Origin of the sequence: Shinella yambaruensis (assembly GCF_022899355.1) — a bacterium.
GTDB classification, from domain to species: domain Bacteria; phylum Pseudomonadota; class Alphaproteobacteria; order Rhizobiales; family Rhizobiaceae; genus Shinella; species Shinella yambaruensis.
This window is the reverse complement of the sequence record NZ_JALJCK010000006.1, coordinates 334,482-391,569: the sequence shown is the minus strand read 5'-3', so window position 1 is coordinate 391,569 and position 57,088 is coordinate 334,482. Positions and strand designations below refer to the sequence as shown.

Sequence of the window (57,088 nt, the reverse complement as noted above, 5' to 3'; positions counted from 1 at the left end):
TGAGGCCACCGAAGCGCATCGACAGATGCTCGACCTTGAGGATGGGATCGTTCGTCATCGTGTTCGTCGCTACCGTGTTCGCACCGAGGGCCATCAGCCGTGCCCTTCCTTGGTGAAGTTGCCGGAGACCGCCTTGCGCTCCCTGAGGAAGGCGGTCGGCTCACGGCTTCCGACGAAGCCGCGCGGCTTCCAGACCATGACGGTGACCATGGCAAGGCCGAAGATCAGCATGCGGTAGAGTTCCGGGGTGAAGTCGGGCCCGAAGATCTGCTTCAGGAAGGTCATCTCGCGCAAGAGCTCGGTGCCGCCGACCATCACGGCCGCCGCGACGGCGATGCCGACGAGCGAGCCCATGCCGCCGAGGACCACGATGGCGAGGATGATCGCCGATTCGAGGAAGACGAAGCTTTCCGGCGAGACGAAGCCCTGGCGCACGGCGAAGAAGGAGCCGGCGAAGCCGCCGAACATCGCGCCGATGGAGAAGGCCGTCAGCTTGGTCGTCACCGTGTTGATGCCGAGCGAACGGCAGGCGATCTCGTCCTCGCGCAGCGCTTCCCAGGCGCGGCCGATCGGCATGCGGCGCAAGCGGATCGTCACATAGGCGGTGAGCAGCGCCAGCGCCAGGATGAGATAGAAGAGGAAGATCTTGTAGTAGGCCGAGGACATCGGCAGGTCGAAGGCCTTGGCGAAGTTGTTCGGCGCGCTGACGTCGAACGACCAGATGCCGAAGACGGACGCCTTGGGAATGCCGGAGACGCCGAAGGTGCCGCGGGTGACTTCCGTCCAGTTGATCAGCACGAGACGGATGATCTCACCGAAGGCCAGCGTCACGATGGCGAGATAGTCGCCCTTCAGGCGCAGCACCGGGAAGCCGAGGATCATGCCCCAGAAGGCGGCAAGGATGCCGGCGAGCGGCAGCAGGATCCAGAAGGAGAAGCCGAACTGCTGCGAAAGGAGCGCATAGGAATAGGCGCCGACCGCATAGAAGGCGACGTAGCCGAGGTCGAGCAGGCCGGCAAGGCCGACGACGATGTTCAGGCCCCAGGCCAGCATCACGTAGATGAGGATCTGGATGCCGAAATTGTCGACCCACTTCAGCGAGCCCTGCACGCCGAAGAGCATGACCATGATCGGCGGGTAGAAGATCAGCGCGACGATGGCGATCTTGCTGAAATTGCGCTTGAAGAAGCTTTCCTCGCCTTCCGCCGGCTTGGCCGCGGCGGCCGCCTTGCGGGCGGCAAGCCAGGGCCGCAGATAGGCGACGGAGAGGAAGCGGCCGACCGCGGCGACGATCACGAAGATCGCGAGCAGTCCCCAGCGCTGGTTCAGCACGAGCTCGTTGCGGATGTTCTGCGTGGTCTCGAGACCGACGAAGAGGACGAAGAGGCCGAGCGAGACGAGGCCGGCGAAAAAGCCCTCGCGCAGAGCCTGCGCCGTCAGGTTCCCGCCGGCGCGCTCATGAGTGTTCGAAATGTTGGACATGGATCAAACCTTCTCGACTTCCGGTCGTCCGAGAATGCCGGACGGCTTGAAGATCAGGACGATGGCGAGGATGGAGAACGTCGCGACGTCCTTGTAGTCGATGGTGAAGTAGGCGGACCAAAGGCTCTCGATGAGGCCGATGAGCAAACCACCGAGCACGGCGCCCGGAAGCGAGCCGATACCGCCGAGAACCGCAGCCGTGAAGGCCTTGACGCCCGGAATGAAGCCGTCGGTGAAGACGGTCACGCCATAATACATCAGGTACATGGTGCCGGCGACGGCGGCGAGAGAGGCACCCATGATGAAGGTCACCGAGATCGTCCGGTCGACGTCGATGCCGAGCAGCGCCGCCATCTTGCGATCCTGTTCCGTCGCGCGCTGGGCGCGGCCGAGCGAGGTCTTGTTGACGATGTACCAGAAGGTCGTCAGCAGGATGACCGTCAGGAGCATGATGATCAGCTGTTTCAACGAGATCGAGATGCCGAAGACGTTGTAGACCGATGACACCAGCGGCGGGATCGGCTTGTTGCGCGGACCCTGCGTGACCTGGATGAAGTTCGACAGCGCGATCGACATGCCGATTGCGGTGATCAGCGGCGCCAGGCGGAACGAGCCGCGCAAGGGCCGGTAGGCCACCTTCTCGATCGTCCAGTTCCACAGCGATGCGGTGAGCATGGCCGCGGCGATCATGACCAGCAGCAGGAGGACGACCGGAAGGCCGACGAACACGCTGGTGAGGACGAGGAAGATGATGAGAGCGGCGAATCCACCCAGCATAAAGATATCGCCGTGGGCGAAATTGATCATGCCGATGATGCCGTAAACCATGGTGTAGCCGATGGCTATCAAACCATAAATAGATCCAAGCGTCAGCCCATTGACGAGCTGCTGGACGAAATATTCCATTTGCTATCCCCCGGATGCGGTTCCTGAGGGCCGCATCTCTTGTTCTTGCCGCTCTTTTTCGAGCTTGTTAGACAGTCGGGATTCCATACCGCTTTCGATACAAAAGGGAAGCCCAAAAAGCCGGGATCGACAATTTCTTTAGCAAGGACGGTTAAATGGCGCATTTGACGCCACGCAAATCAAAAAATCGGCAGGAAAATCGGCGCTTTTGCCCAGAAAGATGCACGAAAGTCACAAACGGCGATGCCCCGATCCGGAGCACCGCCCAACGGGCCGGGACAAATCAGCCGCGCATGCGCGCACCGGACGGATCGAACAGCGGCTCGGCCTGCAGGCGCGCCGGCAGCATCTCGCCGAGAAGCTCGATCGACCAGCCGGTTTCGACATCGGCGATCTCCTTCGGCACATAGCCGACCGCGACCGAAAGGCCGGCGGCATGGGCATAGCCCCCCGAGGTCACCCAGCCGCGCACCGCTCCGTCGAGATAGATCGGCTCGTCGCCGATGACGTCGGCGTCCTTTGCCGCGACGACGAAGGTGCGCAGCCGCAGCGCGCCGCCCGTTTCCCGTTCGGCCCTTGCCGCTTCCCTGCCGATGAAGTCGGCCGCCTTGCCGACCGCCACGAATCGCTCCAGCCCCGCCTCGACCGGACCATAGAGCGGGCGATATTCGCGCGACCAGCTGCCGTAGGACTTTTCGAGGCGCAGGGCATTGAGCGCCCTGAGGCCGAACAGGCGGATGCCGAATTCGGCCCCGGCTTCGAGGATGAGGTCGTAGAGATAGCGCTGGTACTGCGGCTTCATCCAGATCTCGTAGCCGAGATCGCCCGTATAGCTGACGCGCCCGACGATGGCCGGCGCCATGCCGAGATCCATCCGGCGTACCGCCATGAAGGGGAAGGCCTCGGTCGAAACATCCCGGTGCGTCAGCTTCGCCAGCACCTCGCGCGCCTTCGGCCCCGCGATGGCAAGGCCGACGAGGGAGAGGTTCAGCGCCTCCAGCGTGACGGAACCATCCCGCGGCAGGTGCGTCTCGAACCAGCGCATATGGTAGTCCTCGGCGATGCCCGAGCCGATCAGCAGGAAGTCCCCCTCGCCGAGCTTGGCGAGCGTGAAATCGCCGATGAGCTTTCCGTCGTCCTTCAGCATGGGCGCAAGCGTCATGCGCCCCGGTTCCGGCAGCCGGCAGGCGAGCAGCCGGTCGAGCCAGGCCGCCGCGCCCCTGCCCCTCACCGCATATTTCGCAAAGCCCGAGGTCTCCATCAGGCCGACGCCCTCGCGCACCGCGCGGGCTTCCGCGCCGACGGTCTCGAAATCCGTCGAGCGGCGCCAGGAGAACCGGTCCTCCACGCCATCAGGCGCGAACCACAGCGGCTGCTCAAGACCGTAGGACGCCCCGAAGACGGCACCGGCCGCCTTCAGCCTGTCGTAGATCGGCGTCGTCTGCAGCGGCCGGCCTGCCGGCAGCTCCTCGTTGGGATAGCGGATGGAGAAGCGGCGCGAGTAGTTTTCCCGCACCTTGGCATTGGTGTAGGCGAGCGTCGCGTAGTCGCCGTAGCGCGCGACATCCATGGCGAAGACGTCGAAGCCGGGATCGCCGTCGATCATCCAGTTGGCAAGCGCCAGGCCCACGCCGCCGCCCTGGCTGAAGCCGGCCATGACGGCGCAGGCGGACCAGAAGTTCGTCATGCCGCGCACGGGCCCGACGAGCGGGTTGCCGTCCGGCGAGAAGGTGAAGGGACCGTTGATGATCTTCCTGATACCGGCCCTGTTGAAGGCCGGGAAGTGCCGGAAGCCGACCTCCAGCTCCGGGGTGATTCGCGCAATGTCCTCTTCCAGCAGTTCATGGCCGAAATCCCACGGCGTGGTGAGCGGCGACCAGGGCCGGCAGGCCTTTTCATAGGTGCCCATCAGCATGCCGTTGCGCTCCTGGCGCAGATAGATCTCCCCGTCGAAGTCGACGCAGTGCATCAGCTCCTTGCCATGCGTCCGGTTGAATTCGATGACCTCGGGCATGTCCTCGGTGATGAGATACATGTGCTCCATGGCAAGGACAGGCAGTTCGAGGCCGACCATGCGGCCGATCTCGCGCGCCCAGAGGCCGCCGCAATTGACGACATGCTCGGCGACGATCTCGCCCTTGTCGGTGATGATGCGCCAGCTGCCGTCCTCGCGCTGCACGAGGTCTTCCACCTTGGTGTGGAGATAGATCTCCGCGCCGTTCCTCTTTGCCGACTTGGCATAGGCATGCGTCGTGCCATAGGGATCGAGATGGCCCTCGACGGGATCGAACACCGCGCCGACGAACTGGTCGGGATCGAGCAGCGGCATCAGGTCGTGCGCCTCCTTCGGCGTGAGGAGATGCGCATCGAGGCCCATATAGCGCCCCTTGGCGAGGATCGACTTCATCCAGTCGAAGCGATCCTTGGTGGATGCCAGCATCATGCCCGAGGTCATGTGCAGGCCGATATCCTGGCCGGAATAGTCCTGGATCTCTTTATAGAGCTCCACGGTGTATTTCTGCAGCTTGGCGACGTTCGGATCGCCGTTGATCGTGTGCATGCCGCCGGCCGCATGCCAGGTCGAGCCGGAGGTCAGCTCCGAGCGCTCGACGAGCACGACTTCGGTCCAGCCGAATTTCGTGAGGTGATAGAGGACGGAGCAGCCGACGACGCCGCCCCCGATAACGACGACCCTTGCATGGCTCTTCATGAAAACTCCGGCTTTTCCGGGTTGAAGGGAATTCTATGCGGCGCGGAATGCAGCCTATTGGGTTCCCCCGACGCCCGGCAAGCCCGAGGTGCGAAGCGCCATGTCGCTCCGGATGGTTTTTGTCAGCGGGTGGCGAAATCGACAGAGAGATCATGGCTGCGCGCCATGACCTTGAGATCGGCGACCAGCGCCTCGGCAAAGCTGCGCATCACCACGAGATCGAAGCGGTCGATGCCGGTGCGGGCGAGATTGACCGAAAGATGGTTGCACAGCATGGTCGCCGCACGCCCGACGGCAAAGGCCTCGGGATGAAGATCGACGGCGATGCCGTTCGCGAGGATGCGCGCCGCGTCGGGGCCGGACAGCGTCAGCGCGACGCGGCCATGGCTCTGGTCGACCACAAAGGCGAAGGCGCCGAGCCGGATGGCCAGTTCGGCGACGAGCGTTTCGGGCGCATGCACCTCCGACAGCACCAGCCATTCGCCCGGGCCGCAGAAGCGGGCCTCGAACGCGCCGTCCGCGACGAGAATGCCGGCTGCTTCGGCGCCATGGCCGGGCGCCGCCAGCACCACGGCAATGGCCGTCGCGCGGTGGACGGCGAGGTGGTTGGCCCGCTGGCCGGGGACCGCCCCGATCGTGCCGTCCAGCACATGCACTGCCTGATAGTCGTAAGCCATAGCCTCACCTCACGCCATCAGCCTGCGATTTTCCGGATCGACGAAGACCGGATCGCAGACTTCGGCAACTGTCTCCACGCCCCGCAACCGGTCCCACACGATAATCTTCTCGCCGTAGCGCTCGCGGCCCGACTTCAGGAAGGCAAGGGCGATATGGGTGCCGAGCGTCGGCGAGAAGCAGACGGAGCTGACCCAGCCCTGGTCGTTGACCGTCGAGGGCTTGGCACCGTCCTTGAGAAGATGCGCGCCGGCGCGCATGTCCTTGTCCGCCTCCAGTGCCTTCAGGCCGACGAGCTGGGCGCGGTCGGCGGCCGTCAGGCCGAAGCGGGTGGAGAGCCGCTTGCCGATGAAATCCGGCTTGCTGGTGCCCATCATGCGGCCGAGGCCGGCATCGTCCGGCGTCACGCGGCCATCGAGCTCGGCATGGGTGACATGGCCCTTCTCGATGCGCAGCACGTTCAGCGCCTCGACGCCATAGGCGCAGAGGCCCTGCGGTTCGCCCGCCCGCATCAGCGCGTCGGCCACCGCTTCGCCATAGCCCGCCGGCACCGCCAGCTCATAGGCCAGCTCGCCGGAAAAGGAGATGCGGAAGAGCCGCGCCTTGAGGCTGCCCTTCAGCCGCACCTCGCGGGCGGCAAGGAACGGGAAGGCCGCATTCGAGAGATCGTCCTCGACGACGGCCTGCAGGATCGTGCGCGCCTTCGGCCCGGCGATCGACATCTGCGCCCATTGGTCGGAGACCGACAGGAAGCGCACGCGAAGCTCCGGCCAGAGCGCCTGCGCGGCAAACTCCATATGGGAGAGCACGCCGGCGGCCATTGCCGTCGTGGTCGTGACGAGGAAATGCGTCTCGCCCAGCCGGCTCACCGTGCCGTCGTCATAGACCATGCCGTCCTCGCGCAGCATCAGCCCGTAGCGGGCCTTGCCGACGGGAAGCTTCAGCACGGGATTGCAATAGAGCCGGTTCAGGAACTCGGCGGCATCCGGCCCGAAGACCTCGATCTTGCCGAGGGTCGAGACATCGCAGAGACCGGCATGTTCGCGCACGGTCCGGACCTCGCGGTCGACGCTTTCCCGCCAGGTCTTTTCCCCCGCCTTCGGGAACCAGGAGGAGCGATACCAGAGCCCGGCATCGATGAAGACCGCGCCGTGCCGCGCCGCCCAGCCATGCAGCGGCGAGCGGCGGACGGGCATGGCATGTTCATCGCGCGAGGAGCCGGCGAGCGCGCCGAAGGAGACGGGCGTATAGAACGGCCGGAAGGTGGTGGTGCCGACCTCGGCGGGGCTGACGCCGCGCATCGCGGCGAGGATGCCGATGGCATTGACGTTGCCGAGCTTGCCCTGGTCTGTCGCCATGCCGCTCGTCGTGTAGCGCTTGGCATGCTCGACATGGCCGAAGCCCTCGCGAAGGGCAAGGCCGAGATCCTTGCCGTGCACGTCGTTCTGGAAGTCGACGAAGGCCTTGGACCTGGCGCCCGGCACATGCCAGAGCGCCGTGAAGGACGGATCGACCTCCTCGCCGACGACGGGGCGCTCGAAACCGGCGACGGGCCGGCCGAGCGCTTCCACGATGGCCGAAGCCTTGCGCGCGCCATCGTCGAGACATTCGGAAAGCCGGTAATGCCCCGCCGCGGCGCCGGCCATGACGAGGCCGTCGCCGACCTCCGGCGCGAGGAACGCCTGCAGGGCCTGCGACCAGACCGGCCTGCCGCCGCGCTGGCAGGCAAGGTGGATGACCGGGCTCCAGCCGCCGGACATGGCCACGGCATCGCAGGCGATCATCTCCTCGAAGCCGCCGCGATCGGCAATGACGGCGCGGACACGCTGGCGCCCCTTCGTATCGACGATGCCGCCGCCACGCACCACCCGCACGCCATCGGGCGCACGATCCGACGCATCAGTGCGACTGTCGATCAGCGCCGCGATCTCCACGCCCCGGGCGGAAAGGTCCGCAGCCGTGCGGTAGCCGGACGAGCCGTTGGTGAAGATCGCCACCGACCGGCCAGCGGCGACGCCGAAGCGGTTGGCATAGGTGCTGGCGGCGCTCGCCATCATTACGCCGGGACGATCATTGCCGCCGAAGACCAGCGGCCGTTCCTCCGCGCCGGTGGCGAGGATCGCATGCTTCGCCACGATGCGCCACAGGCGCTCGACCGGCCGTGCCGCATCGATCGTGGCACTGTGCTTCTGCACCCGCTCGACGGCACCGAAGACATTGTCGTCGTACCAGCCGAAGACCGTGGTGCGCGGCAGCAGCGTGACGCCGGGATGGCCGTGCAGTTCGTCGATCGCGTGCCGGGAGAAGATGTACGGCGCCTCGCCGTCGAGCTTTGTCGTCTCCGAGAGAAGAGCCCCGCCGAGGGCGAAATCCTGTTCGACGAGGATGACGCGCAGGCCCGAGCGGGCGGCGACCAGCGCCGCGGCGAGCCCCGCCGGGCCGGAGCCGACGACGAGAAGGTCGCAATGCGCCCAGCTCTTCTCGTAGCCGTCGGGATCACGCGGAAGGTCCGTACGGCCGAGGCCGGCGGCACGGCGGATCAGCGGTTCATAGACCTTTTCCCAGAAGGCGGCGGGCCACATGAAGGTCTTGTAGTAGAAGCCGGCGGACAGGAAGCGCGACAGGCGGTCGTTCACGGCGCCGATATCGAAGGCAAGGCTCGGCCAGCGGTTCTGGCTGGTGGCGGCAAGGCCGTCGTAGAGCTCGGCGACGGTCGCCTTCGTGTTCGGATCGCGCCGCGCGCCCGTGCCGATGGTGACCAGCGCGTTGGGCTCCGCCGACCCCGCCGTCACGATGCCGCGCGGGCGATGGTACTTGAAGCTGCGTCCGACGAGCAGCCGGTCGTTGGCCAGCAGCGCCGAGGCGAGCGTATCGCCGGCATGGCCGGAAAGGTTCGCCCCGTCGAAGGTGAAGCCGATGGTGTTGCTGCGGTCGATGAGGCCGCCGGAGGCGAGGCGATAGGCGGTCATCGCGCGCCTCCCCGCGCCGCGGCGGCATCCGTCACGGAAAACACCTCATGGGTAAAGTTGTCCCGCTCGACCACCAGCCAGCGCCGGCAGCCGGCGACATGCTGCCAGTGCTCGCGGATGCGCCCGCGCGGATTGGCACGGACATGGACATAGTCGTTCCACGCCTCGTCCGAGGCCATGGGCGCCGGACGGACCGGCGTCGCATCGCCGCGGATCGAAAACTCTTCCTTGGGCCGCACCCCGCAATGGGGACAGGAAATCAGGCTCGCCATGGCATCCTCAATGCAGGTTCGGCTGGGTGCCGGCACCCGCCTCGTCGATGGGGAAACCGCGCTCGAAACGATCGAGCCTGAGCGCGCGCGCCACATGGTGGCTCTCCCCCTTGGCGATGAGATGCGCGAAGCAGAAGCCGGAGGCGGGCGTCGCCTTGAAGCCGCCGTAGCACCAGCCGCAGTTGAGATAGAGGTTGTCGATCGGCGTGCGGTCGATGATCGGCGAGCCGTCCATCGACATATCCATGACGCCGCCCCAGGCGCGCAGCACCCTGACGCGGGAAAGACCGGGGATCATCGTCACCCCCTCCTCCATGACATGCTCGGCGGTCGCAAGGTTGCCGCGCTGGGCATAGGAGGAATAGCCGTCGATCTCCGCGCCGAAGACGAGGCCGCCCTTGTCGGACTGCGAGATGTAGAAGTGCCCCGCGCCATAGGTGATGACGTGGTCGATGCAGGGCTTCAGACCTTCGGTGACGAAGGCCTGCAGCACATGGCTCTCGATCGGCAGCTTCAGCCCCGCCATTTCGCCGACGCGGGAGGTGTTGCCGGCCGCCGCGAGCGCCAGCCTGTTGCAGCCGATGAAGCCCTTCGTCGTCTCGACGCCGGTGACGATGCCGTCTTCCCGGCGGATGCCGGTGACCTCGCAGTTCTGGATGAGATCGACGCCGAGCCGGTCCGCGCCGCGCGCAAAACCCCAGGCCACGGCATCGTGCCGCGCCGTGCCGGCGCGCCGCTGCAGGAGGCCGCCGATGATCGGGAAGCGCGCATGATCGAAATTGAGGAAGGGCAGCATCTTCTTCAGCGTCTCGCGGTCGAGCTGCTCGGCCGCCACGCCCTCCATCATCATGGCATTGCCGCGCCGGACATAGTGATCGCGCTGGCCGTCATTGTGATAAAGGCTGATGATGCCGCGCTGCGACAGCATGACGTTGTAGTTCAGCTCCCGCTCCAGCCCTTCCCAGAGTTTCAGCGAGAACTCGTAGAACGGCTCGTTGCCGGGCAGCATGTAGTTGGAGCGTACGATGGTCGTGTTGCGCCCGACATTGCCGGAGCCGAGATAGCCCTTCTCCACCACGGCGACGTTGCGGATGCCGAATTCCCGGGCAAGGTAATAGGCCGTCGCAAGGCCATGCCCGCCGCCGCCGACGATGATCACGTCATAATGCGGTTTCGGTTGCGGTTCCCGCCAGGCGGGCTTCCAGCCGAGGTTGCCGGCAAGGGCTTGCTTGAAGATCGAAAGGGCGGAGTAGCGCATGCGAAATCCCGGATCAGTCGCCCCACATTCGCATATGCAGCACAAACGGCAAGTCCGGCGTCATCTTGTCGCATCCGGGCCGGCGACTTTCCACATGCTGACGTCATGATGTGGCGGCAGGAGCAGGCAGGGCATTTGCTTTCAGGCCGTCCCGCGGCTAAGGCATGCGCAGAAACGGCAGGACGACGACAGCATGCAGGCGAACGGAATGGAACTCGGGCAAGTCTTGGAGAGCGCGGCACTGGCCGCCGGCGCCGCCATCATGGCCATCCACAAGGCAGGAGCCGATGTCCAGTACAAGGCGGACCGGTCGCCGGTCACCGCCGCGGACGAGGAGGCCGAACGGCTGATCCTCGCCGCGCTTGCACGCCATTTTCCGGAGGTTCCCGTCATCGCCGAGGAGGCTGTCGCGGCCGGCCGCGTGCCGGATATTTCCGGCGGCGTCTTCTTCCTCGTCGATCCGCTCGACGGCACGAAGGAGTTCATCGCCGGGCGCAGCGAATTCACCGTCAACATCGCCCTGATCCGCGAAAGGGCTCCGGTCGCGGGCATCGTCTACGCGCCCGCGCTCTCGACCGGCTTCATCGCGGACGGCGAGCGGGCGGAACGCTTCGAGGTGCGCGGCGAGGCCACCATCGCAAAGCGGCAGTCCATCGGCTGCCGCAGCTGCGGCAGCGCGTTGACGGCCGTCGCCAGCCGCTCGCATGCCACGCCCGAAACGACCCGCTTTCTCGACGACCACGGCATCGACGCCTGCACGGCGATCGGCTCCTCGCTGAAATTCTGCCTTGTGGCGGAAGGACTTGCCGACGTCTATCCGCGTTTCGGCCGCACCATGGAATGGGACACGGCCGCCGGCGACGCGGTGCTGCGCGCCGCCGGCGGACAGACACGCACGCTCGACGGCGCGCCCCTCCTCTACGGCAAGACCCGCCAGGCGCACGACGCGGATTTCGCCAACCCGAACTTCATCGCCTCGAGCACCGACTGGAGCAAGGGACCGGCGACGACCACAAAATGACCAGATTGCTCGACGAGGAATGCGCGTCGACCGGAAAGGGCGGGATGTTCCGCTCCCGTTCGCCCTGCGGGCGGCCTTCCCGGCCGCGGCATTTTTATTGTCTGTAAAGGCAATTTCGAATAAGTTGCGGCGACAAGCATTTAGGCGACGACCCCGTTTGCTGTTGGAAAGAGTGAGCCGACGTGAAAGATGAGAAAGCGCCCCTCCTGGCGGAGACCCCGACCCACGTCGCCGACAATACGAGCAGCCTGCTCGAAATCGCCAAGCGCCGCGCCCGCCAGCGCGCTGCAGAACAGAAAGTCGTGAAGATCAAGCAGGGTGCGGTCAAGCGCCCCGTCAATCCGGCTATCGATGACGACGAGAATCTCGGCTCGCGGGCCGAAATACGCGCGCGCAAGCCCGCCGACCTCGTCAGCACCGTCCTGACCCTGCCCGCGATGCCCAAGCAGAAGCGACAGCTTCCCTGGCCCATCATCTCCTTCGTGCTGGCGGCGATCCTGCCGACGATCCTGACGGGCCTCTACTATATCTTCATCGCCAGCCCGCAATATGTCGTCGAGACGCAATTCTCGGTGCGCGGCTCGAACTCCTCCTCGCTGAACGCCCTTGGCCTCACCGCGCTCGTCGGATCGAGCGCGCAGTCGGGCGATTCCTATGTGGTCGCCGACTACATCCAGTCTTCCCAGATCCTGCCGGACATCCAGGAGCAGACCGGCGTCGACATCCGCACCGTCTATTCCCGCCCGAACATCGATTTCCTCTATCGCGAGAACGAGAGCCGCCCGCTCGACGAGTTCCGCGACTATTGGCGGGACATGGTCAATGTCAGCTACAACTCCACGACCGGCAACGTGACGATGCGCGTCTTCGCCTTCTCGCCGTCGGATGCAAAACAGGTGGCCGACGCGGTCCTCACCGTCTCGGAAAACCTGGTCAACACGCTTTCGGAAAAGTCGCGCCGGCAGTTCATCGAGGTGGCCAACGTACAGGTCGCACGCTCGGAAGAGCGGCTGCGCAACATCCGCGGCCAGATCACCGACCTGCGCATCTCCGAACAGGCCGTCGATCCGACGGCGGTCGCGACCATGGAAGCGACGATCATCAGCTCGCTCGAGCAGGAGCTGGCCTCGCTTCGCACCCGTTACAAGGCGCTGGTCGATTCGGTCAGCAAGGACGCGCCCTCCGCCCGCGTCATCGAGCGGCAGATCGTTGCCTTGGAAAACCAGCTGGTCGAACAGAAGAAGCGTATCAGCGGCGACGGCGAGAACGATAACGACGCCAGCAACAAGACGACGCGCAGCGGCTTGGACGCCGGCCGGGCCCTGCCCGAAATGATCGACCGGTTCACCGAGCTCAGCGTCGAGCAGGAGTTCGCCGTCAAGGCCTACACGACCTCCCTCGCCGCATTGGAAACGGCCATGCAGGAGGCGCAGAAGCAGGAGCGTTACTTCGCCGTCTACGTGCAGCCGCGCGAGCCGGAAATCGCCCTCTATCCGCTGGGTGCGATCAACACGCTCATCATGCTCGCCGCGGCGTCGTGCCTTTGGCTCATCGGTTACTTCGCCTTCCGGTCCGTGAAGGATCACGCGATCTGATCGCGATGAGGAGAGAGTGGCGGAATGGCTCTGCTCGCTGAAAAACCCCTAAGCTATGCGCTGCGCGAAAACGCGCGGGTCATTTCCGCGCTCGTCGTGCGCAGCGCGGTGACGCGTTTCGGGGAAAGCCGGCTGGGCTTCATCTGGATCCTCATCGAGCCCGCCGCCTATGTCGGCATCTTTCTCCTGATCCACACGCAGTTGAAGGCCCATGTCCCCTTCGGCGACAATGCGCTGCTGTTCATCCTGGCCGGTGTCTTCGGCTTCCGCATGACGCGCGGCATCTCGCGCAAGACGGAGCGCGCCATCATCAGCAACCAGCCGATGCTGACCTATCCGCTGGTCAGGCCGCTCGATACGCTGGTGGCGACGTTCCTGCTGGAGACGACGATCTGGCTGATCATCTGCAGCCTGTTCATGGTCGGGCTTGCGATCTCGCTCGACCGTGACGTCATCGTCTATCCCGGCGAATTCGCCGAGGGCATGGCCGCGATCCTCTACTTCGCCTTCTCCTTCGCCGCGTTCAACGCGACGATGAGCGCGCTCGTGCCGCGCTACGACACTTTCCTCAGCATGCTGAGCATGCCGCTGATGCTGTTGTCCGGCGTCTTCTTCATGCCGGCAGAAATGCCGCCCGGCTTCCAGGCCGTGCTGTGGTGGAACCCGTTCCTGCACTGCGTCGAATGGTTCCGCACCTCGACCTATCTCGATTATCACGCGCTGCTGAGCAAGTCTTACCTGCTCGGGCTTTCCACCGCGCTGCTCACGGCCGCGCTCGTGCTGGAACGCCTCTTCCGCCGAAAGATCATAGACTGATGATCATCTTCGACAATGTCAGCAAGGCCTTCCCTCGCCCCGGCGGCGGCAAGAAGGTCATTCTGGACCGGTTCACGGCCGCCTTCCGGCCCGGCACCAATATCGGCATTCTCGGCCGCAACGGCGCCGGCAAGTCCACGCTGATGAGCCTGATCTCCGGCGCGGACATGCCCGATTCCGGACGCATCCTGCGCGAGGGCAAGATCTCCTGGCCGCTGGGCTTCAGGGGCGGCGTGCACAGCAAGCTGACGGGCGCGCAGAACACCCGCTTCATCGCCGACATCTACGGCAAGAACCGCAACAAGGTTCTGGATTTCGTCGCCGATTTCTCCGAGCTCGGCCCCTATCTCGACATGCCGGTGAAGACCTATTCGGCGGGCATGAAGGCGCGCCTCTCCTTCGGCATCTGCATGGCGATCGGCTTCGAATATTACCTGATCGACGAGGTGATCGCCGTCGGGGATTCCACCTTCAAGCAGAAGTGCAAGGACGTCTTCGACGAGCGGCGCGAGAACGCCACCCTGCTGCTCGTCTCCCACTCTTCCGGCCTGTTGCGCTCGTTCTGCGACATCGGCGGCGTCATGAACAACGGCCAGCTCACCTTCTACAACGACATCGAGGAAGCGATCGAGGTGCACGAGGAAATCCTTCGCACCTCCGCCAGCCAGCGCCGGTCCGCCTGATCCCCTAAAGGTACGGGCAGTGGCCCCCGCGCGCCCTCGGGAGCGCACGATCTATCCCGGCTGCCTGAAAGCGGCGTGCCGCCCTTACTGCGACTGCGCCAGCAGCGGCATGACGTTGGACACGTCGGGCAGCTCCACCACGCGGCCCGCAGCATCCATGGCCCGGAGCTTTTCCAGCAGCGAATTCACCGCGATCTCGATGCCCTCATAGGCGTAGTAGTCGCCGGGATGCAGGCATTCCCGGGCGATCCAGTTCAGGTAGTCGCGCCGCTGCGCCGTCGGTGCGACATGGCCGGACGACCAGAAACTGTCCAGCTCGATGCCCTTGTTGACGCAGAAGGCGAGCGAGGGATGCCGGTAGAAGGCCTGGCCGAGAACGGCAAGCGGAATGCCGTGCTGGAGCGCCGAGAGGCCGGAGGTGCTGTTGATCGTCACCATGCCCGCGGCATGCCGCGTCATCAGGCCCAGCGAACCGCTGTCGAGGATGTGGATGCGCTCGGAGACATTGTTGAGCACGCCGACCTGGCGGATGAACTGCTTGTCCTGGCTGTGCCCGCGCTCCATGGGGTGGATCTTGAACACCAGCTGGTGCGTCGGCGGCGCATTTCGCGCGAAGGAAACGATGGTCTTCAGAATGAGCTTCTGATTGTTCCAGCCGCTCGCGGCCGCGCCGAGCTGGCTGTCGTCGTGCACCTGCAGCGGCACGATGTAGTACTTCTTGTCATGGTGCTCGAGCAGCCGCTCCATGGTGCGGTAATTGCTGCCGAGATTGCGGAACTTCCGGTAGTAGTTCTTGATCCAGTAGAAGGCCTCGGGTGCCAGCGAACGCTTGTGCTTGTGGAAGAGCTTGCGTTCGCTCAGCGTCGAAAAGACCCCGCGCACCGAAAAATAGATGAAGGCATAGGTCGCCATGGCACCGAAGGACGACGGGAAATTCGTCCCGCGCGGCCGCTCCCGGCGCTTCTCCTCGTCGTTGCCGGAAGGCAGAAGACCCGCGAGCGGCGAGCGCCAGTTGTTGCCGCCGACCTCCATCGTCACGAAGCCGGGGCGGATATATCCCTCCTCCAGGCTGAGGACGGGAATGTTGAGCGTGGCACATTGCTCGATCGCGATCTTGTGGACCTCGCGCTCGCAGCCGAAGAGCACGACATGGTCGAAGCCATGTTCGCCGACGATTTCGGTGAACCAGTCCCGCCAGACATCGGCCGTGCCGGAGAAATGCAGGATCTTGCCGCCCCGGGCAAAAAGCCGGTCGCCGGCGTTGAAACAGATGCGCCAGGCATCGAAACCGCTGTCATTGAGCAGCGCCTGAGCCTTGCGGAAGAAAGGACCGACAGGCCCCTGCAGAAAAAGCACGCGCGGCGCGCTTTTGGAGGGGAAGCGCTTGGAAAGCTTGCGGCGCAACGCCAGATTGATCAGCCGGGACCCACGCGCGGAAGCGGCGCCTTCGGCGTCGGAGCGACCCGCCTTCAAATCGGTATCATGCTGTACGCTCATGACAGGTCGGCTCAACTCAAATTATGCTGCTGGATGGAATGGTATTCGCACAAAGGCGCCGTTTTAGCAACCGCATCTGCCATACTCCCCGATTTTGTCGCCGATCCCCCGGCACACGAATGACCGCTGCGCTCAAGATGGCGACTCGGCCCCGTTCCCATTTTTCTGGCCGCCTTTTACCGCAACCGCGAGTCGCGAAGCAACACCCCAACACGGTTGATTTGTTGCGCCGCACACAAAAAGACCTTCCGTCCGACTCCGGGCGATTTCATGGCGGTACCTGAAATTTCCTCAACCAAATCCTCCGGCCGGCACGGTAAGCCACTGAGGGGATGGATATAAAGCGGATAGCAGATGAGACTTGCGGCCACCAGCGACTCAAGGTCGATGCGGCGCACGCGGCGTGGAATGGGCAGGCGATCGTCCGTCAGGCCCCAGCCGGCATAGAACGGCGCGCCATGCACGCCGACGGCCTTGCCGCGCAACAACGCCTCGAAGCCGGCCAGCGAGGTCATCGTCTCGACCCGGTCGGCCCAGCCGATCCATTGCAGGATGTCGCCGCTGCGAACGATGAGATCGGCCTCCTGCGGCTCGGCGCCGCCGTCGCGCACGCCGGACACGACGTCCGGATGCGCCTTGTAGACGACGAAGGCATCGGGAAAGAGCGCGCGCACGGCGCGCACGAGATCGGCATTGGAGCGCACCGCGGGGGAGCCGTAGCGAATGGAGGCGTCCTTCTCCACCTGCCCCGGCACCAGGATCTTCATCCGCCCGCCGGCAACCGCCGGCAGGTCGGCAGCCGTCCCGAGATTGTACTTGGACACGCCGCGCTCGACCAGCAGGCGCACGAGATCGCGCGCCCGCCGCCGCAGCCCCTCGTCGACCGTGCCATGCGCGATCAGCGCCTCCAGCCGGCTTTCACCCCGCGCGTCGTAATAGACATGCGCCCCGTCGAGCGCGACAGAGGACGGCATGGCGAGGTTGACCCCCAGCCCGCGGGAGCGGATGAACCCGTCTTCGAGACGCATCGCCGGCACGTCGGCCGGCATCGCCGCATCGCTTCCCCAGAGCGCGACGACGCCGTTCGCCGCGCGTGCCGCCGCCGCCGCGGCCTCGAGCGAGCGGGCATGGACCGGATCGCCTGCCATGCCCTTCAGGAAGGGGGTCATGGCCCTGCGCTTCCACGGCGAGAAGCCGGCGGTGAACACCTTGCGCTCGATGCGCGCACGCTGGTCGCGCACCGTGATCGCCTGTTCCACCGCCCGCTCCGGCGTGCAAGGCGCGCGCGTGTGCAGGTCGAGGTAATGCGAATAGTCGATATAGGCCGCGTGGAAAATCTGTTCGAGCGAGGCCGGCGGGCGGGCGGGCGACAGGCGCCCATGGTCGACGGTGAGGCCGCGGCCGGAATAATAGGTCGTCCCGAAACAATGGACGGGCCGCTCCGCCATCAGCGCCTCGAAGCCGAGCTGGCTCGACACCGTATAGACGCAGTCGGCCTCCTCCAGCAGCGGCCAGGGATTCATGCGCGCGGGCACCACGATCTCGGCCCCGATGGCGTTTGCCGCCTGCCGCAAGAGGCTGCGGTCGCCCGCCGCCGGATGGGTACGCACGACCAGCGTCTTCCCCGGATGGTGGGCGACCGCATGTTCCAGCATGGCGCGGAAGCTTGACGCGCTCGCCCCGGCCCCGGCAATGGAGGCATCGCCGGCCACCTGATCGACGAGCAGGACGAAAGGCCGGCCGTGCGGCACGCCAGCCGCCGTCGGCGTCATCACCGGGCTGTTGTTGTACTTCGACAGGCGCGCGCCGCGCAGTTGCGCCATCAGCCGGCCGGCGCGGCCGAGCGCGACGGCATCGGTCACCGGTTGCGACAGCAGCCGGTCGAGATCGCTCGGCTGGAGCGCATCGAAATAGATGCCCTCCCGGTCGATCACATAGGAATGGCTCGGTTCCCCCCGCCCCGCCGCAAAGCCGCGCAGGAACCCATCCTCAAGGGTGATGGCCTCCTTGCCGCTGCGCGCCGCAAGGCGCACAGCGCGACGGCCGGACGACCGGCGCCCCCAGCCGATGAACCCGTCGATCCGGCCGGGCAGCGCGAAGGGCCAGGCGACGATCTCGGCATCGAGCAGACGCGCGATATCCGCCCGTTGCTGCCAGAGACCGAAGGAAAGAAGCGCATAGGTTTTGCGTGCCTGGCCGGCCATGCAGTCCTCGAGAGCAATTTCGGCAGGCCCGCGCGCCGTCTGCCGCCGGCAGACCGGCCGCAAATGGCGCCGGCATCACCGCGTCAAGCGGACCAGGGACCTGTCAGAGCAGGTCCGCGGTGCGCTGGATGTTGTAGGCCGCGCTCGCCCCGCTGGAAACGATCGTCAGGAACTTCGCAAGGTCCGTCGCCATGTGACGCGCCAGGTAGACCACGTCCTTGTTCCGCACCGGGAAAGTCTGCGCCACGATATAGCTCTGCGTCGCCGCCAGATCGAGCCGGTAGACGATCGGATAGCGTCCCTCCCCGTCCGGCATCATGCCGCGCGCGATCAGGTCGCGGAACCGGTCGTCGCCGACGACGCTGCGGTAGACGCCCTCGTCCTCGTAGCGGAAGACGAAATAGCCCTTCGGGTCCGCCGTCGCCACATTGCCGCCGCCGGCCAGCGCCGCCGCCTCCACCAGGCTCAGCCTGGCCGCGTTGAACGGGATCTTGCCCGTCTTGCCCGTCTGGCCGAGCGCCGCGAAGGTCTGCGGGTCGTAGCTCACATAGATCTGGTCGTCCGGCTTGACGTAGATGTCGTCCTTCGGATTGTCGATCAGCGACTGCAGCAGCACGCTGCGCGTCCGGCCGCCGCGCTTCAGGCTCACATAGGTGTCGTAGGGCGGCTTGGACGCGCCGCCGGCAAGGGCGATCACCTCGCTGAGATGCTGCCCGCTCAGCCCGAGCGGCAGGATGCCAGACCGGTTCACGTCGCCCTGGATCGACACCGTGCGCGAGGCATTGGTCGCAAGCGAGACGATGACGTCCGGCTCCACCGCCTTGGCCTTCAGCGCATCGACGATCGTCGCGCGGGCCGAATCGATCGTCATGCCGGCAAAACGCACGGAGCCGACATAGGGGATCTGGCCATGGCCGTCCGGCTGCACGACGACGGGGATCGACGTCGACTTGCGCTCGGTGGTGGAGAACAGGCCATCCGGGCCCGCCTCGAAGATCGTGACCTCCAGTCGGTCGCCGACGCCGATGACCGGCGTGCCGCCCCCACCGCCGAAGCCGAAGGTGCTGGAAAGACCGGGGCGCTTGCCCGCGCTGACGCGGCCGGCGACGCGCTGGTCGATGCTCACGACGTCGAAGACCAGCCTGGTCTGGGGAATGTCGTAGGACCTGCCGTCCGCGCCGGCCGAAAGGACCTCGTGGGTCAGCGGCCCGTCGCTCGGAACCATGCAGCCGGCCAGCGTCAACAGGGTGCCCGCCGCAAGAACCCGCGCCCATGCGCTCGAAAGCCTGCGCGGCCTGTCCCCATCTTCAATTGCGATCATCACGTAGCATTTCCCTTCGACCATGCCGCACAAGGCATGGGGCAAAAGCCGGTCGCCTGCTGCGACAAGGCGCCATAGGCATGCAGTTCCAATGTCTCGTCAAGTCCCATGACCAAACCTTGTCCCAAACCGGCACACCCCTGCGGCCCTCGCCGACACCATGGAGCAAGTTCCTTGCACATTCGTTACGCTCTGAAAAGCCGGCTGGCGCTTTGGCGTTGAAAATCAACTTTTTCCACCAGCTTTTTTCAGGGAGGGTGCGGCAAAAAGAACGCAACTTTCCTCCATCCGCCCCGCAACGAACGGGCCTGCGATCGCCCAGCCTGCCTACGCCTTGCCAAGGCTCCAGCCCTTCGGAAGCGGCCTGTCGCTCAAAGCGGCGGCGGGTGAGACGGGCAAAAATATGAGCCCTTTCCCTGCGCCTGCGCGGGGCGGTCCCGCCGCGCAGACGCGGCCGGCGTCACGCCGCCTCGATCGGCTCGGGCGCCGGCGCCGCCTCTTCCGCTTCTTCCGGCTTGATGCGGAACCAGGCGATATAGAGCGCCGGCAGGAAGAGCAGGGTCAGCACCGTGCCGACGATGATACCGCCCATCATGGCATAGGCCATCGGCCCCCAGAACACCTCGCGCGAAATGGGGATGAGCGCGAGGCTGGCCGCCGCCGCCGTCAGCATGATCGGCCGCATGCGGTGTTCCGTCGCCTCGCGCACGGCCGTCCAGGCATGCATGCCCTCGCGCCTCAGGTCCTCGATCTGCACGACGAGAATGACCGAGTTGCGGATGAGGATGCCGATCAGCGCCAGCACGCCGAGAATGGCGACGAAGCCGAGCGGCGCCCCGCTGCCGAGCAACGCGATGACCACCCCGATGAGCGCCAGCGGCGCCACGGCGAAGACCAGGAAGAGCCGCGAGAAACTCTGGAGCTGGAGCATCAGGATCGTCGCCATGGCAAACAGCATGAGCGGCACGACCGCGACGATCGGCGCCTGGCTGTCGGCGCTTTCCTCCACCGTTCCGCCGACCGCGACCTCGTAGCCGGAAGGCATCTGCGCCTGGAAGGCGGCAACGTCCTTTTCCAGCTGCGAGACGATCGTCGCCGGCTGCACGCCGCCGGTGATGCTGGCCTTGACGGTGATGGTCGGCTGGCGCGAGCGGCGCCAGACGACCGGCTGTTCCATCTCGTAGCGGAAGTTCGCCACCGCGGCGAGCGGCACGGAGGTGCCGTTGGCCGTCGGCAGCTGGAGCTGGCGCAGCGTCTCGATGGATTCGCGCTCGGCGGCCCGCGCCCGGCCGATGACGTCGATCAGGTAGACGTCGTCGCGGATCTGGGTGACGGTCGTGCCGCCGACGACGCCGTTCAGGGCGGAGGCGATGTCCTGCGAGGTGACGCCGAGCTGGCGGGCCTTGTCCTGCAGCACGTCGACTTTCACCACGCGAGCCGGCTCGTTCCAGTCGTAGACGACATCCCCGAGCCGGGTGTCCTTGCCGATGAGTTCGCCGAAGGCGAGCGCCTGCTTGCGCACCTCCTGGATATCCGGGCCGCTGACGCGGTACTGGATCGGCCGGCCGACCGGCGGGCCGATGTCGAGCAGCTTCACCAGCGCATCCGTGCCGACGAAGGTCTCGCGCAGATAGGCCTGGAGATCGGCCCTGAGGCGGTCGCGCGCCTCCAGGTCCTTGCTGACGATGACGGTCTGGCCGAAGGCGGGCGACGGCGGCTGCACGTCGAAGGACAGGAGGAAGCGCACCGCGCCCTGCCCGACATAGGAGGACCAGCGCTCGATATCCGGGTTGCCCTTGAGCTTCTCCTCTTCCAGCCTGGCGATCTGCGCATTGGTCTCGGCGATCGAGGCATTCTGCGGCAGCGACCAGTCGATGATGAGCTCCGGTCGGTCCGAAGACGGGAAGAACTGTTCCTGCACGAAGCGCATGGCGAAGACCGATACGCCGAAGACCAGCACGGTCGCGACGATGGTCGTCCATTTCCAATGCATGCAGACATCGAGCAGGCGCGCGAAGCTGCGGGCGAACCAGCCCTTTTCCTCGTGATGCTTCTTCATCGTCTTCGGCAGGATCGTCACGCCGAGCAGCGGCGCGAAGATGACCGCGACGACCCACGAGACGACGAGCGAGATGGCGATGACGACGAAGAGGCTGAAGGTGAACTCGCCGGCCGCGCTGTTGTTGAGGCCGATCGGGATGAAACCCGCCACCGTTACCAGCGTGCCGGTGAGCATGGGGAAGGCGGTGGACGTATAGACATAGGTCGCCGCTTTCCTGAGCGAATCGCCCATTTCCAGCCGCGCCACCATCATCTCGACGGCGATCATCGCATCGTCGACGAGCAGGCCGAGCGCGATGATGAGCGCGCCGAGCGAGATGCGCTGCAGCGATATGCCGTCGTAATACATGAAGACGAAGGTGATCGCGAGCGTCAGCGGGATCGACAGCGCCACGACGAGGCCGGCGCGGATTCCGAGACTGACGAAACTGACCGCGAGCACGATGACGACGGCCTCGAACAGCGCCCGCGTGAAGCCCGACACCGCCTCCTCGACCACCTTCGGCTGGTCGGAGACGAGGTGCACATCGACGCCGACCGGCAGTTCATGGGAAAGCAGCTCGATCTCCCTTTCCACCGCCGCGCCGAATTCGAGAAGGTTCGAGCCCTGCTTCATGCCGATGGCAAGGCCTATGGCCTGTTCGCCGTTGAAGCGGAAGAGCGCCGATGGCGGGTCCTCGTAGCCGCGGGTGATCGTGGCGATATCGCTGAGGCGGAAGAAGCGGTTGTTGACGCGCAGGTTGACGTCGCGCAGGCTCGCCTCCGAGCTGAACTGCCCGCCGACACGCACGCTGACGCGCTCGCCGCCGGCCTGCACCACGCCGGAGGGCGCCACGGCATTCTGCGCCTGCAGCGTGGACACCACCTGCTGGGTGGAAATGCCGAGCGCGGCAAGCTGGCGCGTCGAGAATTCGAGATAGATCACCTCGTCCTGCGCGCCGACGAGGTCGACCTTGCCGATATTGGGCACGGTAAGGATGCGCCGGCGGGCATCCTCGACATAATCGCGCAGCTGGCGCGGCGAGAGGCCATCGGCGGTAAAGGCGTAGATATTGCCGAAGACGTCGCCGAAACGATCGTTGAAGGCCGGGCCGACGACGCCGGACGGGAACTCGCCTCTGATGTCGTTGATCATGTTGCGCACGGTCACCCAGGTGGGGGCGACGTCGCGCGCGCGGGTCGTCGGCTTCAAGTTGACGAAGATCAGCGTCTGGCCGGGCGTCGTGATGCTGCGGGTGAAATCGAGCGATTCCAGCTCCTCCAGCTTGCGCTCGATGCGCTCGGTCACCTGCAGCGTCGTCTCCTCCACGGAGGCACCGGGCCAGGCGGCGCTGATCGTCATCGTCTTGATGGTGAAGGAGGGATCCTCCTCGCGGCCGAGGTTCTGGTAGGTGAAGAAACCGAGCAGCGCGAAGACGATCATGAAGTACCAGACGAGCGATGCGTGATCGAGCGCCCAGTCCGAAAGGTTGAACTTCTTCATAGGCCTGCCTCGTCTTCAACCTTGATCTTCTGGCCCTCTTCGAGGCTGTTCACCCCGGCGGTGGCGATGCGGTCGCCGGCTTTCAGCCCACCCGCGACCTGAAGGGCGCGGCCCACGGCAGGACCGGTCTCGATCGGCACTAGATGCACCTCGCCCTTCTCCCCATCGACCCGCCAGACATGCGGCTTGCCGTCCTTCTGAAGCACGGCGGTCTGCGGGATCATGATGGCGGTGAGGTCCGGCCCCTCGAGCTCGGCGGTGATGGTCGTGCCGAGGCGGACCGTATCCGGCGGGTTTTCCAGCGCGATCTTCACCCGCCGCGTGCGCGTGGCGGCATCGGCCGACGGCGCGACCTCGCGCACCGCGCCCTTCACCGTGACGTCGGGATTGATCTGCAGGGACACGGTGAAGCGGCTGCCGAGCGCGATGGTCTCCGCCGTCTCCGGAATGTCGACCACGGCATCGCGCTCGTCGGGCCTCGCCACCGTGACGATCGCCTCGCCGGGCGAGACGGTCTGTCCCACCTCGGCGCCGGTGGCCACGACGACACCGTCGAATTCGGCGAGGATGCGGGTATAGGAAAGCTGTTCCTCCGCCTTGACGAGCGCCGTCTTCGCCCGCGTCAGGCCGGCATCGGCCGCCTCGCGCGACTGTTCGGCGCTCTCGACGGCGGCCCTCGCCGCGGCGTTCGACTGGAGCAGCGTCTTCTGCCGCTCCTCGGTGGCGATCGCGCTCGAAAGCGTCGCCTCGGCGCTGGAAAGCTCGGCCCGGGCCGAGCGCACGGCCAGCTCATAGGCCGTCGCATCGAGCACGGCGAGTTCGTCGCCCTTCTTCACGAGATCACCGACATGGACGGTGCGCGAGACGAGGCGGCCGGAAACGCGCGAGCCGAGCGCGGCCTGCACCTTCGCCTGCACCGTGCCGGCAAAGCGCGTGCCGGGCAGCGCCGTCGGGGCGACCACAATGGAGAGGACCGGGCGCGGCGGCGCGGCGGCTTCCTCTTCCTTCTTGCAGCCGGCCAGCGCCGCGGCGGCGATGGCGACCGTTGCGAACAGGACGGGTCTTCTCATCGGGCGGTTCCTTCGATCGCGCTGACGGTCTGGCCGGGCCGGAGCAGCTTCGTGCCGTCGGCGACGTAGGTCTCCCCCTCCTCGATGCCGCCCGAAAGCAGCGCGGCGCCCGTCTCGAAGGAGAGCACCTCGACCGGGCGCAGATCCACCGTGCTGTTCGCCTTGTCGACGATCCACAGCGCCGGCTTGCCGTCAAGGCCCGCCGACAGCGCCTGCCAGGGCACCACCGCCACCCGGCGCGGCGCCAGCGCACCGACGCCGACGACCGAGGAGCCGAGCGTCATTTCCGGCGGCGTGCGGTCCATGGCGATCTTGACGCGCACCGTGCCGGTCTGCGCATCGATCGTCGGCGAGACCTCGCGCACATTGCCGGTCGTGCGCACCCTGTCGTCGCTGAGCAGGGTGACGACCACGCCGTCCTCCGCCGGCTGGGCGAAGAACAGCGATTCGTAGACATCGAAGACCGCGTCGCGCGGGCCGGTATCGGCAATGGTGAACATGGTCTGCGCCGCCTGTGCCACCTGCCCCGTCTCGGCAAGGCGCGCGGTGACGATGCCATCGGCGGGCGCGCGCAGTTCGGTATAGGACAGCACCTCCTTCGCCGTGTCGCGCTGGGCGATCGCCGCTTCGCGGGCGCTTTCCGCCGTGCGCAGCGCCGTTTCGGCGTCGTCGAAATCGCGGCGAGTGCTGATGCCATCGCTCAGCAGGGATTTCTGGCGGTCGAAATTGGCGCGGGCGAGCTTGAGCTGCGCTTCCGCCGCGCGCACCCCGGCTTCCGCCGCCTCGACATCGGCGTTCTGTTCCTCCGGATCGAGCCGCGCCAGCACCTGGCCTTCCTTGACCGCGCCGCCGACATCGACGAACCAGCCGGTGATGCGGCCCCCGACGCGGAAGGAAAGATCCGTCTCCACCCGTGCGACCACTTCCCCGGTTATGGTGACCGTCTGCTCGCGCTCTTCGAAATGCACGGCGGCGGTGTGCACCGGCCGCGCCGCGCTGTCGGCCCAAGCCGGCCAGGCGGCGGCAGAAAACGCCAACGCCGCCAGCAGAACCCCGCCTGCCCTGTTTCCCGCTGAGCTCATTGCCGTCTCCACCGTTGCAGAAAACCCATTTAGTGTGGGTCCTCATTATATCGCGAAGATCTGACTGGCAAGCCGCGTCCTTTGCGAGACGCGATCTTGCCGCGGGCGAGTGTGGCGGAGTCCGGCAAAAAAGCCAACCCGGGAAGATTACTTGATAGAGGAATATGATAAATCATATTTTTCAGCGCACTAACGGCAGCGGCCGTCCCCGCGCAGACAAGAAAGCCGCCGGCGGCCGCGAAACCTTTCCGGTTCCCACTGGGCTGCACGGCGGCTTTATCGGAGCGTCATTCGTTGGACGCTTCTCTTTCGGCCCCCTCTGGACCTGCAGAAGAGAAAGCAGAAAGCGTGCCAGATCGACAGGCGCAAGAAATACAAAAATGATTTCATATTACTAAAGATATACCTAATTAAAATTCAGGGCGCGCAGCCATGCCGGCATGGCCAATTTGTGTGCAACGCACAAACGTTGTGCGCCTTTTTCATCCAACAAAAAGGCGGCCCATCCTACCGGGCCGCCTTTCGGGATGGTGCATCGGGAAGGCTCAGAACTCTTCCCAGTCCTGCGCCGCCGCATTGGCCGAAGCCGCCTGTCCGCCGCCGAAGGCGCGGGCCAGCGTGTTGCCGAGCGCCCGCGCGCCGGAGGCAGCCGGGCGATGCTCGGGAGCAGAGGCAACCACCGGGCGAACGGTCGTGCCGGTGCCGAGGCGGAATTGCGCGATCAGGCTGTTGAGCGCGGCGGCCTCGGTCGCCAGCGCATGGCTCGCCGCCGTCTGCTCCTCCACCATGGCCGCGTTCTTCTGCGTGCCCTGGTCGATGGAATTCACCGCCGCGCTGATCTCGTTGAGGCCCGTCGACTGCTCGCGCGCCGAGCGCACGATCGCCGCGACGTTCTGGTCGATCTCCTGCACCTGGTCGACGATCTCCGTCAGCGCCGAGCCCGTCTCGCCGACCAGCGCCACGCCGAGATGCACCTGTTCGCCCGACTTGGTGATGAGCGCCTTGATCTCCTTGGCGGCGTTGGCGGAGCGCTGGGCGAGCTCGCGCACTTCCTGCGCGACGACCGCAAAGCCCTTGCCCGCCTCGCCCGCCCGCGCCGCCTCGACGCCGGCATTCAGCGCCAGCAGGTTCGTCTGGAAGGCGATCTCGTCGATCACGCCGATGATGTTGGAGATTTCCCGCGAGGAATTCTCGATGCCGCTCATCGCATTCACGGCGCGCTGCACCACTTCGCCCGATTTTTCGGCGCCGAGGCGGGTCCGCTCGACGAGCTGGCCGGCATCCTCCGCCCGCTTCGTGGCGTCCTTGAGCGAGGTCGTGATCTCCTCCAGCGCCGCCGCGGTCTCCTCGACGGAAGCCGCCTGCTGCTCGGTGCGCTTGGCAAGATCGTCGGAGGCCGAGCGGATTTCCGCGGAACCGGCCTGGATGGCATTGGCGTTGCTGCCGACGGAGCGCAGCGCCGATTGCAGCTTTTCGACCGAGACGTTGAAATCGTGGCGGACGCGATCGAGCGAGCCGGCGAAGGCATGCTCGATGCGATGCGTCATGTCGCCGTCGGCCAGCTTCTGGAGGCCGTCGGCGAGCGCCTCGACGGCGATGCGTGTCTGGCGCTCGCGTTCTTCCGCTTCCTCGGCACGCTGGCGGCGCTCGTCTTCCGAAAGCGCGCGGTTCTGCTCCGCTTCGCCTTCGAGCCGGATCTTGGCGAGCGTGGCATCGCGCAGCACGGCAAGCGAACGGGCCATTTCGCCGATCTCGTCCTTGCGCTCGGATTCGCTGAGATCGACATCCGTGCGACCCTGCGCGATCTCGCTCGTCGCGACGATGACCGTTTCCAGGCGCTTGCGGAAGCGGGCGGCAAGCAGCCAGCCGATGGCGATCATCAGGCCGGCCGCGATGGCGATCACGATGATCGAGGTGACGGCAAGCGCCGACAGATTGGCAAAGAGCACCGATTTCGGCACCGCGACCACCGTGTACCAGGTCGTGCCCGGCACCAGCGGCACGGGCACGGCGACCGCCACGGAGGTGAGGCCGTTGGCATCGGTGATTTCCATGGCCTTTTCCGGATTGGCGATCAACGCCTGCCAGGCCGCCGCGTCGAGGCCGGAATCGCCAAGCGCCTTGCCGAGCAAGGCCGAGTCCGGGTAGCTGACGATGCTGCCGCCCTGGCTGAGCAGCGCGACATAGCCTTCGCCGAGCGGCTTCAGCTTCGCCATGTCGGCGGCGAGCGCATCGAGCGCGATATCGACGCCGGTGACGCCCTTGAAGACGCCGTCGAAGGCGAGCGGCACCATGAAGGAGGTCATCAGCACGTTCTTGCCGCCGATGACATAGCTGTAGGGCTCCGTCAGCAGGTCCTTGCCCGTGGCTTTCGGCACCTGGTAGTAGTCGCCGGGGCCGGGCTTGTCGTAGTCGACAAGCGCGACCATGTCGACCTTGCCCTCGTTGCGGACGAAATAGGGAATGTAGCGGCCCGTGGCGTCATGTCCGGGCTGGTTCACATAGTGCGCATCCTTGCCGTCGAAGGCATCCGGCTCCCAGCCGGTGCTGACGCCGAGCGCGAAGGGATTGTCGGCCATCAGGCGGTCGAAGATGCCGTTCATCGTCTCGCGGCTCGGGGCGTCCGTCGCCTTCACGGCATAGAGCGCGGAGCGCATGTTCCAGCTCAGCGCCTTGACCTGCGCAAAGTAGGTCTCCACCTCGCCGGCGCTCGCCTCCGCCGCGTTGACCATTTCCGAGATGGAACGCTCCTCCACTGCACGATAGGACAGAAAGAGCAGAACGCCCGCCGTCGCAACGGTCGTGGCAACGCCGGCCGCCACGATGGCGAACATGTTTCGGGCAGTCGCAGTCTTCGGCAGCATGACGTCTCCTCCCATCCGCGCGGGACAGTCCGCAGCGGCAGTCATCACAAATGGCGGAACATGCCGGCGGACGCGGCGAAACAGAGACGAAGTCATTTCGCAGGCCGGCAGCGTAAGCGAATGCTGGTTTATGAAAGGATAAAATTTGAACGAAGCAATCGAACCCGGCCTCGCCCGCCGGCCGGCAGGCGCGGCAATGGAGGTTGCCGTTCAGGATAAGTGAACGATCCGTTCGTCCGCCCCGATCTTCCGGCACCGCCCGCGAAGGGCGATATTCGCCTCAACGCAAGGCCTCGCAACGGGGCGGCACAGATATCCCGGACTGTCTCCGGGGAGAGGAGCTTCATCATGACCCTGCAGCTCACAGGCATCCACCATCTGACGGCGATCACCGCGAACGCGCCGGAGAACCTGCGCTTCTACACGCAGGTCCTCGGCCTGCGCCTCGTCAAGAAGACCGTCAACCAGGACGACACCAGCGCCTATCACCTCTTTTACGCCGACGGCCTCGCCTCGCCCGGCACGGACCTCACCTTCTTCGACTGGCCGGTCGGCCACGAGCGGCGCGGCACGCACAGCGTCTCGCGCACCGGCCTGCGCGTCGCCAGCGTTGCGACGCTCGAATGGTGGAAGGCCCGCTTCGGCGAATTGAAGGTCAAGGCCGGCGAGATCCGTGATGTCGGCGGCCGCGCCAGCCTCGATTTCGAGGACGGCGAGGGGCAGCGTTTCCGTCTTGTCGCCGACGATGCCGGCGCGCCTGCCAATCCCTGGGCTAGAAGCCCGGTTCCGGCCGAGCACCAGCTCAAGGGCCTCGGCCCCATAACGCTCAGCGTGCCGGATATCCGCAACACCGAAGCCGTGCTGGTCCAGGTGATGAACATGCGGGAAACCGCGACCTATCCCAATCCGGACGGCGCGGGCGACGTGCATGTCTTCTCGATGGGCGAAGGCGGCCCGGCGGCCGAACTGCATGTCGCAGTCGAACCGGACCTGCCGGTCGCCCACCAGGGTGCCGGCGCCGTGCACCACGTCGCCTTCCGCGCGCCGGACGAGGAAGCGCTGCATGCCTGGACGGAGCGCCTGCGCGGCTTCCGCCTGCCCTCCAGCGGCGAGGTCGAGCGCTTCTACTTCCGCTCGCTCTATTTCCGCGAGCCGAACGGCATCCTGTTCGAGATCGCCACGGACGGCCCCGGTTTCGCCGTGGACGAGCCGCTTGAAACGCTGGGCGAGAGCCTGTCGCTGCCGCCCTTCCTCGAACCGCGCCGCGCGCAGATCGAGGCCCGGCTGAAGCCCCTCGTCTGAAACCGAAGAAACCCCGGCGTGACAAACCGTCCGCCGGGGTTTTTTATGCCCATGTTTTGGAAAGGAGAGTCGGGATGACGAAACTGGTGGCAATCTCGGGGAGCCTGCGCAAGGGTTCCTACAACACGGCGCTGCTGCGCGCCGCCCTCGCCATGGCGCCCGAAGGTGTGACGATCACCGAAGGCTCGATCCACGGCATTCCCCTTTATGACGCCGACGTGGAGGCAGAAGCGGGCCTTCCGGAAGCGGTGACACGGCTGAAGGACCTCGTGGCGGCGGCGGACGGCGTCGTTCTCTTCACGCCGGAATACAACAACGGCATTCCCGGCGTCTTCAAGAACGCCATCGACTGGATGAGCCGCCCCTCCTCCGACATTGCCCGCGTCTTCGGCGGCAAGCCCTTCGCCATCACCGGCGCCTCGCCCGGCAATTTCGGCACGATTCTGTCGCAGGAGGCCTGGCTGCCCGTCATGCGCACGCTCGGCACCGTGCCCTGGTTCGGCGCCAAGCTTCTGGTCTCGCGCGCCGGCAGCGTCATCGAGGACGGCCGGATCGCCGACGAGGCAACGCAAAAGAAGCTCGGTGATTTCATCGCCGGCTTCTCGGCCTTCGTGACGGAATACAAGCGATAGAAAGAAGGGGCGCGTCCTGCGACGCGCCCCTTTTTTTGCCCCGGCCTCAGCCGAGGATGCGTTCCCGGTAGGCCCTGGCGGCTTCCAGGTCCGCCGGGCCGATGTCGTGACCGGCGGCAAGCAGCCGGTTCTCGACCGATGCGCCGGCCGCCTTCAGATGCGCCTCGAGTTCGCCGGCATAGGCGCCGTAGGGATCCGACCGACCGGTGAGCATCAGCACGTTCGCCCCCGAAAGGTCCGCCTCCGGCACGGTTTCCAGCACGTTCATGCCGCGCAGCAGCACCGCGTTGCGGATGATGCCGGGATGCAGCAGCATGATCGCGCCGATCATGTTCGCGCCGTTCGAATAGCCGACGAACAGCGTCCTGTCCGGGTCGAGCCCGTAGGCCGCGTTCGCCCCTTCCATGAAGGCCGCGAAGGCTTCCGCCTCATCCGCAATGTCCCTCTGGTCGAAGGTCGTCACGGTCAGCCGGCGAAAGAAGCGCGGATAGCCCTCGTCGAGACTGCGGCCACGCGGGCTGAGCAGCACGGCATCGGGCGCGAGCTTCGTTCCGAAAGGCAGAAGGCTCGCCTCGTTGCCGCCGGTGCCGTGCAGGAGCACGATGGCGGCGCCATCAGGGGTTTCCGGCCGGTGCACCCGGTGGACGAAGGGCAGGTCCCGCTCGCTCATGCGCTCTTCTCCCGGCAGGGAGAACTGGGGAAGCCGCGCCCGGACATCCTCCGGCTCGGCGCGAAAATGCCGGGGCACGAACAGTTTCTCGCCAAGCGCCTCCAGCGGTTCATCCACCGTCATGCCGGGGCCGTCCGTCGCATATTCGAGCAGCGCCCCACCGGGTTCGCGCACATAGAGCGAATAGAAGTACTTCCGGTCGTGCACGTTGGTCTCGCCCGCCCCTTCGCTGGCAAGCCGGTCGGCGAGCGCCTCCACGGCGGAGCGGTCCGGTGCGCGCAGCGCGACATGGTCGATCGTGCCGGCGCCGGGCGCGGATGTCCAGAAGCCGCTCGCATCGCGAATGTCGAGCACGTCGGCCGCTTCGCCCGAGAGCCGGGTAATGCCATTCGCCGCCGCCACCGTCCGATAGCCGAAATGACCGGCGATGAAGGCTGCCGTCTCGGCCGGCTTCTCGGAGAAGATCGTCGCGCCGCGGATGCGCTGGACGGCGTCGGCCGCCGCAATGTCCTTCGTGACATGGGGCGCCGGGCCGTCCACATCGGCCTCGCCGACGAGCTTGACGATGATGCCGTCCGGATCCTTCAGCCGGAGCACGGGTTCGCCGAACTCCTGCGCCGGGCCGCTCGTCGCGATGTTCTGCGTCAGCGCGCGCGTCAGCCAGAAGCCGATCGCCTCCGGCTTGATGGCAAGGGCGATCTCGGCGGGCTGGCCAAGGCCGACGCGGCCGGGCGACCCGTCCTCCCAGGCAAGGAAGGTGACCAGCGAGCCGGGGCTGGCCGCCGCATCGCCATAGATGAGGTGAAGCTGGTCGGCGTCCTCGTAACCCGCCGTGCGCTTGACGAGGCGCAGGCCGAGAAAGCCCACGTAGAAATCGACGTTCGCCTGGATCTTCCGGGTAATCGCCGTGATATGATGGATGCCACTAACCATGGGGCACCTCCTTTCGCGGGCTACACAACCAGCATTCGGCGCCCCGCGCCAGCCGCCGCCCGGTGAATGCACTGTCCACAAAACGAAACCGGCCCCGCTGGCGGGCGGGGCCGGTGGATCCCGGTGCCAGGGACACCGGATCATCTGGATTGGGCTCAGGCGGCCGCGATACGGGCCGACGACATCGCCCGCGTGGAGGCGGACGGATCGTTGAGGAGACGGCGGATCGCCACGCGCGCCTCGTCTGCCGAGGAGAAGCGCTGGGAATCCAGATCCCACACGGAATATTTGACAGCCACGAACTTCAGCCGATCCTCATCGGGAACGACGACGCCGACGGCCTCACCACCGATTTCGATAACCTGCTTTTGCATAACAACTCCTGCCGCACCGAAGGCACAGCTCATTCAAATCTTGCGCTAAAATCGAAGAGGGACGTCAGATCACATTCGGCAGAGGGCCGTATGCGCTTTCCCTGTAATCGTTTCACGACAGGAGTACGCCACACGCACGGAGGCGATGCAGTTGATATCGTACATGACACACTCCCTCTTGTTGGCGCTGACGCTCTAAAATGGACGCGTCAGAGTGGACCGGGATAAAACGCATTCGGTCCTCATGCGATGCTCCAACACATAAGCGGCTCTTCCTTCCTTGTCAATGGAATCCGCAGAATTTTGGAATAAATTACTGCCGGATTTGTGTGACAATTCGAATCAGAAAATAATGTTCGCGCTCGCAGCATTTTTCAGGAAAATATGTCGCGAAGACGAGGATTCCGGGGAAATGCCGTGGCGCAACCTGATCGCGCAGCCACAACCACCCGCTTGCGCGTGACGAGCAAAGACGGGAGCCCTGGGCAAATGCTCCAGTTGCCTGGCGGACACACCCTCCGAATGAAGCGGGGAAAAAACGCTGTGGGACCATTCTTTTTTTAGGGGAAGGCTCGATCTTCCCTCCAAACATGAATAAAGAGTGAATCTCGATTTTGTTCTGTTAATAAGTACGCCACGAGCGCTGGCAGGGTAGGCCCATGAATTTCACCAGGACGCTTTTTCCGTTGAGCATGCTTCTCCTGTCCGGCTGCGTCGTCGGCCCCGACTATCAGAAGCCCGACACCGCCCTTCCTGCCAAGTTTTCCGAAAGCAAGGCCACGAGCGGCGAGAACGTGACGCTCAATCCGTGGTGGGAATCCTTCCGCGACAAGCGCCTCAACGATCTCGTCCATCAGGGCATGGCCGAAAACCTCACCGTGCTGCAGGCCCTGGAGCGCATCACGGCGGCCGAGGCGAATGTCATCGTCGCCGGCGCCGGCGCGCTGCCGAGCATCGGCGCTTCGGCGGAAGCCTCGGCAAGCGGCCAGGACGGCGACTACCTGCGTCGCACCTCGGGCCGCGATTCATCTTCCTCGAAGTCGCTGACTGCCGGTGCGAGCGCCTCCTGGCTGCTCGACTTCTTCGGCCAGTACCGCCGCTCGAAGGAAGCCGCCAACGCCTCGCTCGACGCCGCCTATGACGATGTCAACGTCGCGCGCCTCGCCTATCTCTCCGACCTCGTGTCGAGCTACGTCAATGCGCGCTACTACCAGGAAGCGCTGGCGCTCAACCGCAAGAACCTGGAATCGCGCCGCGAGACGCTGAAGCTGACCAACGAGATCAAGGAGGCGGGCGCCGCCTCGAGCCTCGACGTGCTGCAGACCGAAGGCCTCGTCAACCAGACGCTGGCCGAGCTGCCCGCGCTTGAAACCGGCTTCCACCAGTCGGCGAACCATATCGCGACCCTGCTCGGCCTGCCGGCCAGCACGATCACCTCCAGCCTGATCAAGGGCGCGGCCCAGCCGATGCCGCGCTATGCGACGCGCACCGGCATTCCGGCGGACCTCATCCGCAACCGTCCGGACATCCGCGCGGCCGAGCGGCGCCTGCAGGCGGCAACGGCGCAGATCGGCGTGGCCGAGGCCGATCTCTATCCGAGCATCGAGCTCGGCGGCTCGATCGGCGCGACGCGCAACTTCACCAGCGCCGCCACCGGCAACCTGACGAGCTGGTCCTTCGGCCCGACGCTGTCGCTGCCGATCTTCAACGGCGGCTCGCTGAAGGCGCGGGTCAAGATCGCCCGTTCGGAAGCCGAGCAGCAGTACCTGACCTGGAAGTCGACGGTCCTCAACGCCGTCGAGGAAGTGGAAAACGCACAGACGGCGCTGATCCGCGACGGCCAGACGGTCGCCGCGCTGCGCAAGGTCGTCAATTCCTACGAGCAGACGCTGAACCTTGCCCGCGAAAGCTATCGCGGCGGCGCCAGCACCATCCTCGACGTGCTCGATGCCGAGCGCAACGTCGCCTCGGCCCGCCTGTCGCTCGCCTCCGCGATCCGCCAGCTCGCCCGCGACTACGTCGCCCTGAACGTGGCGATCGGCGGCGGTGCGGAAATCGGCTCGGCGACCGTCGCCAGCAAGTAAGGCGAAACGCTTCATCCGGGTCTTACCCGGTGTCGGACACGAACGGGAGCGGCAGGCCGAGGCCTGCCGCTCCCGTCTTTATTCCGCTGTCCTGAACACGGGGCCGCACCAGAACGGTTCTAGACCGCAAAAAAGCCCTCGAGCGCCGCCGCGGTCCTGCCGTAATGGTCGCGCAATGCCGCGGCCGCGCCCTCGGCATCCCGCGCAAGCGCCAGTTCCATCAGCCGGCGATGTTCCCCCGCAACGTCCCGTGCGGTGCCGAGCAGGCTGACCGACAGACGCCGATAGCGGTCGGCGCGCGAAAACAGCTTCTCGCAGATTTCCAGGAGGGCCGGCGAGCCGCAGGCCGAAATGAGCGCGGCATGGAAGGCGGCATGCCGCGCCTCCCAGTCCTCGCGCATCGCCGACGGGATATCCTCGCGCGCCTGCGGGATGCGCGCCATCAGGTGATGGGCGGCGATCACCCTCCCCTCCCAGTCGGCGTCCCCCCGCAGCACCGAAAGCCGCAGCGCCTCCCCCTCGCAGAGCTGCCGCGTCGCCGTGATGTCGCGCAACTCCTCCAGCGACAGGCGCGCGACGCTGTAGCCGCGGTGGTCGTCCAGCACCGTGAACCCCTCCGCCGTCAGCCGCGCCAGCGCCTCGCGCACCGGCGTCACGCTCATGCCGCACAGCGCCTGGAGATCGGCAAAGCGCAGCCGGTCGCCGGGCTTGACCGCGCCGGTGCGGATCGCCTGCCGGATCGCCTCATAGGCGTCCCCCGCCAGGGTGCGTCCACCTGCCTTCTTCTGCTCCATCACGCCTCGCCGAATTTATAAAGGTCGCAGGATTTTCGAAAATCATTGACTTGATGTAAAACCAAGGGAATGGTGCGCGCAACCGAAATCGGTGGCACCCAACGGAGGTTCTCATGAAACTGGTGCGCTTTGGCGCGGCGGGCGCGGAAAAGCCCGGACTGATCGATGCGGACGGCAAGGTCCGCGACCTTTCCGGCCTGGTGCCGGATATTGCCGGCGACGTGCTCCGCCGGGAGGGCCTGAAGCGCCTTGCCGCCGTCGATCCGAAGAGCCTGCCGCTCGCACCGGAAGGCAGCCGCTTCGGCGCCTGCGTCGGCCGCGTCGGCAATTTCATCGCCGTCGGCCTCAACTATGCGGACCATGCGGCCGAAAGCGGCATGGCCGTGCCGAGCGAGCCGGTGCTGTTCAACAAGGCCCCCTCCTGCGTCGTCGGTCCCGACGACACGATCCTCATCCCCCGCGGTTCGGAAAAGACGGACTGGGAAGTGGAGCTTGCCGTCGTCATCGGCGAGCGCGCCTCCTACGTCTCGGAGGCCGATGCCCTCGACTATGTCGCCGGCTACTGCGTCTGCAACGACATTTCCGAACGCGCCTACCAGCTGGAGCGCGGCGGCCAGTGGACCAAGGGCAAGGGCTGCCCGACCTTCGGCCCGATCGGCCCCTGGCTGGTCACCACGGACGAGGTGGATACCGCCGATCTTGCCATGACGCTCAGCGTCAACGGCGAACTGGTGCAGAACGGCTCCTCGAGCACCATGGTCTTCAAGGTGCCCTTCCTCGTGCATTACATCTCGCAGTTCATGGCGCTGGAGCCCGGCGACGTCATCACCACCGGCACGCCGCCCGGCGTCGGCATGGGCATGAAGCCGCCGCGTTACCTGAAGCCCGGCGACCGCATGGAAGTCTCCATTGCCGGCCTCGGCGTGCAGCGCCAGGTCGCCGCCGCGGGGTAAGTATTGTACCGGATGGCCCAAAAGCGAGAGGGGCCTCAAGGGCCCCTCTTTCGTGTCGGCGATCAGTGCACCGTCGCGGGCGGGGCCTCGTCGCCGAGGATGCGGAAAGCTTCGTCCAGCGCGGCCACGAGGATGTCCGTCAGCTCATCCGCATCGTTTTCGAGGAGAAAGAGCGCGACCGTTGCATTGTCCGGATCGCTGTAGCGCTCGAGGTCGTTCGACATGTCATTGTCCCTTTCCAGCCGGCACCATCCCGGTTAACGGAAAGCATAGGGACGCAGGCTTGCGTCTGGCTTGTGCCGGAAAGGCACAGGTTGCGCAAGGCCGAATCCGTCAACCGCACCAGGATTGATGCTTGCCCGTCCAGGGCCTCGCAAGCCCTTCCGCGACCAGCCGCTGGCCGACCGACTGCCCGCCGCGCAGAACAAGATGCGGCGCCGCGCCAGCCTTGCCGGACGCCTCGCCCTTGGCCACCAGCGTGACATCGCCCTCGTTGAGGATCTCGCGCAGCCGGAGCTTCGCATCGCCCCCGCGCAGGCGCTCCGCATCGCAGCGCGCGCCGGCGATCGCCGGCGTGTCGACATCGGCAAGCCGCACCTTGCGGCCGGCATAGAGGATGGTGCTGCCGTCGAGCACGCAATAATCGGTCTGCGTCGTGCAGATGAACCATTTGCCCGAGAATGCCGGCAGCTTTTCCGGCATCGGCAGCGCCTGCTCCACGGCCTTTTCGGCCGGCCGCTGCTTCGGCCGCGCCAGCACCGCCTCGCGCTCGGCCGTCTTTTCCTTGCGCTCGATCGAGGCCGTCTTGATCCCCGTCGCCGACGTTTCTGGCCCCGGCAGGCGGTTGTCCATGTAGAGAATGCCGCCGATCACCGCCGCGCCCAGCAAATACCAGTGCACCATGCCGCCGCGCCGCGTGGCCGCGGATCGCCGTGGTGCCGATGTCTTTTTTCGCCTGCTCGTCTTCTTCGCCATACCCGGTCTCCTGGCCGGACAGTGCGACGATCTCATAAAGATATGGTTAGCAGGATATGAGGACGCCGCTCCGGCCTCGCTCAGGACCCCGGACAGCAACCGCAAGGCTCGCCAGCTCGCAGCACCGCCAGCCAAGTCTGCACCAGGAATATTCTACTAATCTAGTCAACTACGCAAAATTATCACAAGCTTTCTGGATACAGGGAACGATTCATACTACAGTTCTCCTGAATCAAGAAAGCGCCACGGGAAATTGCGCCTGACCATTCGCTTGAAAGAGCGAGCCGACATACTGAGTTTTGAGGAGACTGCCTTGGTCGTTACAGTGGATAAAATAAAAGTTGCTTATTTCCCCGTCCCGAAGGCAGCGAATACTTCAATGAAGCATCTCCTCCACAGCATCAAGACTGGAGAGGGATTTACAACCATCAAGGATGAGGCGACCGGGGCTATCCGGCATATTCATAAAGAGTATAAGACGCCAAAATTTTCGACGATCAATCCCGACGACTATCAGAAATTCTTCAGAATAGCGATCGTCCGAGACCCGGTGGACAGGGTCGTTTCCGCCTGGCGAAACAGGGTGATGCACCACAAGGAGTTGGAAGCCGAAAATATCGCCGAAAGGATGGCTTCCCTCGGTCTCAGAAAGACGCCAACACTTCAGGAATTCGTTGATAGACTTTCAGAATACAGAAGCGTAAGCAAATCCATTTCGATTCACACAGACCCTCTTACAGACTTTCTTGGAAAAGATGAAAAATACTACAACCTCATTTTTAATATCTCCGATTCGCAACAGATAGAGACTTTCTTTTCGACCCTTACAGGCGAGCAGAAAAAGCTCCCGCGCAAGCAAATGGGAGGACCACCGGCAGACAGAAGCGAATTGACGGGAGAACTGATAAAAAATCTGGAAGATATATACGGGGACGATTACAGGGTCTTCGGAAAATTTCTTTCAAACAAGACAGACATTGAAAAAGTTATTTACTTGGCAAGAAAACATAAGTCCTCTCTTGGAGGATTTTTTGGAAGATTGCGATTCTTATTGAAATAATCGGGAAATACATTTTTTGAATCATCGCTAATATATGGCGGCATTCCGAAAAATACACATACCGCCATTGCGATTTGCGACGTGCAGCCGCTTCCAAAAGGAATTTTTACCCTGTCGTATCAAGCAACGCGCCAGCATGATTGACGGCGCATACACCACGGCGCAAGCGGAAGCTCAGACAGAGGCCTACCACCTTTCCGGCAAGCTCGCCGAGCGCCATTGCGAAACCAGCCAATCCTGAAGTGCCGTGCGGCGACACCCCGCCGACAACCACCACATCATTCCACAATGTCCACCCACCGCTCCGAAGCTGCCGCGCTTTTCAGGCCATATCGGAAGAAACAGCTACGCCGTAACACTGCCCCGGCAGAACTCGCGCTGGTCGCCACATCGACGTCCACGAAGAATGATGTCTCGTACCGCGAAATTGCATAAGAAGAATACGCTTGCCGGAAAGCAGAAAGCCGGCTGGTGGCGGAGGAAGCGCTCATATCAGTCGCGATTCGTCTAAATATTTCAAAATATTAGAATTTCGTAAAATTCCAAGCTGCCAACAATACGTTTTCGCGTGCCACTTTCAACGCGACGGTAGAGCGTGGAGCACCATTTGATGTACCAGCGAACACCCATCGGCTACGCGGTGCATGGTGAAGTTGGCGTTCAAGCGCTCCCCGTACCAGGCTGGGTACGGCCAAACCTGCAACAGCTCGATCTTGCTCACGGGGATTCTCAAGAGAATGTGGTCGCCGGATTTCGTGTTTACGCAGGATCAGGCGCTGGCAAGGGCGCTCATTACCGCGGCCAGGCCGCGGCGCAGGAACGGATCGGAGTGGACGTAGAAGAACTGCACTCCTCGCTCGCGCCAGTGTGGGATCTCATCGAGCGTGGCAAGCGTGCCGGCAACCTTGCCGGCGGCGCGGATTTTTTGCACCGCCTCGGCGACCTTTTCCGTCACCACCGCCGGGCGCGGCTCGCCGAAAGGCGGGGCGGGCGCAAAGCCCATGTCCTGCGAAAGATCGCCCGGGCCGATGAAGAAGACGTCGATGCCCTCGACGGCGAGCATGGCTTCGAGATTATCGATGGCGCGCACCGTCTCGATCATCGCGACGACGAGGCGCTTTTCATGGTCGGCCGGCAGGGCGTAGCGCACCGCCTCCACGATGGCGCGGGCCTCCTCCGCCGTGTCGACCATCGGCACCATGATGCCGTCCGCCCCGGCATTGAGATAGCGGATGATCAGCGGGCGCTCATGCGACTGCGGGCGCACGATCGCCGCGCCGCCGACGGAGCGGACGATCTGCGCCGTCATGCGCACGTCCTCAAAACTCCAGGTGCCGTGCTCGCAATCGACAAAGACGCTGTCCGCCCCGAGCTCCACCAGCCGGGCGGCAAGGCCCGAAGAGGCGTGGTGCGGGGTGACCATGGTGACGGCCTCGCCGGCGGCAAGCCGCGCGCGCAGTTTCGCGCCGTTCATCGGCGCTTCTCCTTCGGAAGGTCCGGCGTGTCGGCGGGAGCGCCGACCCAGCGCGCCGTCTCGATATCGGCGGAGGTGTCGCGCATGAATGTCGGGCAGATGTGCAGCTCGGGGATCATCGCGCCCTTTTGCAGGCTGGCGCAGAGCAGAATGGCGCGGGCGACGTCGTGCGGGTTCAGCATCACCGCGCGCTCGCTGTCGAGCGGCGGGCGGGCGCGGTTGTCCATGATCGGCGTGTCGGTCTCGCCGGGCAGGATCGTCGTCGCGCGGATGCCCTGGTTGCGATAGGTGTTGTGCAGGAAGGTCATGAAGTTCTTCACACCCGCCTTGGCCGCGCCATAGGCCGCCCCGCCGAGGAGGTTCGGATTGACCACGGCGAGCGAGGAGACGGTGATGATCGTTCCCCCGCCCCTGGCGATCATGTCCTCCAGCACCGCCTGGGTGAGGTTGAAGACGGCGGTCAGGTTGATGTTGACCGTCGAGTTCCACTCCGCCTCGCTGATGAAGCGGGCGTTCAGCACCTTGCTGGCGCTGCCGGCATTGTTGACGAGGATGTCGACCGGCCCGAGCGTCTCGCGCACCCATTCGACGACGGAGAAGATCTCCTCCCGCGAGGCGATGTCGAGCGGGTGCGCCGCCGCCTTGCCGCCGCGCGCGGCGATCTCGGCCGCCACGTCCTCCAGCGGCCCGGCGCGCCGGCCGGTCAGCACCACATGGGCGCCCTCGCCGGCCAGCAGCAATGCCGTCTCCTTGCCGATCCCCGTTCCCGCGCCGGTGACGAGCGCAATCTTCCCGTCGAGCAATCCCATCTTCATCTCCTCCTGAAGTTCTTGCGCAATTCCGGACGCAAAACCGCTGCGCACTTTTGCTGGAATTGCTTTATTCCGCCGCCGCCCGTTCCTTATAGCCGTAGCGGGCGCGCGCCGCTTCCGGCGTGACCAGCCCTTCAGCGAGATCCTGCGCGACGAGATCGGCGCTGCGCTCGGCCGCCCGGCCCCAGCCGCCGCCGCCGGGGGTCTCGACCTCCAGCCGCTCGCCGGTCTTCAGCACGACCTTGCCCTTGGGAAACTGCGGCCGGCCTTCCTTCATCACCTTGCCGGGCGCGCCGCTCTCGCCGTCCACCACGCCGAAGCAGGGATGGCGCACGCGCTCGGAGGCGAGGTAGATGCTCATCGGGTTGCGGCCGAGATTGCGCAGCACCACGCGCTGGCCGAGCCCGCCACGATGTTTTCCCGCCCCGCCCGAGTCGGCGATCAGTTCCTTGCGCTCGGTCAGCACCGGCACGGCGATCTCGAACATCTCCACCGCCGTCACCTTGCAGTTCGACGGGAAGCTCAGCGTGTCGAGCCCGTCGAATTCCGCCCGCGCACCCTGCCCGCCGTGGAAATTCTGCACGGAGCCGTATTGCGAGCCGTCGTCGCGCTGGCCGACGCAATTGGCCGCCCAGATCGGCGCGCCGCCGCTGTCGCCCATCACCTTCTCCGGCACCACCTTCTCCAGCGCCCTGAAGATCAGCGAGGGGATGACGTGGCCGATCAGGTTGCGCGAATTGCCGGCCGTCCACTGCTGCGGATTGAGGATCGAGCCGAGCGGCGCCTCGTCGGTGATCGGCACGATGCAGCCCTCGTTGTTCGGCGTCTCCGGATCGAGCAGGCATTTCAGCGCATAGACCGAATGGGCATAGCGGTAATTGGTGCGGCAATTGATCGAATGCAGCACCTGGTCCGACGTGCCGGCATAATCGACATGGATCGAATCGTCCCTGACGATGACGGAGGCGCAGAGCTTCACGTCCGTATCGTAGCCGTCGAGCAGCACTTCGGCCGAATAGGTGCCGTTCGGCCATTCGCGGATCGCCTTGCGCGTCTGCGCCTCGGAGCGGGAATGGATCGCCTCGGCGAGCCCGTCAACATCATCGAGCCCGTATTCGTCAAGGAACTTCACCAGTTCCCGGCCCATGACATTGTTGGCGGCGATCATCGATTCGAGGTCGCCCTTCACCTCCGTCGGCAGGCGCACGGAGGCTGCGATGATGTCGAAGACATCCTCGTTCGGCACGCCGGCCTTGAGCAGCTTGACGATGGGGAAGCGGATGCCTTCCTCGAAAATGTCGCTCGCCTCCGAATGCAGCGGCGCGCCGCCGATATCGGGGAGATGTGCGATGGAACCGGCATAGGCGACGACCTTGCCGTTCTTGAAGATCGGCGTGATCATCGTCACGTCCGGCAGGTGGCCCGTGCCGATCTCCGGGTCGTTGGTGGCGAGCACGTCGCCTTCCTGCAGGGTCTCGACCGGGAATTTCGGCAGGAAATATTTCTGCGCGGCGACGGGCAGCGAGGTGATGAAGACGGGGATCGACCAGGTGCACTGGGCGAGCGCCCTGCCCTTGCTGTCCATCAGCACGGTCACATAGTCATGGTTCTCGCGCACGATGGGCGAGAAGGCCGTCTTGCCGAGCACGGTATCGGCCTGGTCGGCGATGAAGATCAGGCGGTTCCACATCACCTGGAGATTGATCGGATCGTTGAAATCGGTAGCGGTCTTCGACATCTGCCGTCCCCTTAATCGATGTTGATGACGAGGTTGCCGCTGGCATCCACGTGGAAGGTGCCGGCCGGGCCGACGACCGCGGTCGATTCACGCTGCTCGACGATGGCCGGTCCCTTGACCGCCGTGCCGACCGGCAGCTTGTAATGGTCGTAGACCGCCGTTTCCGTATAGGTCCCGATCTCCGGGAAATAGACCGGCCGGCTGCCCTTCCTTGCGTCCGCCACCTCGGTGCGGTGCGGCCGGGTGACCTGGTCCTTCTCGCCGCTCGCGCGCAGCCGCCAGGTGATCGCCTCGACGGGCGCGGCGACGGTGCGGCCGAACAGCTCGCGATAGAGCTTGAAGAAATTGTCGAGAAGCTGGCGGCGGAAGTCCTCCAGCGGCAGACCGCGATCCGGCAGGACGACAGTGATCTCGTGCCCCTGCCCGACATGGCGCATGTCGACGGTATAGCGGTTGCGGATCGTCGCCTTCTCGACGCCCGCCGCCGAGACGACTTCGGCGCCCTGGCCCGCGAGATCGTCGAGGATGGCGTTCATCGCGTCCATGTCCCAGCTATCGACCGCCATCGGATGGCTGACCGAAAGGTCGACCGCGACCGGCGCGATGAGGAGGCCGATGGCCGAGGTGACGCCCGCCCCCGTCGGGCAGATCACCCGCCTGATGCCGAGCTTGCGGGCGATGCCGTAGGCATGCACCGGCCCCGCGCCGCCGAAGGCGACCATGGGCAGCGAGCGCGGATCGACGCCGAGGTCGGTGGCATGCATCGCCGCCGCCTTGCTCATGGATTCGTTGACGAGGTCGTGGATGCCCCAGGCGCAACGCTCCACGGAGACGTTCAGCGCCGTCGCGAGCTCGGCCATCGCCTCCTGCGCCGCCTCCTTCGAGACCTTGAACGAGCCGCCAACGAAGGAGCCGGTGCCCATGTAGCCGAGCAGGATGTCGGCATCGGTGACGGTCGGTTCCGTGCCGCCGCGCTGGTAGGCGGCCGGACCGGGCGCGGCGCCCGCCGAGCGCGGGCCGACATCGAGCAGGCCGAGCGGGTTCTTCGCCGCGATCGAGCCGCCGCCCGCGCCGATCTCGATCATCTGGATCGACTGGATTTTCAGCGGATAGCCGGAGCCCTTGCGGAAGCGATGATAGTGCGCCACTTCGAGGTCGGTCCCGACGGTCGGCTCGCCGTTCGGGATGAGGCAGAGCTTTGCCGTCGTGCCGCCCATGTCGAAGGAGAGGACGCTCTCCTCCCCGGCGATGCGCCCGAACTCCGCCGCCGCCACCGCGCCGGCCGCCGGGCCGGATTCGATCAGCCGCACCGGCAGTTCCGCCGCGCGACGGCTAGGGACGAGGCCACCGGAAGACGTCATCCACAGCACCTGCCGGTCGATGCCCTTTTCGGCGAATTCGCGCTGGAGATGGGCGACATGGCCGGCCATCTGCGGCCTTGTATAGGCGTTGACGACGGTGGTGGAGGCGCGGTCGAACTCGCGCATCTCCGGGCAGACCTCCGAGGAGAGCGAGACGAAGATGTCCGGGTCCTCCTCGCGCAGGAGGGCGGCGACGCGCTTCTCGTGCTGCGGATATTTATAGGCATGCAGCAGGCAGACGGCGACGGAGCGGATGCCCCCCTCGCGTAGCCGGCCGGCGATCTCGCGCACGCTCTCTTCGGAAAGCGCGGTCATCACCGCGCCGTCGGCGGCGATGCGCTCCTCCGCGCCGTGGCAATTGGCGCGGGCGACCAGCGGGTCGGGATACTTGATGTTGAGGTCGTAGAGGTCGTAGCGCCCCTCGTTGCGGATGCGCAGCATATCCTGGAAGCCGGCGGTGGTGACGAAGCCGGTCTCGACGCCCTTGCGCTCCAGCACCGCATTGGTGACGACCGTGGTCGCGCCGAGCACCTGGAGGCCGGCAATGTCGATCGACCCGCCGTGCAGGTCGAGCAGTTCCGTGACACCCTGCACCACGGCCTCGGCCGGATTGTGCGGCGTGCTGAGCACCTTGTGGAGGTGCAGCTCGCCCGTGTCGTCGAGAAGGGCGAAGTCGGTGAAGGTCCCGCCAGTGTCGAAAGCCAGTTTTGCCATGTTTCCCTCGGAGCGCGGTCGGACGGTTCGAGCCTCGAACCCGTTGCTGCCCCAAGGGTAGGAGACGGAAGCGCGCCTTGGCCAACACAACTACCGTCTGCCGCCATAGGGTTTGGTTATGGCCGTCCTGCTCCGCCACACCCCCCTCTGCCCTGCCGGGCATCTCCCCCTCAAGGGGGGAGATCGGCAAGAAGCGAAAACCCTGCTCCATCAGCAACGTCAAAGATGGGCGAAACGGCGCTCCATCCAATCTCCCCCCTTGAGGGGGAGATGCCCGGCAGGGCAGAGGGGGGTGTGGCGGAGCAGGACGGCCGATGCTTAAACCGGCCGAATCCCCTGATGATGACTGCTCATCAGCCGCGAAACGATCTCAAGCAGCACCGAGCGGGCGGCGATCGCCGGCTCCGACAGCGGCAGGTGGTCGGAGACGCAGAGCGATATGGTGGCGTCGATCACCGGCTTGGTCAGCGCCCGCACCTCCGCGCCGGCAAAGCCCGAGGTCTCGGTCACCACGGAGGCCGGCAGGATGGTCGAGCCGAGGCCGTCGAGCACGGCGGCGCTGAGCGCAGGGACGGATTCGATCTCGGAGATGACCTCGGGCGAGACCCGGGCGCGGGCCAGCGCGTCGTCGATGAGGCGACGCAGGAGATGCGCCTTGCTGGGGAGCAGCAGGGGCACGTCCTGAAGCGCGGCGAGCGGCAGCGGGCGGCTGGGCTCGGCGGGGAACTGCGTGCCGGGCGGGGAGACGAGGAACATCTCCTCGCGAAACAGCGGCTGGAGCGTCACGCCCTTGATGGGATTGGCGGCGTAGATCAGCGCCATGTCCATCTTGCCGGTCATGATCAGCTCGGACAGGATATGGCCGAAGCTGTCGTTGACATGCAGGATGATATGCGGATGGCGCGCCCGCATCTCCTTCAGCAGCGGCAGCGAAAGCGCGCTGGAGGTGGAATAGGTGGCAAGGCCGATGGAGACGCGGCCGGCGACCGATTTCGCCGCCTGGTCGATGTCGATCTGCGCCTGGTCGAGCTGCTTCAGCATGAGCTGGGCATGGCGATAGAGGATCAGCCCCGCCTCGGTCGGCGCGATGCCGACATTGCTGCGGATCAGCAGCTTGTGCTTGAAATGGGTTTCGAGCGAGGCGATCTGCTGGGAGAGCGCCGGCTGGGCCGTGCGCAGGATCGCCGCCGCCCGGGAAACGCTTCCCGTGTCGACGATCTTGACGAAACTCTTCAGCTTGCGGAAATCGACGCTCATGGCCTCTCCCTTTGCCGGACCCTAAGCGTTCGGATGGGCGGGGCGCAAGGGCCAGTTGCTTGTGGCTCGGGGATCACCCCCCTCTGCCCTGCCGGGCCTTGAGGTCGTTTTGCCCCTCACCCTAACCCTCTCCCCGCAAGCGGGGAGAGGGGACGTGCCCCACGCAAGGATATCGAGTTAGGGAAACCGGCGCGGTATATCCCTTCTCCCCGTTTACGGGGAGAAGGTGGCCGGCAGGCCGGATGAGGGGCAATTGCCCCGCACGATCCTCAACGGAGCGCCGCAACAGCCCTCTCGATACGATCGCACGCCTCCCGGATCGCCTCCATCGACGTGGCGATCGACAGACGGAAATGGGGGGAGAGGCCGTAGGCGGCGCCTTGCAGGGCGGCGACGCCGACGCCGTCGAGGAGGTAGAGCACGAAATCGAGGTCCGTCTCGATCACCTTGCCCTCGGGCATGCGCCTGCCGATCACCCCGGCGCAATTGGGGAAGAGGTAGAAGGCGCCGTCCGGCACGGTGCAGGAGAGGCCCGGTATGGCGTTGAGCCGGGCGCAGGCATAGTCGCGGCGCTCCTTGTAGACCGCGACGCTGTCGCGCACGAAGGACTGGTCGGCGGAAAGCGCGTAAGCCGCGGCGGCCTGGCTGACGGAGGACGGGCAGGAGGACATCTGCGACTGGAGCTTGTTGATCGCGGCGACGAGCGGCGCGGGACCGGCGGCATAGCCGATGCGCCAGCCGGTCATGGCGTAGGATTTGGAGACGCCGTTGGTCAGCAGGATACGGTCCTTCAGGGCGGGGACGGCGGCGGCGAGCGTCGTCATCGGCTCGTCGCGGAACCAGACCTGGTCGTAGATATCGTCCGACAGGACGAACACCTGGGGGTGGCGGAGGAGCACGGCGCCGAGCGCCTCCAGCTCGGCGCGCGAATAGGCGGCGCCTGTCGGGTTGGAGGGCGCGTTGAGGATCAGCCAGAGCGTCTTCGGCGTGATCGCCGCCTCCAGCGCCGCGGGCGTCAGCTTGAAGCCCTGCGCCTCCGGGCATTCGACGATGACCGGCGTGCCGTCATTGGCGATCACCATGTCCGGATAGGACACCCAGTAGGGCGCGGGCACGATGACCTCCGCGCCGTTCTCGACGCTCGCCATCAGCGCGAGGAAGAGGATCTGCTTCGCCCCGCCGCCGACGCAGATCTCGTTTTCCGCATAGTCGAGGCCGAGGCGGCGCTTGAAGTCGCCGATGATCGCCCTGCGCAGGGCGGGCGTGCCGTTGACGGCGGTGTATTTCGTCTCGCCGCGGTCTATGGCGGCATGGGCGGCGGCCTTCACGTCGTCGGGCGTGTCGAAATCCGGCTCGCCGACGGTCATGTCGACGATATCGCGGCCGGCCGCCTTCAGGTCTCGCGCCCGCGCCGACGCGGCGGAGCTGGGCGAGACCTTGATGCGCGAGACGCGGGAGGCGGGGGTGAACGTGTTCATGGGAATGACCTCGATTGGTGGATCAGTGCGGCGCCTCGGCTTCGCCGCGCATCTTGCCCGTCAGGAAGAGTTCGCCGAGTTCGTCATGGGTGATGTCGGCCGGCCGCCCGTCCCAGATCACCTTGCCGAGCCGCAGGATGACCGCCCGCTCGGCGACCTCCATGGCCTTCTTGGTGTTCTGCTCGACGAGCAGGATCGTCTGGCCGGAGGCGTGCAGGCGCAAAAGCTCGTCGAAGACAATGCCGATGGCGGCGGGCGAAAGGCCGACCGAGGGTTCGTCCACCAGCAGCACCTTCGGCCGCTGGAGCACGGCCATCGCCACTTCGAGAAGCTGCTGCTCGCCGCCGGACATGTTGCCCGCCAGCGTCGTGCGGCGCTTCTTCAGGATCGGGAAGAGATCGTAGACATAATCCCGCTCGCCCTTCACCTTCTCGTCGCGGATCGTGTAGGCCGCCATCTGGAGGTTCTCGTCGACCGTCATCACCGGGAAATTGCAGCGCCCCTGCGGCACGAAGGAAATGCCTTCGCCAAGGATCGCGCGCGACCTGTAGCCGGCGATGTCCTTGCCGCGCCAGTTTATGCTGCCGCCCTTGATGGTGGTCATGCCGTAGAGCGTCTTGAGGAGGGTGGATTTCCCCGCCCCATTCGGCCCCATCAGCGCGACGAACTGGCCGGCCGGCACGTCGAGGTCGACGCCGTTGAGGATGTCGAGATTGCCGTAGCCGGCGCGCAGGCCGGCGATCGAAAGGTTCGTCTCAGCCGCCAAGATAGGCCTCCCTCACGCGCTGGTCCTGGATGATGTCCTGCGGCAGTCCCTCGGCCAGCTTCTGCCCCTGGTCGAGCACGATGACGCGCCGGCAGATGCTGGTGACCACGTCGATATTGTGCTCGATGACGAGGAAGCTGACGCCGAGCGATTTGTTGGCGTAAAGGATGGTCTCCACCACCCGCTCGATGATCTTCGGGTTGATGCCGGCCATCGGCTCGTCGAGCAGGATGAGCTTGGGCTCCGGCATCAGCATGGAGGCGAACTGGATCAGCTTCTGCTGGCCTCCGGACAGGTTGCCCGCAGGCTGGTGGCGCACGTCCCAGAGGCCGGCCATCCTGATGAGCTCGCGGGCGCGTTCGCGAAGGCCGGCGATGCGCTGGCGCGACAGCTTTCCGATGCTGAAGGTCGACAGGATCGACGGGAAGGTGAACATCTGCCCGGCGATGATCAGGTTTTCCTCCACGTCGAGCGAGCGGAAGGTGACGGTCTTCTGGAAGGAGCGCAGCATGCGGCCCTCCCGCGCGATGCGGTTCAGCGACCAGCCGGTGATGTCCTGCCCGTCGAGCACGACCGTGCCGGTATCGGGCCTGGCAAGGCCGGTGCTGCAATCGAAGAAGGTCGATTTTCCCGAGCCGTTCGGCCCGATCAGCCCGGCGATCTCGCCGCGGTCGATATGCAGGCTGACATCGTTGACGGCCTTCACCGCGCCGTAGCTCTTGGTGAGGTTCCGGATGTCGAGAAGCGGAAGATGAGTCGTCATTTCGCGCCTCCGATGGCGTTCCACACCCGGTTGATGACCGGCGCGAAACCCTGCTTGAACCAGAAGACCAGCACCAGCAGGCAGAGGCCGTAGGCGATCATGCGCAGTTCCGGCGTGATGCGCAGCGCCTCGGTGAGGCCGACGAAGAGCAGGCTGCCGAAGATGGTGCCGGAGATCATGCCCGCTCCGCCGCCGAGCACGATGATCAGCATGGTGGTGGAATAGTACATCTGGAAGGTGAGCGGGCTCACCACCGTGAGGTAATGCGCATAGAGGCTGCCGCCGACGCCGGCGAAGACGGCACTCAGCATGAAGACGATCAGCTTGTAGTGCCAGGTCGGCACGCCGAGGGATTCGGCCAGCGTCTCGTTCTCGCGGATCGCCACCATGTTGCGGCCGGCCGGCGAGCGGACGACGGCGAAGACCGCGAGCGTCGCGAGAATGCCGATGGCGAGCGCCAGGTAGTAGAAGCCGGTGGTGCCGCCCACGGTGAAGGAGAGCGGGCCGAGTTCGAAATAGGGTTTCGGGATGCCCGAAAGCCCCATGTCGCCGCGCGTCACCGAGATCCAGTTCTTGGCGATGGCCTGGCCGATGATGACGAAGCCGAGCGTACACATGACGAAGGAGGTGGAGCGCAGGCGCAGCGCAGGCACGCCGAGCGGCAGCGCCACCGCGCCGGCGGCAAGGCCCGCGACCACGGCATTGACGTAGAAGGGCGTGCCGTAGCCGATGGCGAGCAGCCCCGCCGTATAGGCGCCGATGCCGAAGAAGGCGGCCTGGGCGAGCGAGAGCAGCCCGGTATAGCCGACGAGCAGGTTCAGCCCGTGCGCCGGCAGCATGAAGACGAGCGCGATGATCAGCGCATGGACGACATAGCGACTGCCGATGAAGGGCGCGGCGAGCGCCACGGAGAAGAGCAGGATGCCGAGCGGGATGCGATAATCGCGCCGGCGCGCCCGTTCGCTGGTTTGCGTGAGAGACATGTCGGGTCCCCAAAAGTTCGAGAGGAGTTTCACGCCCGGAGCGCCGAAGCGTTTTCCGCTTCGGCTGGAATGCCCCTAGAAGCGCGCCTGCGTCGAGAACAGTCCGTGCGGCCGCCACATCAGCATCAGGATCAGCGTCGCAAAACCCACCGTGTCGCGGTATTGCAGGCCGACATAGGTGGCGACGAGGCTTTCGGCGATGCCGAGGATCATGGCGGCGAAGAAGGTGCCGCGCACATTGCCAAGGCCCCCCATGATGATGATCGGCAGCGTCTTGAAGGTGATGAGCTCGCCCATGCCACCATAGACGCTGACATTGACGGGCGCGGTGAGGACGCCCGAGAGCGCCGCCAGCGCCGCGCCGAGGATGAAGGTCCTCAGCACCACCTGCGGCACGTCGATGCCGACCACCTCGCAGCATTCGACGTTCTGCGACACCGCCCGCATCGCCTTGCCCATGCGGCTGTGCGTCACCATCAGCTCCAGCCCGATGAAGACCAGGAGGCAGACGACGAGGATGAGCACGCGCTGCTCGGCGAGAGAGAAGCCGAGGATCGAGACGGGCTCGATATAGCCGCCGGAGAAGAACTTGTAGCCGCCGCCGAAGACGAGGATGACGGTGTTCTGCAGGACGAGCGCGATGCCGAGCGTGGCGAGCACCCCGGATTCCGCCGGGGCCCCCACCATGCGGCGCATCACGAGCTGCCCCACCACATAGGCGATGACGATGGTCGAGAGGATGCCGACGACGATCGAGGCCTCATAGGACAGGCCAAGGTAATCGATGGCGAACCAGGCCCCGAAGGTGCCGAGCATGTAATATTCGCCATGGGCGAAGTTGATCGCCCTGAGCACGCCGAAGATCATCGTCATGCCGACCGCGACGATGGCATAGACCGAACCGGTGACGATGCCGTTGACGATCTGCTCGATAAGGGTCGAGACCATGGGCCTGTCCTCCCGACCGGCTCAGTTGGCAGGATACTGGATATCCGCCGTGAAGGCGCCCTTGATGCTCGGCTTGCCGTCCTCGATCTGCAACAGGATCATCGGCAGGCGGGCCTGGTTGTGGTCGTCGAAGGTCACCTCGCCGACGGGGCTCTTGTACTTGATCTTCGACAGCGCGTCACGCACCGCCTCGCGCTCGACGCTGCCGGCCTCGCGCACAGCGGCGGCGAGCAGGTTCACCGTGTCCCAATGCACATAGGCATGGTTGTTCGGCGCTTCATTGTAAGTCGTGGTGAACTTTTCGACGAAGGCCTTGCTTTCCGGCGAATCCCAGGCCGGCAGCCAGGCGGCGGCCTCGACGGCACCCTCAAGCGCCGTCGGCGCGGAGGCGATGGTCTTTTCGGTGTTGAACTCGCCGTTGCCGACCAGCGTCACCTTACCGGCAAGGCCGAGCTCGACCATCTGGCGGGCGATGATCGGCGTCGTGTCGGCAAGGCCGTACATGATGATCGCCTGAGCCCCGCCGTCGCGGATCTTCGCCAGCACGCTGCGGAAGTCGACCTCGCCTTCCTTGTAATAGTCTTCCGAGAGGATCTCGCCCTTGAACTCGGGCAGGTATTTCTTGGTGAACTCGATGGCCGAGCGGCCATAGTCGCTGTCGACGGACAGCACGGCGAACTTGGTGAAGCCGCGCTCCTCGGCGGCGTATTTCGCCACGACATAGGCGCGGTTCTCGTCGGTCGGATAGTTGCGGTAGGTCCACTTGAAGCCGCCGACGCCGGCGCCGTAGGTGATCTTCGGGTTGGAGGAGGCCGCGTTCAGCAGCAGCACACCGGCATCTTCCGCGACCGGCTGCATGGCGAGCGTCACGGAGCTGGAGACGTCGCCGATGACGAAGTCCACCTCATCCTGATCAATCAGCCGGCGCGTCGCCGAGACGCCCTCGACGGGCGTGCCCTGGCTGTCGGCATTGTAGAGCTCGATCTTGTGGCCGTTGACGCCGCCGGCATCGTTGATCTCCTTGACCGCCAGTTCCGCGCCATGCATCGAGAAGGCGCCGTAGCGGGCGTTCGGGCCGCTCATCGGCGCGACGATGCCGAGCTTGATCGGCGCTTCATCGGCCTTCGCCTCGCCGGCAAGACCCGGCGCAAGGGCGGCCACGGTGAGGAGGGCGGTGGAAAGGCAAAGCATTCTGCGGGTAAGCGTGTGTGTCATGTTCCCACTCCTGGTTCGGATATCCTCGTCCGGTCCATACCGCACGATCAAAGGCCGTTTTCCCGGCTCTTTTGGTCAGCCAGTCGCCAACTCCGGTCAGAGTAGGGTCATGCACGGGGCCTTGGCCAACACAACTCCATTCTGCCGCCATAGCGTTTCGCGATAGCAAACTTTAGGAGTCGCGTTCTTTTTCAGTGTCATGCAATTGGGGCATGCCTACGCTGCAGGCATGTGCATGTTCATCGGTCAGGAAGGCGTCTATATATTGTTCAACAAAAGGAGTTGATCATGAACCTCTTCGCAAAGCTCAAGAAATATGCCGCTGACCGCCGCGCCGTCCATGAGCTCGGCGCCCTGGACGACCGCGCCCTTCAGGATCTGGGCATCTCCCGCTCCCACATCCGCTCTGCCGTCACGGGCAACGGTCGCTAAGGCCGGACAGAATTATCGCAACCGGTTGAAGACAGCGCAGAGGCGGCCGCTTCTGCGCTATTTTCTTGTCTATGGGGCAAGGACTTGGACATCCGAGCTAATGGCTCTGACGTGCTCCCCTGAAATGTCCTCGGTTTGAGGTTAGTCTGTTCTCCGGAGATGGAGACAGTCGACAACTCGCTGTCCCGCCAGCGTGTCGGCCGTGAACTGGACAGGATCGCACTCAGGACTGGTATCCCTGCATGACTCAACGAGCAGCTCTTCACCAGCTACCGCCATGCCGGAGAGATTATCGAAGACTGGAGAAACGACTACAACCTGATCCGCCCCCATACGAGCCTCGGCGGCTTGACCCCCTTATGAGTTCGCAACCCGGTCCAGACAGGACCAAACTCGAACAGGGCTAACTTATAAACGCGGACAATCAGGGGAGCACGTCACTTGCAGGCCGACGATGGCGAGCGCCGGGAGGCGGCGAACGTCATCCGCTCGTTGGTCATGAACATTGAGGTCATGCCGCGCGAAGGACGGGAGAACTGGAACTGGGGGGTGTTGTCTGACAGAGGATACCGGAATAGCGGGATTAACCGGGAACAAGCGGGAACGAACGGGAAGACCCTGAAAGTTCAGGCACTTGGCGGCGCTAAACGGGAAGTGGAACGCTCAGCATTTTGACACGATATGGGATCGAAACCGGCTGGTAAAGGGCTTCGGGGCGGTGCTCTGGTGCTGAGCTTCAAAACGGACGGGAAATTCTTCAAAGCGGCTTCAAAAGCCCGGTGAACCGGGTTTGAGGCGATTTGCCGTGCGCGGCGAAAGGCCGTTGGCGAGCGCCGAAAGCATGGGAAAATCCAAATTAGATATCGCCAACCTTGGCAAAATCTCCCGAACAGCGGAAAATTGCAGAGAATTCAAAGCCTAAGCTCCGGAACTCGGCAGTTGAGATTTTGCCAGGTGCCGCATCCAAATGGTCCATTTGGCAAAATCTTTCGAGTGGTCCCCTTGAGCGGTCCCGTACAATCGCGCGCAGTTGATTTTCACCATTTACTATACCTGCGGTTTCAGATTGAGAAACACACGCGCGGGTTTAACGTCTCATTAAGGAACAGGCATAGGCTGATCGACTTCACTATGATGAAGCCGAGCGTTTCCCGCTGCCCGGCTCGGCATTGGCCTCCCGCAACCGGGTCTTGAGATCATCGACGACCACAGGGATTACGGCGTCCACGATCCTCTCCTGCCGAATGTCCGAGACCTCCTGCAGAAGCGCGTTGTAGAGCTTCCCGGCCTCGACCGCGATGCTGTCCTCATCGGGCACTAGTTGCCCGGCGTCCTTGTAGGCAAGCCGCGCAGCGCGGTACAGCCTCCGAAGCAATTGCGGATCTACCCCCACAGATGGCGCGGGGGCCTTTGACGCGTCGTCGAACATGCTGCCATCGCCGGTGATCAGCCAGGACAGACTGATGCCATGCTTTGTCCGAAACTCCGCAAGGGCGAGCGCATCAGGCGTTCTGTCGCCTCGCTCATAGTATCCCAGCATCGCCTCCGTGAGACCTACGGTTGCAGCAAAGACAGCGCGCTGGCTGGAAAAGCCTAGCTTTTCACGCACCTGCATAAGCCGCTCTCCGAGCGGCGTTTTGGACGGCTTCGGTTTCTTCCCCAAACGAGCCCTGATCTCACAAATTGGTATTTACTATCTACCAATCTGTGATATCCCTTTCTGTGTTCGCAGATTTCAACACCCCAAAAAAGGAGGCCGGCCAGGGCCTCCCTTCTGGATCGAGGATTTTATGCACAGTGACAGCGTCACGAGCAAGCTCGGCTGGACCGAGCGCCGTCGTCTGAAGGAGGTTGCCCGCATCAAGGGCAAGCTTATCGAAAAGAAACTGACGCTCGCGATGATCGACGAGCACTACAATCTACCCGCCCGTACGGCCGGCAACGCGGTCCACGAACCGCACCTTGCCGGCGAACGCGCCATCGCGGCCGCCCTGGACACCCTCCCCCATCTGCTCTGGCCCTCCCGCTATTTCGCGGACGGCCGCCGCAAGAGCCCGCAACCGCCGGAGAACTATCGCTATGGCCGCCGGGCCGCCGCGGTAGACGAGACGGAGGCGGCGTGATGGTGCGGCGCGGCCTTGCTGCTGTTCTAGCCTTTCGCATCCGGTCCCGACTGTCGTCGGCCGGCAGGGCAGAGTTGCCTCCCGCCTTCACGGGCCTGCCGCCCCGGCTGTCCAGTCCTGCCGGCCGCGCCACACCGCAACCTTTCCCGAAAGGTCGGGTGCCGGCAATGACGAAACGGCGCGACGATATAGACCTCATCCCCTTCGTTCCGTCGCTCTCACCGGTCTGCCGCACAGCCGATACCATCCTGCTCTTCAGCGTAGCGGCCGCGGGGCTGTTCGCCGCGATCGCGGGCGTTATCGGGGCGTTGACATGATGAACCCCTATGACGCGGATCAGCGGCTGGAAGTGATGCTAGCCTGCTGCTTCAAGGCTGTCGCGGTGCACTTCTCGCACATTCCGGTCCGCGAGATCATCTGGCCGCCGCACGACATGTTCGATGCGGCGCTCGCCCGGCAGATCGCCATCCATATCCTGCACGTCGAGTTCGACGTGCCGCGCCGGCGCATCGTCAAGATGCAGGACCGGCAGCGCACTTCCATCTCCTTCGCGATCCAGCGCATCGACAACCGGCTGACCTGCCCGGTCTTCGCCAGGGCCTATGGCCGCATGGCTGCGCGCGCGAAGGACATCTTCCTACAGCAAGCACAGAAGGCCGCGGCATAATGGCTGAGTTCAAACGCATTCCCATCTCTGACGTCTTCGTGCCCGAGCGTCTTCGCGCGGTCGAGGATGAAGAGGCGCTGGCCATTGCGCAAAGCATGGTCGAGCATGGCCAGATCAACCCCATCACGGTTCGGTTCACACCTGCCGGAAAGGGCGGCAAGTATACCCTTATCGCCGGGGCTCACCGCCTCCGGGCGTGCCAGATCAACGACGACAGCGAAATCGACGCGATGATCGTCGAAGGCGATCAAGCCGAGGCTCACCTCATCGAGATCACGGAAAACCTCTTCCGCAACGAGCTGTCCGTCATCGATCGCGCGATCTTCGTCGCCAAGTACCGCGAGGTCTGGGAGGAGAAGCACGGAAAGGTGGAGGCCGGCCGGCCCGGGAAGAGTGCCAACTTGGCACTATTACTGGAGGAAGAGGCCGAGGCAGGCGGGTTCTCCCAGCACGTCGCGGACCGCATGGGGCTCTCCCGTCGCGCATACTTCCGGCTGAGCACGATCGCTCAAAACCTCCATCCCAAAATGCGGGAGCGCCTCCGGGGCACGGCCTATGCCGACAACCAGTCGGAGCTGCTCAAGGTCGCGAAGCTCGGCCCTGCCGAACAGGGGAAGTTGATCTCCGCCTTCGAGAAAACCAATGATCTGAAGGCGGCATGGTCCCTGTTGGGGGCCGGCAAGACGAAGGCCGCCCCGTCCACAGCATCCACCCCAACCACCGACATGGAACGCCAACGCGCGATCCAGGCCGACATGCATGCGATATGGGACAAGGCCGACGTTCACACGCACCGCTTCTTCCTGATCGACCTCGGTCTGCCGAAGGAGCTTGTCGAGCAAGTGCTGGCGGCGCTCGCCGCGAGGGCCGCGGAATGAGGCGCGACCCTTCTCAGCTCGATTTCTTCGCGCAGCCGCTGTTCCCGGTTCGCTCGCCCGTCGCCCGCATCGACATCGACCGCTACCGCTCGAAGATGAAGCGGGCAATGGCGCGCGCGATCCGCGAATGCCCCTATGATCGTCCGACGATCGCCGCCCGCATGGCGCAGTATCTCGGCCTGCCCTCCATCAGCAAGGCGATGCTCGACGCCTATACCGCCGAGAGCAAGGGCGGGCACGATATCACCCTGCCCCGCTTCGCGGCCTTCGTGCATGCGACCGGGGCCATGTGGCTATGGGACGAGGCCGTCTCCGACCAGGGCGCGACCCTGCTCGTCGGCGACGAGGCGCGGCTCGCCGAAATCGCCCGCCTGCAGCAGGAACAGGAGACAATCAAGGCCGAGCTGCGCGCCCTGCGCTCCACGCCGGTGCATATCCGGAGGGAACGCTGATGGCCATTTGTCATCCTTCTGCCTGGACTTTCCTTATGTCCGACTTTCTACGGCCTGAGAAACCCAGCTTTTCCGCCTGCTATCGCCGCATGCATCACGCGGCCCGCAAATATAGCTGGTCGCCAATCCCCTCCGAAAGCTCGTTGCGCCGGCGCATGCTTCGCGTGCTCGCCGAACAGCGGTCGCGGTCGGCTCCGATCGTAATTCGGAGGGAACGCTGATGGCCGCGAAAGTCTCCATCATCGGCCAGATCGCCGAGGTCAAGCGGCTGATCGGCGAGGTCGAGAAACGATACGACCAGATGGTGAGCGCCGGGAAGATGCGCCGCGAGGAAGCCGAGATGCTGATGGTGTGCATCCATGCCGTCCTCAAGACGCTCGAATTCTGCCAGCAGCACAAGGCCGGTTTCGAGGAATATCTCGCTGCGAAGAAGGCGGGCACGGCATGAAGGAGTGGTTCACCCTCGCCGAACTTTTGGCCCTCAACCTTCCCGACCTGCCGACGTCGGAGCGCAGCCTCTATCGTCATGCCCAAGACCATTGGAACGGCGTTGCAGGCTGTGTCCAGCTGCGTCAGGGAAAGACGCGTCCGGTCGTTGAATACCATGTCAGCCTTCTTCCCGCATCGGCGCAATGGCGGCTTCGCCAGCAGCCGGACGGCGCCTCCTGGGAAGAGGCCCGCGCCCGAAAGAACCTGCTCTGGTCCGTCTTCAACCGACTGCCGAAGGGGACGAAAGACGTCTGTGAGGCGCGCTTGAAGGTGCTCGTCCGCGTCGAGCAGCTGGTGCGCGAGGCCGGCCTCTCACGCCTTGCCGCCATCGGGGTTGCCACCCATGATGCCGGTATCCAGAAATCGGCCTATTACGAGTGGCGGAAGGCAACCGAGGGCCTGGACCCCGAAGACTGGCTCCCCGCGCTCGTTCCGTCTTCCCCGGCCGTCAACGGCATCGTGCCGCAGATGGCGGAATGCCATCCGGACGCCTGGGATTTCCTGAAGTCCGATTATCTGCGCCCGGAAAAGCCGGGCTTCTCCGCATGCTATCGCCGGCTCCTGGAAGCTGCCGCCATAGAGGGATGGTCTCCGATCCCCTCCGAACGGTCCCTGCGCCGGCGGATGGAAGCCGAAGTGCCGAAGGCGATCCAGGTCGTGACCCGCGAGGGCCGCGAGCGGGCGAAGACGCTCTATCCGTCGCAGCGCCGGAACCGCACCTGCTTCCACGCGATGGAAGCGGTCAACATGGACGGGCACCAGCTGGACCTCTTCATCCGCGTGCCGCACCGC

General features: G+C 65.0%; 51 protein-coding genes and 1 pseudogene (2 of these 52 only partly in view). 20 read left to right on the top strand and 32 right to left on the bottom strand.

The annotated features are described in order from the left end of the window. The 8 genes from MUU56_RS16990 to MUU56_RS16955 form a co-directional block, all read right to left on the bottom strand. On the bottom strand, positions 1–94 hold the 5' end (the start) of the coding sequence (locus MUU56_RS16990) for an ABC transporter ATP-binding protein (RefSeq protein ID WP_244768463.1). It extends 815 nt beyond the left edge of the window; 94 of the gene's 909 nt are visible here — the first part of the coding sequence; it begins with the start codon at positions 92–94; the stop codon falls past the left edge of the window. Beyond that, on the bottom strand, positions 94–1,482 hold the full coding sequence (gene livM, locus MUU56_RS16985) for a high-affinity branched-chain amino acid ABC transporter permease LivM (RefSeq protein WP_244768462.1): 1,389 nt from the start codon (positions 1,480–1,482) through the stop codon (positions 94–96). Before livM ends, MUU56_RS16990 begins: the two co-directional genes overlap by 1 nt. 3 nt (positions 1,483–1,485) lie before the next feature. After that, on the bottom strand, positions 1,486–2,388 hold the full coding sequence (locus MUU56_RS16980) for a branched-chain amino acid ABC transporter permease (protein WP_244768461.1): 903 nt from the start codon (positions 2,386–2,388) through the stop codon (positions 1,486–1,488). A 283-nt stretch (positions 2,389–2,671) separates the two neighbouring features. Then, entirely contained in the window at positions 2,672–5,098 is a 2,427-nt protein-coding gene (locus MUU56_RS16975; RefSeq protein WP_244768460.1) for a GcvT family protein, read from the bottom strand. A gap of 122 nt (positions 5,099–5,220) precedes the next feature. Then, entirely contained in the window at positions 5,221–5,775 is a 555-nt protein-coding gene (locus tag MUU56_RS16970) for a sarcosine oxidase subunit gamma (RefSeq protein ID WP_244768459.1), read from the bottom strand. Positions 5,776–5,784: 9 nt separating this feature from the next. Then, positions 5,785–8,742 (bottom strand): sarcosine oxidase subunit alpha family protein, encoded by a 2,958-nt coding sequence (locus MUU56_RS16965; protein ID WP_244768458.1) that lies wholly within the window; start codon positions 8,740–8,742, stop codon positions 5,785–5,787. Beyond that, on the bottom strand, positions 8,739–9,014 hold the full coding sequence (locus tag MUU56_RS16960; protein ID WP_244768457.1) for a sarcosine oxidase subunit delta: 276 nt from the start codon (positions 9,012–9,014) through the stop codon (positions 8,739–8,741). The genes MUU56_RS16965 and MUU56_RS16960 overlap by 4 nt, the downstream gene beginning before the upstream one ends. A 7-nt stretch (positions 9,015–9,021) precedes the next feature. Beyond that, positions 9,022–10,272 (bottom strand): sarcosine oxidase subunit beta family protein, encoded by a 1,251-nt coding sequence (locus MUU56_RS16955; protein ID WP_244768456.1) that lies wholly within the window; start codon positions 10,270–10,272, stop codon positions 9,022–9,024. A 208-nt stretch (positions 10,273–10,480) separates the two neighbouring features. On the opposite strand from MUU56_RS16955, the gene cysQ reads away from it, so the two are divergent. From cysQ to MUU56_RS16935, 4 genes are all read left to right on the top strand, one after another. Further along, on the top strand, positions 10,481–11,293 hold the full coding sequence (cysQ, locus tag MUU56_RS16950; protein ID WP_244768455.1) for a 3'(2'),5'-bisphosphate nucleotidase CysQ: 813 nt from the start codon (positions 10,481–10,483) through the stop codon (positions 11,291–11,293). A 182-nt stretch (positions 11,294–11,475) separates the two neighbouring features. Beyond that, positions 11,476–12,888 carry a KpsE/RkpR family capsule polysaccharide export protein gene (locus MUU56_RS16945; RefSeq protein WP_244768454.1) on the top strand — a complete coding sequence of 471 codons (1,413 nt, stop codon included), beginning with the start codon at positions 11,476–11,478 and terminating at the stop codon, positions 12,886–12,888. Between the two features lie 24 nt (positions 12,889–12,912). Further along, entirely contained in the window at positions 12,913–13,704 is a 792-nt protein-coding gene (locus MUU56_RS16940; RefSeq protein ID WP_244768453.1) for an ABC transporter permease, read from the top strand. Further along, positions 13,704–14,387 (top strand): ABC transporter ATP-binding protein, encoded by a 684-nt coding sequence (locus tag MUU56_RS16935; RefSeq protein ID WP_244768452.1) that lies wholly within the window; start codon positions 13,704–13,706, stop codon positions 14,385–14,387. The genes MUU56_RS16940 and MUU56_RS16935 overlap by 1 nt, the downstream gene beginning before the upstream one ends. A gap of 84 nt (positions 14,388–14,471) precedes the next feature. Here MUU56_RS16935 and MUU56_RS16930 read toward each other — a convergent pair whose 3' ends face one another. From MUU56_RS16930 to MUU56_RS16900, 7 genes are all read right to left on the bottom strand, one after another. After that, positions 14,472–15,884, bottom strand: a complete 1,413-nt coding sequence (locus MUU56_RS16930; RefSeq protein WP_244768451.1) for a capsule biosynthesis protein — start codon at positions 15,882–15,884, stop codon at positions 14,472–14,474. A gap of 176 nt (positions 15,885–16,060) precedes the next feature. After that, positions 16,061–18,088 (bottom strand): capsular polysaccharide biosynthesis protein, encoded by a 2,028-nt coding sequence (locus tag MUU56_RS16925; protein ID WP_244768450.1) that lies wholly within the window; start codon positions 18,086–18,088, stop codon positions 16,061–16,063. Positions 18,089–18,191: 103 nt separating this feature from the next. Continuing rightward, complete coding sequence (locus tag MUU56_RS16920; protein WP_244768449.1) at positions 18,192–19,409, bottom strand: polysaccharide biosynthesis/export family protein; 1,218 nt, start codon at positions 19,407–19,409, stop codon at positions 18,192–18,194. A 460-nt stretch (positions 19,410–19,869) separates the two neighbouring features. Beyond that, the gene (locus MUU56_RS16915) at positions 19,870–22,953 is read right to left on the bottom strand and encodes an efflux RND transporter permease subunit (protein ID WP_244768448.1); all 3,084 of its coding nucleotides are present in this window, start codon (positions 22,951–22,953) and stop codon (positions 19,870–19,872) included. Next, entirely contained in the window at positions 22,950–24,023 is a 1,074-nt protein-coding gene (locus MUU56_RS16910) for an efflux RND transporter periplasmic adaptor subunit (protein WP_244768447.1), read from the bottom strand. The genes MUU56_RS16915 and MUU56_RS16910 overlap by 4 nt, the downstream gene beginning before the upstream one ends. Beyond that, the gene (locus MUU56_RS16905) at positions 24,020–25,105 is read right to left on the bottom strand and encodes an efflux RND transporter periplasmic adaptor subunit (protein ID WP_244768446.1); all 1,086 of its coding nucleotides are present in this window, start codon (positions 25,103–25,105) and stop codon (positions 24,020–24,022) included. Before MUU56_RS16905 ends, MUU56_RS16910 begins: the two co-directional genes overlap by 4 nt. A gap of 545 nt (positions 25,106–25,650) precedes the next feature. After that, positions 25,651–27,969 carry a methyl-accepting chemotaxis protein gene (locus tag MUU56_RS16900; RefSeq protein WP_244768445.1) on the bottom strand — a complete coding sequence of 773 codons (2,319 nt, stop codon included), beginning with the start codon at positions 27,967–27,969 and terminating at the stop codon, positions 25,651–25,653. A 348-nt stretch (positions 27,970–28,317) separates the two neighbouring features. On the opposite strand from MUU56_RS16900, the gene MUU56_RS16895 reads away from it, so the two are divergent. Together MUU56_RS16895 and MUU56_RS16890 are read left to right on the top strand one after the other, a co-directional pair. After that, positions 28,318–29,271, top strand: a complete 954-nt coding sequence (locus MUU56_RS16895; RefSeq protein WP_244768444.1) for a ring-cleaving dioxygenase — start codon at positions 28,318–28,320, stop codon at positions 29,269–29,271. A 74-nt stretch (positions 29,272–29,345) separates the two neighbouring features. Then, positions 29,346–29,903 (top strand): NADPH-dependent FMN reductase, encoded by a 558-nt coding sequence (locus MUU56_RS16890; RefSeq protein ID WP_244768443.1) that lies wholly within the window; start codon positions 29,346–29,348, stop codon positions 29,901–29,903. Between the two features lie 46 nt (positions 29,904–29,949). On the opposite strand, the gene MUU56_RS16885 is transcribed toward MUU56_RS16890, so the two are convergent. Further along, positions 29,950–31,506 (bottom strand): VOC family protein, encoded by a 1,557-nt coding sequence (locus tag MUU56_RS16885; RefSeq protein WP_244768442.1) that lies wholly within the window; start codon positions 31,504–31,506, stop codon positions 29,950–29,952. Between the two features lie 155 nt (positions 31,507–31,661). Beyond that, entirely contained in the window at positions 31,662–31,880 is a 219-nt protein-coding gene (locus tag MUU56_RS16880) for a hypothetical protein (protein ID WP_244768441.1), read from the bottom strand. Between the two features lie 692 nt (positions 31,881–32,572). On the opposite strand from MUU56_RS16880, the gene MUU56_RS16875 reads away from it, so the two are divergent. Beyond that, the gene (locus MUU56_RS16875; RefSeq protein ID WP_244768507.1) at positions 32,573–33,964 is read left to right on the top strand and encodes an efflux transporter outer membrane subunit; all 1,392 of its coding nucleotides are present in this window, start codon (positions 32,573–32,575) and stop codon (positions 33,962–33,964) included. 119 nt (positions 33,965–34,083) lie between these two features. Here the strand turns inward: MUU56_RS16875 and MUU56_RS16870 are convergent, their stop codons facing one another. After that, entirely contained in the window at positions 34,084–34,758 is a 675-nt protein-coding gene (locus tag MUU56_RS16870; RefSeq protein ID WP_244768440.1) for a GntR family transcriptional regulator, read from the bottom strand. Positions 34,759–34,871: 113 nt separating this feature from the next. Between MUU56_RS16870 and MUU56_RS16865 the strand changes: the two genes are divergently transcribed. After that, complete coding sequence (locus MUU56_RS16865) at positions 34,872–35,711, top strand: fumarylacetoacetate hydrolase family protein (protein ID WP_244768439.1); 840 nt, start codon at positions 34,872–34,874, stop codon at positions 35,709–35,711. 62 nt (positions 35,712–35,773) lie between these two features. Here MUU56_RS16865 and MUU56_RS16860 read toward each other — a convergent pair whose 3' ends face one another. Both MUU56_RS16860 and MUU56_RS16855 read right to left on the bottom strand, forming a co-directional pair. Further along, on the bottom strand, positions 35,774–35,935 hold the full coding sequence (locus MUU56_RS16860) for a hypothetical protein (protein WP_244768438.1): 162 nt from the start codon (positions 35,933–35,935) through the stop codon (positions 35,774–35,776). 109 nt (positions 35,936–36,044) lie between these two features. Continuing rightward, positions 36,045–36,686, bottom strand: coding sequence for a thermonuclease family protein (locus MUU56_RS16855; RefSeq protein ID WP_244768437.1), 642 nt, complete (start codon positions 36,684–36,686; stop codon positions 36,045–36,047). Positions 36,687–36,999: 313 nt separating this feature from the next. Between MUU56_RS16855 and MUU56_RS16850 the strand changes: the two genes are divergently transcribed. Beyond that, the gene (locus tag MUU56_RS16850) at positions 37,000–37,746 is read left to right on the top strand and encodes a sulfotransferase family 2 domain-containing protein (RefSeq protein ID WP_244768436.1); all 747 of its coding nucleotides are present in this window, start codon (positions 37,000–37,002) and stop codon (positions 37,744–37,746) included. A gap of 769 nt (positions 37,747–38,515) precedes the next feature. Here MUU56_RS16850 and MUU56_RS16845 read toward each other — a convergent pair. From MUU56_RS16845 to MUU56_RS16795, 11 genes are all read right to left on the bottom strand, one after another. Continuing rightward, a complete protein-coding gene (locus MUU56_RS16845; protein ID WP_244768435.1) occupies positions 38,516–39,220 on the bottom strand; it encodes an HpcH/HpaI aldolase family protein in 705 nt (234 codons plus the stop codon). Next, positions 39,217–40,029: an SDR family NAD(P)-dependent oxidoreductase gene (locus MUU56_RS16840; protein WP_244768434.1), complete on the bottom strand. Its 813-nt coding sequence runs from the start codon at positions 40,027–40,029 to the stop codon at positions 39,217–39,219. The genes MUU56_RS16845 and MUU56_RS16840 overlap by 4 nt, the downstream gene beginning before the upstream one ends. Positions 40,030–40,099: 70 nt before the next feature. Next, on the bottom strand, positions 40,100–41,770 hold the full coding sequence (locus MUU56_RS16835; protein ID WP_244768433.1) for a hydantoinase B/oxoprolinase family protein: 1,671 nt from the start codon (positions 41,768–41,770) through the stop codon (positions 40,100–40,102). An 11-nt stretch (positions 41,771–41,781) separates the two neighbouring features. Beyond that, positions 41,782–43,845 carry a hydantoinase/oxoprolinase family protein gene (locus tag MUU56_RS16830; protein WP_244768432.1) on the bottom strand — a complete coding sequence of 688 codons (2,064 nt, stop codon included), beginning with the start codon at positions 43,843–43,845 and terminating at the stop codon, positions 41,782–41,784. Between the two features lie 318 nt (positions 43,846–44,163). Further along, positions 44,164–45,102, bottom strand: coding sequence for a nitrogen assimilation transcriptional regulator NAC (gene nac, locus MUU56_RS16825; RefSeq protein WP_244768431.1), 939 nt, complete (start codon positions 45,100–45,102; stop codon positions 44,164–44,166). 269 nt (positions 45,103–45,371) lie between these two features. Continuing rightward, on the bottom strand, positions 45,372–46,580 hold the full coding sequence (locus tag MUU56_RS16820; RefSeq protein ID WP_244768430.1) for an aspartate transaminase: 1,209 nt from the start codon (positions 46,578–46,580) through the stop codon (positions 45,372–45,374). 22 nt (positions 46,581–46,602) lie between these two features. Continuing rightward, entirely contained in the window at positions 46,603–47,346 is a 744-nt protein-coding gene (locus MUU56_RS16815) for a branched-chain amino acid ABC transporter ATP-binding protein (protein WP_244768429.1), read from the bottom strand. Further along, on the bottom strand, positions 47,336–48,109 hold the full coding sequence (locus tag MUU56_RS16810) for an ABC transporter ATP-binding protein (protein WP_244768428.1): 774 nt from the start codon (positions 48,107–48,109) through the stop codon (positions 47,336–47,338). Before MUU56_RS16810 ends, MUU56_RS16815 begins: the two co-directional genes overlap by 11 nt. Then, positions 48,106–49,092, bottom strand: coding sequence for a branched-chain amino acid ABC transporter permease (locus MUU56_RS16805; protein ID WP_244768427.1), 987 nt, complete (start codon positions 49,090–49,092; stop codon positions 48,106–48,108). Before MUU56_RS16805 ends, MUU56_RS16810 begins: the two co-directional genes overlap by 4 nt. A gap of 75 nt (positions 49,093–49,167) precedes the next feature. Continuing rightward, positions 49,168–50,040 carry a branched-chain amino acid ABC transporter permease gene (locus MUU56_RS16800; protein WP_244768426.1) on the bottom strand — a complete coding sequence of 291 codons (873 nt, stop codon included), beginning with the start codon at positions 50,038–50,040 and terminating at the stop codon, positions 49,168–49,170. A gap of 21 nt (positions 50,041–50,061) precedes the next feature. Next, complete coding sequence (locus MUU56_RS16795) at positions 50,062–51,255, bottom strand: ABC transporter substrate-binding protein (RefSeq protein ID WP_244768425.1); 1,194 nt, start codon at positions 51,253–51,255, stop codon at positions 50,062–50,064. Between the two features lie 288 nt (positions 51,256–51,543). On the opposite strand from MUU56_RS16795, the gene MUU56_RS16790 reads away from it, so the two are divergent. From MUU56_RS16790 to MUU56_RS16780, 3 genes and pseudogenes are all read left to right on the top strand, one after another. Then, positions 51,544–51,687 carry a DUF1127 domain-containing protein gene (locus MUU56_RS16790; protein WP_244768424.1) on the top strand — a complete coding sequence of 48 codons (144 nt, stop codon included), beginning with the start codon at positions 51,544–51,546 and terminating at the stop codon, positions 51,685–51,687. 246 nt (positions 51,688–51,933) lie between these two features. After that, a pseudogene (locus MUU56_RS32930) lies at positions 51,934–52,093 on the top strand (integrase core domain-containing protein); the annotation flags it as partial. 35 nt (positions 52,094–52,128) lie between these two features. Next, a complete protein-coding gene (locus MUU56_RS16780; protein ID WP_244768423.1) occupies positions 52,129–52,362 on the top strand; it encodes a hypothetical protein in 234 nt (77 codons plus the stop codon). A gap of 454 nt (positions 52,363–52,816) precedes the next feature. Here the strand turns inward: MUU56_RS16780 and MUU56_RS16775 are convergent, their stop codons facing one another. Then, positions 52,817–53,302, bottom strand: a complete 486-nt coding sequence (locus MUU56_RS16775) for a helix-turn-helix domain-containing protein (RefSeq protein WP_244768422.1) — start codon at positions 53,300–53,302, stop codon at positions 52,817–52,819. A gap of 175 nt (positions 53,303–53,477) precedes the next feature. Here MUU56_RS16775 and MUU56_RS16770 point away from each other — a divergent pair, with 175 nt between their 5' ends. The 8 genes in view from MUU56_RS16770 to MUU56_RS16735 are tightly spaced (each overlapping or abutting the next) and all read left to right on the top strand, a layout consistent with a single transcriptional unit that may run on beyond the window. Continuing rightward, positions 53,478–53,810 carry a helix-turn-helix domain-containing protein gene (locus MUU56_RS16770; protein ID WP_244768421.1) on the top strand — a complete coding sequence of 111 codons (333 nt, stop codon included), beginning with the start codon at positions 53,478–53,480 and terminating at the stop codon, positions 53,808–53,810. Next, complete coding sequence (locus tag MUU56_RS16765) at positions 53,810–54,127, top strand: hypothetical protein (RefSeq protein WP_244768420.1); 318 nt, start codon at positions 53,810–53,812, stop codon at positions 54,125–54,127. Before MUU56_RS16770 ends, MUU56_RS16765 begins: the two co-directional genes overlap by 1 nt. Beyond that, a complete protein-coding gene (locus MUU56_RS16760; RefSeq protein ID WP_244768419.1) occupies positions 54,124–54,477 on the top strand; it encodes a hypothetical protein in 354 nt (117 codons plus the stop codon). The genes MUU56_RS16765 and MUU56_RS16760 overlap by 4 nt, the downstream gene beginning before the upstream one ends. Beyond that, entirely contained in the window at positions 54,477–55,355 is an 879-nt protein-coding gene (locus MUU56_RS16755) for a ParB/RepB/Spo0J family partition protein (RefSeq protein ID WP_244768418.1), read from the top strand. Before MUU56_RS16760 ends, MUU56_RS16755 begins: the two co-directional genes overlap by 1 nt. Further along, complete coding sequence (locus MUU56_RS16750; RefSeq protein ID WP_244768417.1) at positions 55,352–55,807, top strand: hypothetical protein; 456 nt, start codon at positions 55,352–55,354, stop codon at positions 55,805–55,807. The genes MUU56_RS16755 and MUU56_RS16750 overlap by 4 nt, the downstream gene beginning before the upstream one ends. Beyond that, positions 55,807–56,028 (top strand): DNA-binding domain-containing protein, encoded by a 222-nt coding sequence (locus tag MUU56_RS16745; RefSeq protein ID WP_263194357.1) that lies wholly within the window; start codon positions 55,807–55,809, stop codon positions 56,026–56,028. The genes MUU56_RS16750 and MUU56_RS16745 overlap by 1 nt, the downstream gene beginning before the upstream one ends. Next, entirely contained in the window at positions 56,028–56,255 is a 228-nt protein-coding gene (locus tag MUU56_RS16740; RefSeq protein WP_244768416.1) for a hypothetical protein, read from the top strand. Before MUU56_RS16745 ends, MUU56_RS16740 begins: the two co-directional genes overlap by 1 nt. Then, positions 56,252–57,088: the 5' end (the start) of a transposase domain-containing protein gene (locus MUU56_RS16735; protein WP_244768415.1), read on the top strand. 1,122 nt of this gene lie beyond the right edge of the window; the window shows 837 of its 1,959 coding nt (coding positions 1–837); the start codon lies at positions 56,252–56,254; its stop codon lies off the right edge, out of view. The genes MUU56_RS16740 and MUU56_RS16735 overlap by 4 nt, the downstream gene beginning before the upstream one ends.

Coding starts and splice junctions, on each gene's coding strand:
- MUU56_RS16745 (WP_263194357.1), top strand. CDS start 55,807: ATGGCCATTTGTCATCCTTCTGCCTGGACTTTCCTTATGTCCGACTTT.
- MUU56_RS16795 (WP_244768425.1), bottom strand. CDS start 51,255: ATGACACACACGCTTACCCGCAGAATGCTTTGCCTTTCCACCGCCCTC.
- MUU56_RS16905 (WP_244768446.1), bottom strand. CDS start 25,105: ATGAGCTCAGCGGGAAACAGGGCAGGCGGGGTTCTGCTGGCGGCGTTG.
- MUU56_RS16960 (WP_244768457.1), bottom strand. CDS start 9,014: ATGGCGAGCCTGATTTCCTGTCCCCATTGCGGGGTGCGGCCCAAGGAA.
- MUU56_RS16900 (WP_244768445.1), bottom strand. CDS start 27,969: ATGCTGCCGAAGACTGCGACTGCCCGAAACATGTTCGCCATCGTGGCG.
- MUU56_RS16775 (WP_244768422.1), bottom strand. CDS start 53,302: ATGCAGGTGCGTGAAAAGCTAGGCTTTTCCAGCCAGCGCGCTGTCTTT.
- MUU56_RS16965 (WP_244768458.1), bottom strand. CDS start 8,742: ATGACCGCCTATCGCCTCGCCTCCGGCGGCCTCATCGACCGCAGCAAC.
- MUU56_RS16870 (WP_244768440.1), bottom strand. CDS start 34,758: ATGGAGCAGAAGAAGGCAGGTGGACGCACCCTGGCGGGGGACGCCTAT.
- MUU56_RS16975 (WP_244768460.1), bottom strand. CDS start 5,098: ATGAAGAGCCATGCAAGGGTCGTCGTTATCGGGGGCGGCGTCGTCGGC.
- MUU56_RS16910 (WP_244768447.1), bottom strand. CDS start 24,023: ATGAGAAGACCCGTCCTGTTCGCAACGGTCGCCATCGCCGCCGCGGCG.
- MUU56_RS16845 (WP_244768435.1), bottom strand. CDS start 39,220: ATGAACGGCGCGAAACTGCGCGCGCGGCTTGCCGCCGGCGAGGCCGTC.
- MUU56_RS16925 (WP_244768450.1), bottom strand. CDS start 18,088: ATGGCCGGCCAGGCACGCAAAACCTATGCGCTTCTTTCCTTCGGTCTC.
- MUU56_RS16820 (WP_244768430.1), bottom strand. CDS start 46,580: ATGAACACGTTCACCCCCGCCTCCCGCGTCTCGCGCATCAAGGTCTCG.
- MUU56_RS16830 (WP_244768432.1), bottom strand. CDS start 43,845: ATGGCAAAACTGGCTTTCGACACTGGCGGGACCTTCACCGACTTCGCC.
- MUU56_RS16840 (WP_244768434.1), bottom strand. CDS start 40,029: ATGGGATTGCTCGACGGGAAGATTGCGCTCGTCACCGGCGCGGGAACG.
- livM (WP_244768462.1), bottom strand. CDS start 1,482: ATGTCCAACATTTCGAACACTCATGAGCGCGCCGGCGGGAACCTGACG.
- MUU56_RS16835 (WP_244768433.1), bottom strand. CDS start 41,770: ATGTCGAAGACCGCTACCGATTTCAACGATCCGATCAATCTCCAGGTG.
- MUU56_RS16755 (WP_244768418.1), top strand. CDS start 54,477: ATGGCTGAGTTCAAACGCATTCCCATCTCTGACGTCTTCGTGCCCGAG.
- MUU56_RS16810 (WP_244768428.1), bottom strand. CDS start 48,109: ATGACGACTCATCTTCCGCTTCTCGACATCCGGAACCTCACCAAGAGC.
- MUU56_RS16860 (WP_244768438.1), bottom strand. CDS start 35,935: ATGTCGAACGACCTCGAGCGCTACAGCGATCCGGACAATGCAACGGTC.
- MUU56_RS16740 (WP_244768416.1), top strand. CDS start 56,028: ATGGCCGCGAAAGTCTCCATCATCGGCCAGATCGCCGAGGTCAAGCGG.
- MUU56_RS16935 (WP_244768452.1), top strand. CDS start 13,704: ATGATCATCTTCGACAATGTCAGCAAGGCCTTCCCTCGCCCCGGCGGC.
- MUU56_RS16855 (WP_244768437.1), bottom strand. CDS start 36,686: ATGGCGAAGAAGACGAGCAGGCGAAAAAAGACATCGGCACCACGGCGA.
- MUU56_RS16920 (WP_244768449.1), bottom strand. CDS start 19,409: ATGATCGCAATTGAAGATGGGGACAGGCCGCGCAGGCTTTCGAGCGCA.
- MUU56_RS16880 (WP_244768441.1), bottom strand. CDS start 31,880: ATGCAAAAGCAGGTTATCGAAATCGGTGGTGAGGCCGTCGGCGTCGTC.
- cysQ (WP_244768455.1), top strand. CDS start 10,481: ATGGAACTCGGGCAAGTCTTGGAGAGCGCGGCACTGGCCGCCGGCGCC.
- nac (WP_244768431.1), bottom strand. CDS start 45,102: ATGAGCGTCGATTTCCGCAAGCTGAAGAGTTTCGTCAAGATCGTCGAC.
- MUU56_RS16955 (WP_244768456.1), bottom strand. CDS start 10,272: ATGCGCTACTCCGCCCTTTCGATCTTCAAGCAAGCCCTTGCCGGCAAC.
- MUU56_RS16765 (WP_244768420.1), top strand. CDS start 53,810: ATGGTGCGGCGCGGCCTTGCTGCTGTTCTAGCCTTTCGCATCCGGTCC.
- MUU56_RS16915 (WP_244768448.1), bottom strand. CDS start 22,953: ATGAAGAAGTTCAACCTTTCGGACTGGGCGCTCGATCACGCATCGCTC.
- MUU56_RS16895 (WP_244768444.1), top strand. CDS start 28,318: ATGACCCTGCAGCTCACAGGCATCCACCATCTGACGGCGATCACCGCG.
- MUU56_RS16970 (WP_244768459.1), bottom strand. CDS start 5,775: ATGGCTTACGACTATCAGGCAGTGCATGTGCTGGACGGCACGATCGGG.
- MUU56_RS16800 (WP_244768426.1), bottom strand. CDS start 50,040: ATGGTCTCGACCCTTATCGAGCAGATCGTCAACGGCATCGTCACCGGT.
- MUU56_RS16760 (WP_244768419.1), top strand. CDS start 54,124: ATGATGAACCCCTATGACGCGGATCAGCGGCTGGAAGTGATGCTAGCC.
- MUU56_RS16790 (WP_244768424.1), top strand. CDS start 51,544: ATGAACCTCTTCGCAAAGCTCAAGAAATATGCCGCTGACCGCCGCGCC.
- MUU56_RS16980 (WP_244768461.1), bottom strand. CDS start 2,388: ATGGAATATTTCGTCCAGCAGCTCGTCAATGGGCTGACGCTTGGATCT.
- MUU56_RS16770 (WP_244768421.1), top strand. CDS start 53,478: ATGCACAGTGACAGCGTCACGAGCAAGCTCGGCTGGACCGAGCGCCGT.
- MUU56_RS16940 (WP_244768453.1), top strand. CDS start 12,913: ATGGCTCTGCTCGCTGAAAAACCCCTAAGCTATGCGCTGCGCGAAAAC.
- MUU56_RS16805 (WP_244768427.1), bottom strand. CDS start 49,092: ATGTCTCTCACGCAAACCAGCGAACGGGCGCGCCGGCGCGATTATCGC.
- MUU56_RS16875 (WP_244768507.1), top strand. CDS start 32,573: ATGCTTCTCCTGTCCGGCTGCGTCGTCGGCCCCGACTATCAGAAGCCC.
- MUU56_RS16930 (WP_244768451.1), bottom strand. CDS start 15,884: ATGAGCGTACAGCATGATACCGATTTGAAGGCGGGTCGCTCCGACGCC.
- MUU56_RS16885 (WP_244768442.1), bottom strand. CDS start 31,506: ATGGTTAGTGGCATCCATCATATCACGGCGATTACCCGGAAGATCCAG.
- MUU56_RS16750 (WP_244768417.1), top strand. CDS start 55,352: ATGAGGCGCGACCCTTCTCAGCTCGATTTCTTCGCGCAGCCGCTGTTC.
- MUU56_RS16865 (WP_244768439.1), top strand. CDS start 34,872: ATGAAACTGGTGCGCTTTGGCGCGGCGGGCGCGGAAAAGCCCGGACTG.
- MUU56_RS16890 (WP_244768443.1), top strand. CDS start 29,346: ATGACGAAACTGGTGGCAATCTCGGGGAGCCTGCGCAAGGGTTCCTAC.